The sequence below is a fragment of the Micromonospora sp. KC721 genome, assembly GCF_004348355.1.
GTDB lineage: Bacteria > Actinomycetota > Actinomycetes > Mycobacteriales > Micromonosporaceae > Micromonospora.
The window spans coordinates 1-40,576 of sequence record NZ_SMJY01000030.1; the positions used below are offsets into that span (position 1 = coordinate 1).

36 protein-coding genes and 2 pseudogenes are annotated in these 40,576 nt (G+C 70.0%); 24 read left to right on the forward strand and 14 right to left on the reverse strand.

The genetic code is table 11. From position 1 onward, the window contains the following. A pseudogene (locus E1182_RS08035) lies at positions 1–212 on the forward strand (ABC transporter permease); the annotation flags it as partial. Positions 213–246: 34 nt separating this feature from the next. Then, positions 247–1,515, forward strand: coding sequence for an alpha/beta hydrolase (locus E1182_RS08040; protein ID WP_132262568.1), 1,269 nt, complete (start codon positions 247–249; stop codon positions 1,513–1,515). A 56-nt stretch (positions 1,516–1,571) separates the two neighbouring features. On the opposite strand, the gene E1182_RS32020 is transcribed toward E1182_RS08040, so the two are convergent. The 6 genes from E1182_RS32020 to E1182_RS08070 form a co-directional block, all read right to left on the reverse strand. After that, a complete protein-coding gene (locus E1182_RS32020) occupies positions 1,572–3,098 on the reverse strand; it encodes an RICIN domain-containing protein (RefSeq protein WP_132262571.1) in 1,527 nt (508 codons plus the stop codon). Positions 3,099–3,354: 256 nt separating this feature from the next. After that, positions 3,355–4,302: an ion transporter gene (locus E1182_RS08050; RefSeq protein WP_243706096.1), complete on the reverse strand. Its 948-nt coding sequence runs from the start codon at positions 4,300–4,302 to the stop codon at positions 3,355–3,357. A gap of 202 nt (positions 4,303–4,504) precedes the next feature. Continuing rightward, a complete protein-coding gene (locus E1182_RS08055) occupies positions 4,505–4,849 on the reverse strand; it encodes an STAS domain-containing protein (RefSeq protein ID WP_165942549.1) in 345 nt (114 codons plus the stop codon). Next, positions 4,846–7,299 (reverse strand): SpoIIE family protein phosphatase, encoded by a 2,454-nt coding sequence (locus tag E1182_RS08060; RefSeq protein ID WP_165942550.1) that lies wholly within the window; start codon positions 7,297–7,299, stop codon positions 4,846–4,848. Before E1182_RS08060 ends, E1182_RS08055 begins: the two co-directional genes overlap by 4 nt. Positions 7,300–7,301: 2 nt before the next feature. Beyond that, the gene (locus E1182_RS08065) at positions 7,302–8,102 is read right to left on the reverse strand and encodes an alpha/beta fold hydrolase (RefSeq protein ID WP_132262576.1); all 801 of its coding nucleotides are present in this window, start codon (positions 8,100–8,102) and stop codon (positions 7,302–7,304) included. 142 nt (positions 8,103–8,244) lie between these two features. Next, positions 8,245–9,720 carry a cellulose binding domain-containing protein gene (locus tag E1182_RS08070; RefSeq protein WP_243706097.1) on the reverse strand — a complete coding sequence of 492 codons (1,476 nt, stop codon included), beginning with the start codon at positions 9,718–9,720 and terminating at the stop codon, positions 8,245–8,247. Positions 9,721–9,911: 191 nt separating this feature from the next. Between E1182_RS08070 and E1182_RS08075 the strand changes: the two genes are divergently transcribed. From E1182_RS08075 to E1182_RS08090, 4 genes are read left to right on the forward strand one after another with little or no spacing between them, the layout of a single operon-like run. After that, a complete protein-coding gene (locus E1182_RS08075) occupies positions 9,912–10,646 on the forward strand; it encodes an SDR family NAD(P)-dependent oxidoreductase (protein WP_132262578.1) in 735 nt (244 codons plus the stop codon). 31 nt (positions 10,647–10,677) lie between these two features. Further along, positions 10,678–12,030, forward strand: coding sequence for an NDP-hexose 2,3-dehydratase family protein (locus E1182_RS08080; protein WP_132262581.1), 1,353 nt, complete (start codon positions 10,678–10,680; stop codon positions 12,028–12,030). 30 nt (positions 12,031–12,060) lie between these two features. Continuing rightward, positions 12,061–13,215, forward strand: a complete 1,155-nt coding sequence (locus E1182_RS08085; protein WP_132262583.1) for a hydrolase — start codon at positions 12,061–12,063, stop codon at positions 13,213–13,215. A 2-nt stretch (positions 13,216–13,217) separates the two neighbouring features. Next, on the forward strand, positions 13,218–14,147 hold the full coding sequence (locus tag E1182_RS08090; RefSeq protein ID WP_132262585.1) for an SRPBCC family protein: 930 nt from the start codon (positions 13,218–13,220) through the stop codon (positions 14,145–14,147). A 74-nt stretch (positions 14,148–14,221) separates the two neighbouring features. Here E1182_RS08090 and E1182_RS08095 read toward each other — a convergent pair whose 3' ends face one another. Next, positions 14,222–15,139, reverse strand: a complete 918-nt coding sequence (locus E1182_RS08095; RefSeq protein ID WP_132262587.1) for an NADP-dependent oxidoreductase — start codon at positions 15,137–15,139, stop codon at positions 14,222–14,224. Positions 15,140–15,283: 144 nt separating this feature from the next. On the opposite strand from E1182_RS08095, the gene E1182_RS08100 reads away from it, so the two are divergent. The 3 genes from E1182_RS08100 (at position 15,284) to E1182_RS08110 (ending at position 18,588) form a co-directional block, all read left to right on the forward strand. Beyond that, the gene (locus tag E1182_RS08100; protein WP_132262589.1) at positions 15,284–16,762 is read left to right on the forward strand and encodes an MDR family MFS transporter; all 1,479 of its coding nucleotides are present in this window, start codon (positions 15,284–15,286) and stop codon (positions 16,760–16,762) included. A 117-nt stretch (positions 16,763–16,879) separates the two neighbouring features. Continuing rightward, entirely contained in the window at positions 16,880–17,362 is a 483-nt protein-coding gene (locus E1182_RS08105; RefSeq protein WP_132262591.1) for a hypothetical protein, read from the forward strand. An 80-nt stretch (positions 17,363–17,442) separates the two neighbouring features. After that, entirely contained in the window at positions 17,443–18,588 is a 1,146-nt protein-coding gene (locus E1182_RS08110) for a nucleotide disphospho-sugar-binding domain-containing protein (protein WP_132262593.1), read from the forward strand. 86 nt (positions 18,589–18,674) lie between these two features. Here E1182_RS08110 and E1182_RS08115 read toward each other — a convergent pair whose 3' ends face one another. From E1182_RS08115 to E1182_RS08135, 5 genes are all read right to left on the reverse strand, one after another. Beyond that, complete coding sequence (locus E1182_RS08115) at positions 18,675–19,739, reverse strand: LLM class flavin-dependent oxidoreductase (RefSeq protein ID WP_132262596.1); 1,065 nt, start codon at positions 19,737–19,739, stop codon at positions 18,675–18,677. A 49-nt stretch (positions 19,740–19,788) separates the two neighbouring features. Continuing rightward, entirely contained in the window at positions 19,789–20,244 is a 456-nt protein-coding gene (locus tag E1182_RS08120) for a nuclear transport factor 2 family protein (RefSeq protein ID WP_243706098.1), read from the reverse strand. A 168-nt stretch (positions 20,245–20,412) separates the two neighbouring features. Continuing rightward, the gene (locus E1182_RS08125; protein ID WP_132262598.1) at positions 20,413–20,982 is read right to left on the reverse strand and encodes an NADPH-dependent FMN reductase; all 570 of its coding nucleotides are present in this window, start codon (positions 20,980–20,982) and stop codon (positions 20,413–20,415) included. A 64-nt stretch (positions 20,983–21,046) separates the two neighbouring features. Continuing rightward, on the reverse strand, positions 21,047–21,691 hold the full coding sequence (locus tag E1182_RS08130; protein WP_132262600.1) for a TetR/AcrR family transcriptional regulator: 645 nt from the start codon (positions 21,689–21,691) through the stop codon (positions 21,047–21,049). 57 nt (positions 21,692–21,748) lie between these two features. Then, a complete protein-coding gene (locus tag E1182_RS08135; protein ID WP_132262602.1) occupies positions 21,749–22,486 on the reverse strand; it encodes an SDR family NAD(P)-dependent oxidoreductase in 738 nt (245 codons plus the stop codon). A gap of 240 nt (positions 22,487–22,726) precedes the next feature. On the opposite strand from E1182_RS08135, the gene E1182_RS08140 reads away from it, so the two are divergent. From E1182_RS08140 to E1182_RS08210, 15 genes are all read left to right on the forward strand, one after another. Continuing rightward, positions 22,727–23,287 (forward strand): hypothetical protein, encoded by a 561-nt coding sequence (locus E1182_RS08140; RefSeq protein ID WP_132262605.1) that lies wholly within the window; start codon positions 22,727–22,729, stop codon positions 23,285–23,287. Continuing rightward, positions 23,281–24,717, forward strand: coding sequence for a multicopper oxidase family protein (locus tag E1182_RS08145; RefSeq protein WP_132262608.1), 1,437 nt, complete (start codon positions 23,281–23,283; stop codon positions 24,715–24,717). Before E1182_RS08140 ends, E1182_RS08145 begins: the two co-directional genes overlap by 7 nt. A gap of 80 nt (positions 24,718–24,797) precedes the next feature. Beyond that, entirely contained in the window at positions 24,798–26,507 is a 1,710-nt protein-coding gene (accA, locus tag E1182_RS08150) for an acetyl-CoA carboxylase carboxyltransferase subunit alpha/beta (protein WP_132262611.1), read from the forward strand. Between the two features lie 98 nt (positions 26,508–26,605). Beyond that, entirely contained in the window at positions 26,606–27,481 is an 876-nt protein-coding gene (locus tag E1182_RS08155) for a serine/threonine protein kinase (protein ID WP_132262614.1), read from the forward strand. Positions 27,482–27,973: 492 nt separating this feature from the next. Continuing rightward, complete coding sequence (locus E1182_RS08160) at positions 27,974–28,762, forward strand: AfsR/SARP family transcriptional regulator (protein ID WP_207921313.1); 789 nt, start codon at positions 27,974–27,976, stop codon at positions 28,760–28,762. A 264-nt stretch (positions 28,763–29,026) separates the two neighbouring features. Then, positions 29,027–30,295, forward strand: a complete 1,269-nt coding sequence (locus tag E1182_RS08165) for a beta-ketoacyl synthase (protein WP_132262619.1) — start codon at positions 29,027–29,029, stop codon at positions 30,293–30,295. Continuing rightward, positions 30,292–31,503 carry a ketosynthase chain-length factor gene (locus E1182_RS08170; RefSeq protein ID WP_132262621.1) on the forward strand — a complete coding sequence of 404 codons (1,212 nt, stop codon included), beginning with the start codon at positions 30,292–30,294 and terminating at the stop codon, positions 31,501–31,503. The genes E1182_RS08165 and E1182_RS08170 overlap by 4 nt, the downstream gene beginning before the upstream one ends. A 62-nt stretch (positions 31,504–31,565) precedes the next feature. Next, positions 31,566–31,814: an acyl carrier protein gene (locus E1182_RS08175; RefSeq protein WP_132262624.1), complete on the forward strand. Its 249-nt coding sequence runs from the start codon at positions 31,566–31,568 to the stop codon at positions 31,812–31,814. Positions 31,815–31,865: 51 nt separating this feature from the next. Further along, positions 31,866–32,417 carry a biotin/lipoyl-containing protein gene (locus E1182_RS08180; protein WP_132262626.1) on the forward strand — a complete coding sequence of 184 codons (552 nt, stop codon included), beginning with the start codon at positions 31,866–31,868 and terminating at the stop codon, positions 32,415–32,417. A 61-nt stretch (positions 32,418–32,478) separates the two neighbouring features. After that, positions 32,479–33,834: an acetyl/propionyl/methylcrotonyl-CoA carboxylase subunit alpha gene (locus E1182_RS08185; protein WP_132262628.1), complete on the forward strand. Its 1,356-nt coding sequence runs from the start codon at positions 32,479–32,481 to the stop codon at positions 33,832–33,834. 40 nt (positions 33,835–33,874) lie between these two features. Then, positions 33,875–34,660, forward strand: a complete 786-nt coding sequence (locus E1182_RS08190) for a 3-oxoacyl-ACP reductase (protein WP_132262631.1) — start codon at positions 33,875–33,877, stop codon at positions 34,658–34,660. A 22-nt stretch (positions 34,661–34,682) separates the two neighbouring features. Next, positions 34,683–35,618: an aromatase/cyclase gene (locus E1182_RS08195; protein ID WP_132262633.1), complete on the forward strand. Its 936-nt coding sequence runs from the start codon at positions 34,683–34,685 to the stop codon at positions 35,616–35,618. Between the two features lie 112 nt (positions 35,619–35,730). After that, complete coding sequence (locus E1182_RS08200; RefSeq protein WP_243706100.1) at positions 35,731–36,669, forward strand: MBL fold metallo-hydrolase; 939 nt, start codon at positions 35,731–35,733, stop codon at positions 36,667–36,669. 100 nt (positions 36,670–36,769) lie between these two features. Beyond that, positions 36,770–37,219 carry a nuclear transport factor 2 family protein gene (locus tag E1182_RS08205; RefSeq protein WP_132262635.1) on the forward strand — a complete coding sequence of 150 codons (450 nt, stop codon included), beginning with the start codon at positions 36,770–36,772 and terminating at the stop codon, positions 37,217–37,219. Positions 37,220–37,286: 67 nt separating this feature from the next. Beyond that, positions 37,287–38,351, forward strand: a complete 1,065-nt coding sequence (locus E1182_RS08210; RefSeq protein WP_132262637.1) for a glucose-1-phosphate thymidylyltransferase — start codon at positions 37,287–37,289, stop codon at positions 38,349–38,351. 365 nt (positions 38,352–38,716) lie between these two features. Here the strand turns inward: E1182_RS08210 and rfbH are convergent, their stop codons facing one another. Together rfbH and E1182_RS30960 are read right to left on the reverse strand one after the other, a co-directional pair. Next, a complete protein-coding gene (rfbH, locus tag E1182_RS08215) occupies positions 38,717–40,036 on the reverse strand; it encodes a lipopolysaccharide biosynthesis protein RfbH (RefSeq protein WP_132262639.1) in 1,320 nt (439 codons plus the stop codon). A 60-nt stretch (positions 40,037–40,096) separates the two neighbouring features. Next, positions 40,097–40,576, reverse strand: a pseudogene (locus tag E1182_RS30960) (gfo/Idh/MocA family oxidoreductase); the annotation flags it as partial.

Genomic DNA, 40,576 nt, shown 5'->3' on the forward strand with positions numbered 1-40,576 from the left:
CCGTGGCGGGGGTGGCCATGCACCGGGTGGTGGTGCCCGCGATGGGGCACGGCGCCGGCATCACCCTGCCCCCCGCCATCACCGACGTCTACCAGCCGACCGGGCTGCTGCTGCTCGGCCTCGGCGGCCCACTGATCGCCGTCGTGGGCGCACTCCTGCCCGCCGGCTGGGCCGCCCGAACCCGTACCGCCGTCGCCCTGCGCACCGAATAAGCGAACAGGACAGAACCACCGAGGAAGGACACCCATGATCACCCACATCACCCATCCGTTCCGGCGAACCGGCAACACCCGCCCGACGCGGCTGATCGTCACGGTGGCCGCGTTGAGCGTCGCCGCTCCGGTGGTGGCGCCGACCCCCGCGGCGCTCGCGAACACCGGTACGACGCCGAGCGGCGGTACGCGGTCGGCCCCGACCGCACCCGCCGCCGCACGCCCCTCGGCCAGCCCGTACGTGCCGGAGCCGACCGGTCCCCATCCGGTCGGGGCCACCGCACTGCACCTGAGGGACACCTCGCGCCACGATCCGTGGGTGGCCGAGGCGACGGCCAGAGAACTGATGGTGTCGCTGTGGTACCCGACGAGGTCGACGGGCAGGCTGCGGGCTCAGTACATGACGCCGATGGAGTCGGAACTGCTGCTCAGGGACGCCGGCATCACCAGCGTGCCGTACGACGTGCTCAGCAGGACGCGTACCAACGCCTCCACCGACTCCGCGCCGGCCGGACGGAAGCGGAGCCTGCCCCTGGTCGTGCTCTCGCCCGGTTTCACCAAACCCCGCAGCGTCCTGACCGGACTGGCCGAAGACCTGGCCAGCAACGGCTACGTCGTCGCCGCCGTCGAGCACACCTACGAGAGCGTCGGCACGAGCTTCCCCGACGGGCGGGTCACCACGTGCGTCGCGTGCCAGTCACCGGACAGAACCGAGGCGTTCTGGAAGAAGCTGACCCGAGGACGGGCCGCCGACGTCTCGTTCGTCATCGACCAACTGACCGGCACCCGCCGGAAGTGGAAGGGCGCCCCACTGATCGACCCGTCCCGGATCGCGATGGTCGGTCACTCCGCCGGCGGAGCCGGCACCCAGGCCGCCATGGTGGCGGACCCGCGCATCGACGCCGGGATCGACATCGACGGTCTCACCTACGACGACATCCCGGACAGCGGGCTGGCGCGACCGTTCCTGTTCCTGGGCCGGCAGGCGAACTTCACCCCCGGAATGCCCTCGGCTGCCCGGTGGGAGCGTGACTGGCCGCGCCTGACCCAGTGGAAGCGTTGGCTGGTGGTCGCCGGAACGGTACACGCCTCCTTCACCGACGTGGCCCTGCTCGCCGAACAGGTCGGCATCGGCAGCGGCGCCGACCTGCCCCCGATCCGCTCCATCGAGATCACCCGCGCCTACACCCGAGCGTTTCTCGACCTGCACCTGCGAAACCGGATCCAACCCGTGCTGGACGGGTCGTCGCCGCGCTACCCCGAGGTCATGTTCTGCGTGCCGGAGCGCAGAACCTGCCAGTAGTAGTAGCCAGCCTGGGGGCCGGTTCGACTCTGGACTGGTCCCCAGGCCCCACCCGTTCAGCCCCACCGTTGCAGGATGCGGTCGTACTCGGCCTGGGTGAGCGGCAGCACCGTGCCGTGGCGCGGGCGGCCGGGCAGGCTGTAGCCGGAGACCGCGCTCCACTGCCCGCTGCTGAGGTCGGTGGTGGTGAAGGGGATGTATCCCCGGCCGCCGTACTCGTCGATGAACAGGTACCACCGTTGTTCGGTGTTCGATTTGAACACCAGCGGCCCCTCGCCCTGCGACAGGGAACCCCGACCGATGCAGTCGCGCAGGAAGGAGTAGTTGCGGTTGAGGATCGTGGTCGACGTCTCCGCGAGGATGAACTTGCCGCACGCCGACTGGGAGGCGCTGCGCTCGTCCTTGGTGAACCGGTAGTACGTGCCGTTGTGCTTGATCATCGTGGAGTCGATGGTCGAGTAACCCTTGTCGACCCACACCTGCGGGGCGCTGAAGGTGCGGAAGTCGGTGGTGGTCGCGTACATCATCCGGTTGTAGGTGTTGCCGGTGTGGTTGGGGTCGTTGGTGGCGTAGAGCTTGGAGGCCCAGTAGACGACATACTGACCGAGGGTCTCGTCGAAGTACGCCTCCGGCGCCCAGGTGTTTCCAGCGGTGTCCGGCGAGACGCGCACCAGCCGTGGGGCGCTCCAGTTCACCAGGTCGGTGGACTCCCAGACCACGACCGACTTGCTGCCGGTGCGCTGCGCGGCGTCCCAGTTGCCGTTGCCGTAGATACGTAGGTCGGTGGCGATCTGGTAGAACCGGTCGCCCTGCGGTGAGCGGACGATGAACGGGTCGCGCACCCCCCGGGTGCCGACGGTGGAGGTCAACACCGGCCGGCCGCTGTTGAGCTGCCGCCAGCGGGTGGGGTCGTTGCCCTGGCTGAGGGCGAAGTACACCTGCTCGCCGTTGGCCGAGCCCTCGCCGAGCATGTAGCTGAACAGGTAGCCGGCGTAGCCGGGGGTCGGGGTGCCGCCGTCGACCCGCACCAGCTGCCACTGCTGGTTGGTGCCGCCGTTGTCGGTGTACTGCGAGATCCGCGCGCCGTCGGCGGTGGACCGCTCCCAGACGTCGAGTGCCCTGCCGCTGTTGCGGTTGACCAGCTTGACGTACCCGTTGGTGGTGTCCACGACCCGGAACTGCTGGCTGGCGCCCCCGTTGTCGGTGTTCTGCACGACGTCGGCGCCGTTCGCCGTGGAGCCGCCCGCCACACCGACGACCTTGCCGCTGTGTCGCGCGCGCAGCTTGTAGTAGCCGCCGCCGGCGTCGACGAACTGGAACTGCTGGCTGGTCCGGTCCGAGCGGGCCCACTGCTGTACGGTCGCGCCGTCGGCGCCCGACTGGCCGGCGACCTCGATCGCCTTGCCGCTGTGCCGCGCCACGACCTGGTAGTACGCCGACGGGTCGATCACCGCCGCGTGGGCGGCGGAGGGGACCGCGAGCGAGGCGGCACCAGCCACCAGCACCGCCCCGGCGAGGGCGACCGCACGGCGGAGGCGGAGCCGGTGGTCTCGGGAAGGGCGCCACCGCCGGGGTACGGTCATGTCTTTACTCCCCCTTGACGAAGCTGCCGTCGGGTACGGCCCAGTTCACGCCCCGGAACTGGCTGGTGTCCGCGCTGACCGGCGATGTGCCGACAGGGGCGCGACCGGCGCCAGGAGCAGGGTGCTGACAATGGTGACCAGGATGCGTCAGGTGTCGACGAGCGACGTCCGTGCCAGCATCCGCAGGCAGTATCACCCGCTACATATCGACGGTCAAGGATTCCGATGGCGGGCGGAGACCCGGAACCCGGCGCAGTCACTGCGGCGTGGATCGGTGCTGGTGGATCAGGCCGTGCCCGTCGTCGCGGTCGATGCGCAGTTCCCGCTCCAGTTCGGTGATGACCGCCCGCAGGTCGTCCAACCGTTGGCTGATCGCGATCCGGTCCACCTCGTCCGGCACCCCGTCGCCGTCCTCGTCGTAGTCCGGCGACAGCCGCTCGGTCATCTCCAGTCGCCGTGCCTCTTCCATCGAGTTGACGATGACGGCGATCAGGATGTTCAGCAGCAGGTTGACCGTGATCATTACGAAGCTGACGTAGTAGAGCAGCGTCCACGGTGACACGGCGATGCCCTGCTCGATTAGGTCCGGCAAGGTCTCCAGCGACAGCAGCACGAACAGCGTCAGCAGCGATCGGCCGATGTCGCCGTACTGCTCGGGATACCGCTCGTTGAAGATCAGCCAGCCGGCCATGCCGTAGACGTAGAGCGTGACGGCGGCCAGCGCGAGGAAGCCGCCGACGCCCGGCAGGCTTCGCCACAGCGCCGCCACGATGATGCGCAACCCCGGCGAGAACCGCACCAACCGCAGTACCCGGGCCACCCGTAGGAATCGCAGCACGGCGGAGTCACCGTGCAGCCCCGGGATGAAGATCGCCGCCGTCACGAGGAAGTCGAAGACGTTCCAGCCGTGCCGGAAGAAATCCTGCGGCCGACGGCCGTGGGCCAGCACACGGATCGCGATCTCCACGACGAAGGCCAGCCGGAACACCCACTCCGTCCACCGCAGCAACGGCCCCGCCGCGCCGAGGTTGGGGTACGTCTCGACTCCGAGCACGATCCCGTTGGCCATGATGAGCACGACGATGGCCACCTCGAACGGACGTGACCCGGTGATGTGGGCGCACCAGGCCGCCAGGCCAGGTGGTGGCTCGTCGCGACGAGGCGCGACGTCGTCGCGCTGCGCTGGCACCGAGCCGCGACTCACCGCGGTCGGATACCGGGACTGCCGGCGCTCGTCGGAGACAGGACCTCGCGAAAGAGCCGGGCATCCATGCGGACACCCTACGTCCCGCCGCGCGGGCCCGACCCCCGGGCGTTGCCTCCGGGCTGAGTGGACAATCGATGACGGGTGCAACGCTCCTCGTCGCCCCACGGCGCACGCCGCTGGCTGATTGCCGTCCGACGGCTCACCGGGTGAGTTCGGCGAGCGCCTCGTCCAGTGTCCCGGCGAGCAGGTCAGGGAGGAAGCCGATCAGGTCGAGGGTGCCCCGGACGGCACCGCCGTCCGGGGCGACAACCAGGACCGGTGCCTGGCGTGTGCGGAAGGCGGTCACCAGCTGGTCGAGGCACCGCAGGCCGGCACTGTCCAGGAAGGTCACCCCGGTCAGGTCGATCACCACACCGGCAGCGGCGCGGGTCGCGGTGAGCACGTCCCGCTCCACCAGCTCGGCGTTGCCGTGGTCGACCTCGCCGTGCAGGCGTACGACCGAGCAGCCTCGTTCGCCGTGCACGGTCACCCGTTCGTCAGTCACCTCGTCGTCCCTCTGAGCTGCCGTCGCATCAACACGTTCGTGCCCGTACCCCGGTCGATGACCAGGTCGTCCATCAGCCGTCCCATCAGCGCCAACCCACGCCCGCGATGGACGGTGGCCTGCGGGGCCCGCCAGCGGCCGGTGTCGGAGACCCGCAGGTCGAGAAGGCCCCCGTCGAGGGCCGCGGTCACGCTCACCACGCCTGACGGGTCGCCCTGGTAGCCGTGTTCGATGGCGTTGGCGACGGCCTCGGAGCAGGCCAGCACGATGCCGTACCGCTCGGTTTCGGGAACCTGGCAGGCCGCCAGCCAGTCGTCCAGCTCGGTCCGCAGCGGGCTGATCCGGGACATCCGGGCCGGCACGTCGGTGTGGAACCGCGGGGCGTCGTCGAAGGCCAGCGCCAGCAGGCAGGTGTCGTCGTGGCCACCCTCGCCGGCGAGCATCCCGTCGCTGATCTCCTGGGTCAACGACGCGATCGGGGCCGTCCGGCGGGCGTCCAGCGCCTCGGCGAGGCGGTCGAGACCCTGGTCGATACGTTCCCCACGCCGCTCCACCAGGCCGTCGGTGTAGAGCAGCAGTCGTGAGCCCCGCGGCAGGGTCAGCTCGGCCTCCCGGCGGGCCCGGCTGGCGGCGTGCGTGCCGAGCGGTCCGGAACGACCGTCCCACAGATACCGGGGGGTGGCGTCCGGCAGGAGCAGTAGCGGCGGTGGGTGACCGGCGCACGCGTACCGCAGCAGGCCGGTGTCCAGCGCCAGTTCGGCGTAGGCCAGCGTGGTCATCCGTCCCGCCTCCAGGGTGGCGACGAAGTCGTCCATGTGCCGCAGCACCGCCGCCGGGCCGCACCGCGCCTTCGCCAGCGCCCGGACGGCGCTGCGCAGTTGGCCCATCGCGCTGGCGGCCCGGATGCCCCGGCCCACCACGTCACCGACGACCACACCGACACTGTCGGCCGAGGTGGTGAACGCGTCGTACCAGTCACCGCCGACCTCCAGCCGGTCCTCCGCCGGGCGGTAGACGGTGGCCACGTGGAAGCGCGGGTCGGTGGGCCGCTCGCTGACCAGCAGGCTGCGCTGGAGGACGCGGGCAACCTCCCGGTCCTGCTCGGCCAGGCGGGCATTCTCCAGCGCCAACCCGGCCCGGTCGACGAGGGCGAGCAGGAAATCCTGCGGGAACGGGCCGGGTGCGGCCGGCGACCCGGCCAGCAGCAGGATGCCGATCACCGCGTTCCGGGCGCGCAGCGGGAGCACCAGCCCGGCCTGACCGTCCGCTCCCGCCAACGGCACCGGGAAGTTCTCTCCGGCCGCTCGCACGGTGGCACGTAACCCGTCGTCGATCGGCCACGGTCCGCCCGGTCCCTGGGAGACCACGTCGTCGGCGTACCCGGTTGCGCTGGTCGCGGACGGCGGGGGAGTGGTCGCCCCATCGGTGGCCTCCGCCAGGGTCAGGTCCACCTGCGCGTACTGCGCGATGTCGGGTACCAGCAGGCAGACCAGCCGCCGGGCCCGGTCAGCCGATCCCACCGCCTCGTCCAGGTCGCGACCCAGACGGGCGAGGAACGCCGTCTGCCAGGCGCGCCGCGCCGTCTCCTCGTGCAGTCGTACCCGCTCCAGCGCCTGCCCGGCCTGCCGACCGACGGTCCGCATCAGCTCCACCTCGTCCGCGGCCACCCGTCGGCCGGCGGAGAAGTCGAACGAGACCACGCCGAGCACCCGACCGTCGGCGACCAGCGGCGTCACCACGCGTCCGTCGGCGCTGACCACCTCGGCGGCGTGTACGGCACGCGCCTCGGGTCCTGGATCGTCGAGACCCACCGGCGGGCTGACCGGCCCGGTGGGACCGGTGACGGTGAGCACCGGTTCCTGCGGGTGCAGCAGCCACACCACGGTGTTGGTCGCCTCGAACGCCTCCGTCCCGGCGGTGGCGATCGGCGCGACGATGTCCTCGGCGCGGTCGATCGAGGCGCAGCACGCCACCATCTCCTGCAGCACCCGGATCCGATCCTCGTTGCGCTCCGCCCGGCGGCGCTCGCCGAGCAACTCCCGCTCGTACGAGCGGCGGTCGGTGGCGTCGAAGACGGTCATCCGCAGTACGGTCGACGCCGCGTCCGGATTCCGTCGCAGGACCACGTTCACGAGGGTGTCCAGCCGGCTGCCGTCGGCCCGCCGGAACTCGAGTGCGACGCCCCGCACCTCGCCCTGCATGTGCAGTAGCGGTCCCAGGTGCGTCTCGTGGAAGATCCGACCGCCGATCGTGTAGAAGTTCTGCACCCGGTGGCCCAACAGCTCAGCCCGTTGGTAACCCGTCCAGTCCAGAAAGGTCTGATTCACCCGGGCGACGGTGCCGTCGGGCAGCACCGACAGGTAGCCACAGGGCGCCCTCTCGTAGAGATCCTCCGCGCTCTCTTCGAGTAGCGGGATGAAGGTCTCGACCGGCTCAAGGGGATTGACCACGCTCAATAATTCCGTAGGAACGCGTGAATGGCGTCCGCGGTTTCCTCGGGGGCACTCAGGTTCGGGCAGTGACCCGTCGCCTTCAGCACGACGAGGGTGCTGTCGGGCAGGTGGCGGTGCACGTAGTCGCCGACCTCGTACGGGGCGATGATGTCGTCGGTGCACTGCAGGATCAGGGTCGGCGCGGTGACCTGCGGCAGATCCGTCCGGTTGTCGGAGAGGAACGTCACCCGCGCGAACTGCCGGGCGATGGCCGGATCGGTGCGGCAGAAGCTGTTCGTCAGTTCGGTGCCGAGTTCCGGTCGGTCCGGATTCCCCATGATGACCGGGGCCATGGCGGCCGACCAGCCCAGGTAGTTGCTGTCCAACGACTCCAACAGCTCGTCGATGTCGGCGCGGGTGAAGCCGCCGCGGTAGTCCTCGTCGTCGAGGTAGCGGGGCGAGGGGCCGACCAGCACCAGCCGGGAGAAGCGGCTCGGCTCGGCCGCCGCCGCGAGCACGCCGATCATCGCGCTGACCGAGTGGCCGACGAACACCACGTCCCACAGGTCCAGTTCGGCGAGGATTTCCACCACGTCCTCGGCGTAGCCCTGCAACGAGGCGTAGCGCTGCGGCCGGTATGCCGACAGGTCGGAGCCGCCCGAGCCCACGTGGTCGAAGAGCACCACCCGGTACTCGTCGACGAAGCGGTCCGTGACGAGGCGCCACATGTGCTGGTCACAGCCGAAGCCGTGGGCGAAGACGATGGTGGGATCCCCATCGCGGCCTAGCACCGTGACGTTGTTTCGGGCGACCGCGCTCACGATCGGCGACACTACCTGCGATCATGCCGGCCCGCCACCGGCCGCCGAGGTGGTCGGGCTCGGCACCTCGACCGGCCCATCCGCTTGCCGCGGCCGGATGCCGCGGCAAGCGGAACTGCGGGTCGGGTGCGGACCGCGCCGGCTACCAGCCCAGCGACAGGCTGCCGAGGTACGTGCCGAGCCGGTCGGCGATGAGCTGGTGGTCGCGGGTGGAGTAGTGCCAGTGGCAGCCGAGCAGGTCCAGACCGGTGCTGTCGAGGGCCCAGTAGCGGACCCGGTTGTCGCCCGCGTTGGTGCGCTCCTGAACCACCTGCTGGACGGAGCCCGCGAAGGGGCTGGCGCCGACGGCGACGATGGTCGTGGTGGCGCCGTAGCGGGTCCGCAGCTTCTGCAGGAAGGTGCTGTAGGCGGTGCGGTAGGCGGCGACGAGGCTCTCGGCTGTCCACGGCTCGCCGGGGTTCAGGGCGGTGGAGAAGTCGTTGGTGCCGAGGTAGACGACGACGAGTTGGGGCTTCCAGGTGCCGGGGCTCCACATGTCGCCGGGCACGTTCAGCAGCGCCCGGTCGTAGTAGGTGCGGTAGTCGGTGCCCGGGTCGCTGCCGTTGTAGTTGCGGACCATTCCTCTGCCGGAGAACGCGTTGATCTGGTAGTCGGCCGACAGCCGGCGGGCGACCAGGGCGCCATAGCTGACGTCGGTGTTGGTGGTGCGGTTCACCTGGTCGCCGGTGCAGTCGCGACTGGTCGACGTGTTGCCGTAGCCGGCCGTGAGTGAGTCGCCGATGAACTCGATCTGCCGGCTCCGGGGGGTCGGCCTGGCGAGGATCTCGCCGCCCGGGGCGGCGACGAACCCACCGAACTCGCTGGTGCTCCATGGGCTCTCGTTGCGCTTCACGAGGCGTACGGTGTGCTCGGTGTTGCTCAGGCCGGTGATCCACCGGGTGGTCTGACCGGGCGTCACGAGGGTGGCGACGGTCGCACCGTCGACCTGGACGGTGTAGTCGGCCGCCGAGTCGTTCAGCACGATTCCCACTCCGGTGCCCCGGACCCGGCCCTCGAAGTAGACGCCGGGCCAGCTGTACCGCACGGCGTCGCCGCTGGTCTTGACGCGGCCCGCGGTGTGCACCCGGGACAGCACCTCGCCGGGCGGTGGGCTCGTGGGGCCGCTCGACGGTGACGTGCTGGGTGACGGCGACGTCACCCCGCCGGTGCAGGTCGTTCCGTTGAGCGCGAAGCTGGCCGGGTCGGGGTTGCTGCCGCTCCAGGATCCGTTGAATCCGAAGCTGGTGCTGCCGTTGGTCGACAGGGAGCCGTTCCACGCCACGTTGCGTGCCGTCACCGCTGATCCGCTCTGGGTGAGATCGGTGTTCCACGCCTGTGTCACTCGCTGTCCGGCACCGAACGACCAGGTCAACGTCCAGTTCGTCACCGGATCGCCGAGGTTTTTGAGCGCTACGTTCGCCCCGAATCCGCCCGTCCACTGCGAGGTGACCGTGTACGTGACGGCGCAGCCCGCCGCTGCGGCGTGCGCGGCCACGGCGGCGGCGGTCGCCGTGCCGGCCAGCACGGCTGACGCGGTCACCGCGACGAGCACCCTGGTGCGGGATGGGTACATGGGCATGCGTTCTCCTCAAGGGCCGACTGTGATCGAAGTATCTCGATCTGAAGGGCTGCTGACAACACCTCGGTCACGCGACTCGAGGGATGCCCTGATCACCCGTCAGGCGCTCTCGACCGGTTCTCGATGCCAGCCCGACACCCTGCCCTCTGAGGCTGCCTCGTGGTCCGAGCGGTCGAGGGAGGAGCGTTGGCATGGACAAGCAGGTCGCACTCGTCACGGGCTCTTCGTCAGGAATCGGCGCGGCGATTGCCAGGCGCCTGGCGGCAGAGGGCATGCGGGTGGTCGTCAACTCGGCGCGTTCCGTCTCGGCAGGTGAGGAGTTGGCCGCCTCCCTGGACGGGGCCGCGTACGTCCGTGCGGACGTCTCGGTGCCCGAGGACGCGGAACGTCTCGTCGCCACGGCGCTCGAGACCTACGGCCGGCTCGACGTGCTGGTGAACAACGCGGGGACCACGCGGGTGATCCCGCACGGGGATCTCGGCGCGGCCACCGTCGAGGTGTGGCGTCACATCCTCGACGTCAACGTCCTCGGCGCCTGGCAGATGTCCACGGCCGCCGCCCGGCATCTGCGCGAGTCCGGCCACGGGTGCATCGTGAACATCTCGTCGGTGGCCGGCTCACGTCCGGTCGGCAGCTCCATCCCGTACGCGGTCAGCAAGGCGGCACTCGATCACATGACCCGCCTGCTCGCCAAGGCCCTCGGCCCCGAGATTCGGGTGAACGCGGTGGCGCCCGCGTTGACCGAGACGCCGTGGACCCGCGACGACCCGTTTTTCCAGAACATCGCGGAGAAGGTCCGCCAGGGAACGCCGCTGCGGCGGGTCGGTACCGCTGAGGACGTTGCCGAGGCGGTGATCGCGCTGCTGCGCGCGCGACACGTCACTGGTGCGGTGCTGCCCGTCGACGGTGGGGCGTACCTGGTCTGAGCCGGCTCGCCGGCGAAAAGGGGAGGCACAAGTGTTCCGCGACCTTTCGGAGTTCCACGAGTGGTTCGACAGCCGGGCGAAGGCGAACAGCTTTCGGGTCACCCCGACCGGGTTGGACGCCCTGCAAGGCTGGACGACCGACCCCGACACCGGAAACATCGCACACGCCAGCGGCCGGTTTTTCACCGTCGAAGGGCTGCGGGTGCGCACCAACTCGCGCCAGGTGACTGCCTGGGATCAGCCGATCATCATCCAGCCCGAGACTGGCATCCTCGGCATCCTGGTCAAAGACTTCGACGGGGTGCCGCACTTCCTCATGCAGGCCAAGATGGAGCCGGGCAACATCAACCTGCTGCAGCTCTCACCCACGGTGCAGGCCACCCGGAGCAACTACACGCGGGTACACCGTGGTAGTTCGGTGCCGTACCTGGAGTATTTCGTCGCGGCACGCCGGCACCAGGTGCTCTTCGATTCGCTTCAGTCCGAGCAGGGATCCTGGTTCCTGGGGAAGCGGAACCGGAACATGATTGTCTACGTCGACGAGGACGTTCCGGTCCGGGACGATTTCTGCTGGCTCTCGCTGCCCCAACTGCGCGAGCTGCTGTCGGTGGACAACCTGGTCAACATGGACAGCCGTACGGTGTTGTCCGGCATGCCGTCACCCAGGCGCGACGCGGGTCCGGGTCACACCGGTAACGCCGAGGGGTGGCATCCGATGAAGCGTGTGCTGAGCTGGTTTACCGAAGCGAAGTCCAACCACCGACTGGACCAGCAGCGGATCCCGTTGTCACAGGTAGCCGGCTGGCGTCTCCGGGACTCGGTGGTGGAGCACGATTCCGGCCACTTCTTCCGGATCATCGGAGTCAACGTGCAGGCGACCAACCGTGAGGTGCGTGAGTGGTCGCAGCCCATGCTCGCCCCCTGCGGTCGTGGGCTTGTCGCCTTCCTCGTCCGGGACATCGCGGGGGTCCGGCACGTGCTGGTCCGTGCGCTCAGCGAAGCCGGCACGCTGGACGTGGTCGAGCTGGCGCCGACCGTGCAGTGCACGCCCGACAACTACCGTGATCTTCCGACCGAACAGCGACCGCCGTTTCTGGACTATGCGCTCGCCGCTCCACCAGACCGCATCCGGCTCGATGTCGTGCATTCCGAGGAGGGTGGCCGGTTCTACCACGCCGAAACCCGCTATCTGGTGGTGGAAACCGCCGAGGACCTTCCGTACGAGGAGCCTGAAGGTCACCTGTGGGTCTCCGTGCCGCAGCTGGCCCAGCTCGTGCGGCACAGCAACTACCTGAATGTCTCGGCCCGCTCGCTGCTGTGTTGCCTACGCAGTGAGTCGTGGATGGACACGACGGTCAGTGCCGACCTGGTCGCGGCGTGGTGACGGAGCACGAGACAAGCGAGGAGGTGCTTCATGCCGGGACAGGTGCTGCGCCGCGGTGACCTGAGTGCTGCCGGGCAGGTCGCCGCCCTGGCCGCGCGGCACGCCGAGGACTCCGACGCCCACCGGACGCTCAGCCCCGAGGTCATCGAGGAGCTGATCCGGGTGGGCTTCTGCCGGCACTTCGTACCTCGACGCTGGGGTGGTGTCGCCGGCACCTTCACCGAACTGCTTGCCGCCACGGCGACCGTCGGGGCGGGCTGTACCTCGGCCGCCTGGTGCGCATCGCTGGCGGCCGGAGCGGGCCGTCTCGGTGCGTTTCTGCCCGAGGACGGCCAACGGGAGCTGTGGGGGGAGGGACCGGACGCTCTCGTGGTGGCCGGCCTGACCCCGACGGGGACCGCCAGCGAAGTGCCCGGAGGCTGGCTGGTACGCGGCGAGTGGCGGTACGTCAGCGGTGTCGAGTCGTCAGACTGGGCGTTCGTCTGCGGGCCGGGGCCCGAAAGCGGGCAAGGACCCATGTTCTTTCTCGTGCCCCGGGCGGACTATCGAGTGCTCGACACCTGGTTCCCCACCGGGATGCGGGGAACCGGCAGCAACACGGTCGTGGTGGACGGCGCCTTCGTGCCGCGTCACCGCGCCTTCCTGCGGGAGTCCATGTGGCGCGGGCACAGCGTCGGTTCCACGGCGCGGTGTCACACCGTGCCGCTCCGGGTGGCGAGCGGCCTGCTTTTCGCCGCCCCCGCGCTCGGCGCCGCCCGCGGCGCGATCGCGGCCTGGTCGGCGCGGCTCGGCGGCACCCGCGACCCGGCGTCCGGCGACCGCGCGGCCGGCCATCGCGATCTGGCCTGGGCTGTCGGCATGGCCGACGCCGCCGGGCTGTTGCTCCAACGGGCCGCTCAGGTGGCCGACCAGCCGAGCGTCACGCCGCTCGAGGCGGTGCGCAACCCGATGGATTGCGCACTGGCTGTGGAGCATCTCGTCAACGCCGTACAGCGGCTGTTCCGGGCAGCCGGTACCAGTGGCCAGTTCGCCGGCGAGCCGCTGCAACGGTTCTGGCGTGACGTGCACTTCCTCGCCAGCCACGCGGCGCTGCGCCTGGGTACGGCGAGTGAACCGTATGGGCGGCAACTGGCGCAGACCGCACGAGGCAAGGCAGGCGGACCCGATGAAGCAGGAGGTGGTTAGTGATGCCGGCTTCCCGACGGCGTGATGTCGAGCACCAGGCGAAGATCCAAGCGCCGGCGACCCTCGCCTATCAGTTGATAGCGAACGTGACGAACTGGTCGTGGATCTTTCCAACCACGGTGCACGCGGAGCGACTCGCCGGCGATGACGCCGCGGACCGGGTGGGTGTGTGGACCACCACCGACGGCACCATCAACCACTGGGTGGCGGTACGCCGCCTGGACCCGAGGGCGCTGCGAGTGTCGTACCGGCAGGAGACCGCGCGACCGCCCGTGGCCGACATGGGCGGTACCTGGATCTTCGAACCACGCGGCGATCGTGAATGCCTGGTTCGGCTTCAGCACGACTACCAGGCGTTGGACGAGGACCGGGACACTCTTTCCTGGATCGAGGAGGTGCTCGACCGGCTCAGCACCGACGAGCTGGCGGCCTTCCAGGCCGGCGCCGAGCTGGCCTCGGCACGCCCGCAGCGCCTGCTCACGTTCACCGAGTCGGTTGTCACCGGCGGCTCGACGGGGGACGTTTACGGGTTCCTGCGGGATATGCGCAAGTGGGTCGAGCTGGTGCCGGACCTCGTCCACGTCGAGGTTCGGCACGACGTTGAGGACGTACAGGTGGTGCGGACCGAGACGCTGACCGGGCACGGCCGGCACGCCAGTGAGGTGGTACGGGTGTGCCGGCCGGGGGCGATCGCGTACCGGCACCTCGTCGTGCCGCCGCTGGCAACGGTGCACACGGGCGAATGGCGGGTTACGAGCGGCTCCGACGGCACCGTCGCGACGGCGCGACACACCGTGGTCTTCGACGAGGAGGGCATCCCGACGGTGCTCGGGGCGGGGGCCGATCTGGAGGAGGCCCGACGGTTCGCCCAGCGCGAGTTGGGCGCGGGCAGCGTCGCCGTGTTGAATGCGGCCCGCGCTCACCTGGGCTGACCTGAGAACGCGGATCGTGACGTCGGTGTCCCTCGCGGAAGCTACGCGAGGGACACCTTCGTCATGGGCACGGATTACTCCACCACCAGCGCGATCTTGCCACGAACATGCCCGGTCTCCATCGCCCGGTGCGCCTCCTTCGCGTCCTTGAGGGGATACACGCGGGTCACCGGCAGGCGCAGCTCGCCCTTCTGGCACAGCGTGACGAGCTCGGCCAGGATGGTGGCCGACCGCGCGCCGCGCAGGCGCCTGATGCCGAACCGGTCGGCGGCGGACTGATCCACCAGGGTGCCGATGCGGGTGTGGTCGTCGACCAGGTCGAGCGACACGGTGATCGCGTCGCCGCCAACCGCGTCCAGTGCCGCGTCCACTCCCCGGGGCGCCAGATCACGCACCCGTTTGCTCAGACCCGGGCCGTAGGTGACCGGGATGGCGCCGAGGGAACGCAGGTAGTCGTGATTGCGGTCGCTGGCTGTGCCGATGACGGTGGCGCCGAGCCGCGTGGCCAGCTGCACGATCACCGTGCCCACGCCTCCCGCGGCCGCGTGGACCAGCAGGGTCTCGCCGGACGCGACGCGCAGTTCCCGCAGTGCGTTCCAGGCGGTCTGTCCCACGGCGGACAGCGCGCCCGCCATCTCCCAGTCGACGCCGTCCGGCTTGCGGGTGACGGCGTCTGTCGGCACCACGACGTGTTCGGCGTACGCCTCGGCACTGGCGAAGCCGAGCACCTCGTCACCCACGGCGAACCCGGAAACGTCCGGGCCCACCTGGTCGACGATGCCGGCGAACTCGTTGCCCAGCGTTTGGGGGAAGGCATCCGTCCCATCCGGCGCGGCGAACTCGCCCCGCCTGATCCGGCAGTCCACCGGATTCACGCCGGCGGCCTTGACCCGCACCCGTACCTGTCCCGGTCCCGCGTCGCGCTCCGGTGCCGACACCAGTCGCAGCACATCCGGGTCGCCGTACTCGTAGAAGACGACTTTGCCGCTCACTCGCGCGTTCCTCTCCCGCTCGACGGTGCGGCGACCGATCGGCGCCGCCCGGTCGACGGTAACACGAAGTGGAGCGTTCCGCTCAGTTGTCAGAGCCACCCTGAGGCCGTATGGTGAGCGGAGCGCTCCACTTTTGGAGGTGTCATGACCGACCACACCACCGAACGCCTCGACCGCCGGCTCGTCGGGCTCGGGATCGTCATCGTTGCGGGCGCCTTCATGTCCGCTCTCGACGCGACGATCGTGTCCGTGGCGCTGGACCGGATCGGCCGCGACTTCGACAGCCCACTCGGCACCCTGCAATGGGTCTCCGTGGCGTACCTGCTGGCCCTGGCCATGGTCGTCCCGGTCACCGGATGGTCGGTCGAGCGCTTCGGCGCCCGTCGGATGTGGCTGTTCGCGCTCACGGTCTTCGTCGTTGCCTCGGCGCTGTGCGGACTGGCCTGGTCCATCGAGAGCCTGATCGCCTTCCGCGTGCTGCAAGGCATCGGCGGTGGGCTGATCCCGCCGCTCGCTCAGGTGATCCTGGTAGCCGCCGCGGGGCCGCTGCGGATCGGTCGCGTCATGAGCATGGTCAGCGTGCCGACGCAGCTCGCCCCCGTTCTCGGCCCCACCGTCGGCGGCTTCCTGGTCGACGGGCCCGGGTGGCCGTGGATCTTCTTCGTGAACATCCCGCTCGGTGCGATCGCGCTGGCTCTCGCCTGGATCGGCCTGCCCCGGGACGAGCGTCGCCGGCCCGCGGCCCGACCGGACATGCTCGGCGTGTTGCTGTTGTCGCCAGCTATCACCGCCCTGGTCTACGGGCTGTCCCTGGTCGGTGGCGGAGGCGAGGGAGGCGGCGCGAATCGAGCCGTCCTCGGCTCGGTCGAGGTGCTGCTCTCCCTCGGCGGTGGCGCCGTCCTGCTCGTGGCGTTCCTCATCCACGCCCGTCGCGGTCATCCCAGCCCGGCCATCGACCTGCGGCTGTTCCGGCGTCGGACGTTCGCGCTCGCGGCGGGGCTGATCTTCCTGTCGGGTGCGTCGCTGTTCGGGATGATGTTTCTTCTCCCGCTGTTCCATCAGCAGGCGCGCGGTCTGGATGCGCTGCGGGCCGGGCTCATGCTCGCACCGCAGGGGGTGGGCATGGTGGCCGCCCTGTTCGTGGTCGGCGCCCTGGTCGACCGGTTCGGCGCCCGGTACATCGTGCTGACCGGACTCGGGCTGGTGATCCTGGGGACCCTTCCGTTCACTCGGGTCGACGCCGATGTCAGCGATCCCTGGCTGGCCGGAGGGCTGGTGGTGCGCGGCATCGGGCTCGGCGCCGCCTCGATACCGCTCACCGCGACGGCGTACCGCTTCCTGCCTGCGGAGCTGACGCCCCGCGCGGCCACCGCGCTGGTCGTCGTGCAGCGGTTGGGTGCTTCGTTCGGCACGGCCGCGCTGGCTCTGCTGCTCCAGCGCGAGTTGGACCGGCCCGGCGCGTCACCGGACGCGGCGTTCGGGCACATGTTCTGGTGGATGGTCGGGCTCGGCCTGCTCGCCGTGTTGCCCGCGGCCTTCCTGCCCGGCCCCGCCCAGACCCGCGAACCGCCGGCCGACGCCGAACAGCCGACACCGGTGACGGGTGGCCGACCGCAGCAGTGACCACCGGTCCGTCGAGCCCTTCTCGAGTCGTCCCGCAGCGAGCCTCCAGGCGACGTTCCGATGCTCTAGCCGTCCCGTGCGGATCGCCCGCACCCCCTCCCACGAAGGCGATTGCCCATGACGACTGAATCCCGGCCTGTCCCGCGCCGCAAGCTGTGGAAGGTCCTGCGCACGGCGGCGGCCGTCGCCGTGCTCGGCTCAGCGGTGGCCCTCGCACCGGCCCCAGCGGCGGCGACCGAGAGCACCTGCCCGCACAGCCTGGTCGGCACCTGGCGCGCGAAGGTCCAGACGTCCTTGCCCAGCACCGGCGAGACCACGTTCGTGTTCAATCCGGATGGCACCATCGAGCCGCCCCCCGGCGAGCCGGTGACGGACACCTGGCGGGCCGTGGGCTGCAACGGCTTCACGTTCAACATCGTTCACCCCCACTACGACGCCAGCGGTAACGTCGACGGCGAGGTCCGGGGGTACCAGAACGGGGTGCTCTTCGGCGACCGGTTCGCCTCGCACGGCTCCTCGACCGTCTACAACCTCAACGGCGAGCCGCAGCGCAGCTTCACTGTCCAGGTCAAGGCGGAGCGGGTACCGGCCGCGCACTGACCTCGTCCACGGGCGGGTGTCCGGCAACGCGCCGGGCACCCGCGCTGACCTGTCCGGGCCCGCCCAACTGGAGGATCACCATGCGTGTACTGTTCACTCTTCCGCCTGCGCTGAGCCACCTCTTCCCCATGGTCCCACTCGCCTGGGCGCTGCGTGCCGCGGGTCACGACGTGCTCGTCGCCACCTCGGGCTCGGCGGTGCAAGCGGCCGCCCGGGCCGGTCTGCCTGTCGTGGACGTCGCGCCGACCGTCGACTTCGACGCGGTGTTCGGCGTGCGGACCGGAGCCGCCGTGGACCGGGCTGCGGAGCACCGGCGCAGAGGCGAAGCGGTGGCACGTAACGGAGGCGCGACCACCGCCCCCATTTTTCAGCGGTTCGCCCAGGTCACCGACCTGATGGCGGACGGGGTCGTGCGGGCGGCGGACACCATGCGCCCGGACCTGGTCGTGCACGGCCGGCTACAGGGAGCCGGTTTGTTGGTGGCCAGGAAGCTCGGTGTGCCCACCGTCGAGCACGGTGTCGGTTTCGTCCGGGAGGGCGACCTGGCCGCCCGTTACCTGCCGCACCTGGCCGCGACGTTCGAGCGCCACGGCGTCCCGCTCGAGCTTCCGGAACTCGCCGCGGTCCAGATCGCCCCGCCGAGCATGATGATCGGCGAGGGCACCGGCTGGAACATGCGCTTCGTGCCCTACAGCGGTGGCGGGGAGCTGCCCGACTGGGTCACCGCGGAACGCCGGCGCCCGCGGGTCGTGGTCACGCTCGGCACCGTTCTGCCGAAGGTCGTCGGGGTCGGTGGCCTGGAGAAGGTGTTGAGGGCCGCCGGCGATGTCGAAGCGGACTTTGTGGCGCTGGGCGCCGGCCTGACGAACCTCGGCGAACTTCCGCCCAACGTCCGGACCGCCGAGTGGGTCCCGCTGGCCGGCCTGCTCGCGGCGAGTGACGCGATCGTGCACCACGGCGGCGCGGGGAGCACGTTGACCGCGATGGCCGTCGGGCTGCCGCAGCTGGCGCTGCCGTACGGCGCGGATGAGTTCGTCAACGCCGGCGTGCTGGACCGGCACCGCTGCGGACTGTCCGCGGACGTCGACTCTGTTGACGGCGCGCTGCTGGACGCCCTGCTGCACGACGATGAGCTGCGCGGCAGGGCCGAATGGGCGCGAGGCGAACTGGCCGACCGACCCGCCCCCGCGGAACTCGTCGGCGCGCTCGCCGCGCTTGCCGGCTGACGGCGCCACGGCCGGTCCCCGCATCGACAACGGTGGGTCGGGCGCGATCAGCGCCCGACCCACTGTCGTGGACCTGCCAGCTCGCCTCAGGCACCGGGAAGGGACGGCGTCACGTGCTCGGCGACCAGCCTCAGGGTGCGGGCCGCGGCTTCCTTGGCCAGATGTCCTGAGTGGATGTTCAGGCTGATCACGACGTCGTCACCGAACCACTCAGCCACCGTCACCAGCTGCTTCACCACGTCGTCCGGTGTGCCCGCGAGAATCTTGTTCTCCGCCAGCTTCTGGTCGAACCCGGCGCGCTGGGTCGCGTCGGCCAGCTTCTCGTAGTTCGGGTAGGCGGCGCTGCTGACCCGACCCCACGACCGCACCGCCGCGCCGATCGCCCGACCGTTGCACGCGTCGTCGTGGCGACCGATCCGGTACGCCTCTTCGGCCTCCTCCGCCACGTAGCACGGATAGCCGAGGTGGACGCCGGCCCCGGCGGGATCGTGACCCGCCGCCGACCAGGCTTGTCGGTACACCCGCAGTGACTCCTGCATCTGCTCCACCGTCAGGATGCCCGGCACGAGCTGCAGCCGGTGCCCCGCCCGACCGGCCGCCGCGCAGGACTCGAGGCTGCGCGCGCTGGTGACGTAGACGGGCGGATGTGGGCGCTGGAAGGGGCGTGGCAGCAGGGTCACCGGGCCGAACGCGTGGAACCGGCCACGCCACCGCACGTTCTCCTCCGTCCAGAGCAGCTTGCACGCCGCGACGCCCTCGTCGAACCGCTCCCGGCTCTCGTCGAGCGGCACGCCGAACGCCTCGAACTCGTCCGGGAGGAACGCCCGGCCGAACGCGACGTCGAGCCGGCCGTGCGAGAGGTTGTCCAGCATGGCGAGCTTGCCGGCGAGCTTGACCGGGTGGGTGAACGCCGGAATCACCGCGCTCGTGCCGACCCGGATCCGGGTGGTGCGCGCCGCGACGGCCGCCAGGAACGTGACCGGATCCGGGCTGTAGCCGCCGTAGGTGAAAAAGTAGTGTTCCACCGTCTTGACGTGATGGTATCCGAGCTCGTCGGCGAGTTCCGCGAGGGACAGACACTCGTCGTAGTACTCCGGCGCCGGCTTCTCCGCCGGGCCCACAGTGGGGAAGAAGGTCAACCCGATCTTCATCTCACATCCGCCTCGTCTCGTCAAGTGGGTACGCGGTGCCCGTGGGCGGTCAGGACCGGCCGTCGTGGACGACGCGACGATGGGCGACCAGCCAACCGTCGTGGTCGTGCACCAGCACGTCGTCCGCCACGGTGCTCGCGTAGATCTCCGGGCTGCTGCGGTGGTCGCCGCTGGCCGACGCCACGGCGTAGGCGATGGCGTAGTACCGCGCCCGGACGCTGCCGTCCGGCACCGGATCCACGTGCACCATGCCGAGCCAGTGCCGCCGGGTCAGGCCGTCGGCGCGCAGGTTGTCCACCCGTCGCCGGGCCGCCACCGCGATGGCCGGGCGGCCCCGTAGCGGCTCAGGGTCCACGTTCTGTTCGAAGACGCCGTCCGGTGTGAAGGTGGCGGCCCACTCCTCGGCCGCGCCGCTGTCCAGCAGGCGCATCTGAACGGCGTAGAACTGGCGGATCCGCTCGTGCAGATCGGCCACGTGCGCGCCGGCTGTCGGGGGATGGCTCACCGCTCGGCTCCTCCTCGTGTTCGACCCGTGTCGGTGCGACGCCGGGCGACATCACCATGGCAGCCGGGTCTCGAACCGTGCTCGAGCGGCTCCGGAAGCGATCGGTAACGACGAACGGCACCGGTGGACGGGTCCACCGGCGCCGTTCGGGACGTGGCGAGGGACGGTTCAGGCGGGGTACGGGACTCGCCCACGTGCCTCGCGCAGCACCCCGGCCCACCAGAGCAACTGGTCGAGCAGGGCCTTGGCCGCCGTGTTGACGGCCTCCGCCTGCTTGGGCGCTCCCTGCTCGTCGAACTGCATCGGTGCCATGTGGAAGCTGACCGTCTCGCGCACGGTCACCATGTGCAGCTCGGCGAAGACCTGCCGAAGCTGCTCCACCGCGCGCAGGCCGCCGGCCATCCCGCCGTACGACACGAACGCCACCGGCTTGGCGTGCCACTCGTCGAAGACCGAGTCGATCGCCAGCTTCAACGAGGCGGGGTAGCCGTGGTTGTACTCGCAGGTGACGACGATGAAGCCGTCGGCCGCCCCGATCCGGGCGGCGAGAGCGGACACCTCCGGGGTGGGCGTGGCACGCAGCACCGGTGGCAGCGGAGTGTGCGCCAGGTCGATCACGTCGAGCTCGATGTCGTACTGCTCCGCGTGGTTCACGAGCCAGCGGGAGACCGTCTCGGCGAAGCGCCCCTCGCGGGTGCTGGCGACGATCACGGCGATGCGGAGTGGCCCTTGGGACATGAAGATCTCCTGTGTGGTCGGATCTACCGGGGTAACGCCGCCGCGTTCAGGCGACGACGTCGTCTTACTGCGTCGCCACCGCCTGCCACGCCTTTTCGACGTCGGACCAGGTCGCAGCCGGTGCTGGCAGGGGGGTCGCGCTGGCCGCGCGGAGGCCGTCGAGCATGATCCCGAGGAACCGTCGCCGCAGCGCCGGATCACGGTTGCGGTGCTCAACTCGCAGCTCGCGCAGGGTGTGCAGGAGCAGCACGATGTCGTGGGCGTTCACGTCCGGGCGTAGCACGCCGGCGCCCTGGGCCCGCTCGACCAGTTGCTGGACCGCGTCCCGTGCCCGCCTGCTCGTCTCCAGGAGCTCGTCGGTCAGCTCGAACGGTCCGGCCAACCGGGGTGAGCCGTCCACGCCGGCCTCGACGCAGGCGTCGATGAAGCCGACGAGCGCGGCCCAGGCGTCGTCCACCTCGAGGGCCGTCTCGGCGCCCCGCCGGGTCTCCTCCATGTTGGCGAGGGACAGCTGCCGCATGAGGTCTTCTTTGCTGGGGTAGCGCCGGTAGAGCGTGCCCATCCCCACGCCGGCCCGCTCGGCGATGACCGAGACGGGCGCGTCGGAGCCCATCTCGGTGAACACGTCGCGCGCCGCGGCGAGGATCCGTGCGTCGTTGCGACTGGCGTCGGCCCGCCGGACGGGACCCTTCTTGGCTGAGGAGGACATGCGTCCACCATAGCGCGGAACCGAGCGTTCCGCTCGCCTCGGGTCCCTTGCCAGCTGTCACCAGGCGAGTCCGCCGTTGACCTCCAGCACGTGGCCGTTGACGTAGGAGCTGTCCTCGGCGGCCAGGAAGACGGCTGCCCGGGCGACCTCGTCGGCGCTGCCCATCCGGCCCAGCGCGAGCTTGCCGCGGTATCGCTCCCAGACGGCTTCGTTCTGCCGCAGGACCCGGCCCATGCCCTCGTCGATGAAGCCCGGAGCCAGGCAGTTGACGGTGATGCCGCGCGGTGCCAGCTCGAGCGCCACGCTGCGGGTGAACGCCTCCACCGCCGCCTTCGTGGCGCAGTACGCCGCCGCGCCCGCCACCGCCCGGCTGCCCAGGACCGACGACATGGTGATCACCCGACCGCCGTCGCCATGCTCGAGGTACGGCACGGCGCTGCGTACGCAGTGGAAGACTCCGGTGAGGTTGGTGGTGACCACGTCAGTCCACTGTTCGGGGGTCAGTGCGCTGACCGGCCCCGGGATGCTGACGCCGGCGTTCGCCACGACGATGTCCAGGCCGCCGAAGCGGGCCACCGTAGCCGCCATCAGGGCGTCGACGGAGGCGGCGTCCCGCACGTCCGCCGCGTGGAACGCGACCTGGTCCGCGACGCCGTCCACCGGGCTGGGGTGGCCGTCTCCTCCGCGGCCCGCCACCATCACGCTCGCGCCCTCCGCCGCGTACGCCTCGGCGATGCTGCGCCCGAGGCCACGGGTGCCGCCGGTGACGAGGGCCACCTTTCCCTTCAACCGCACCGCTCTCTCCTTCCTGCCAGGAATGTCCGGGCGACGTCCGCCGGGTACGCCCGGCGCCGAGGCGGCGCGGGCGTACCCGGGGCAGGATCGTCCGTCACCTTCTGGACGCGCTCGAGCCATGGTGGAGGCGTGCGCATCGCCTTGAGCGAGCCTCAGGTGCTCCACCATCTGTCGTCGATCCGTGCGCCACAGGATGGGCCCGCAGAGAGGCTGGCGCGAAGTTGCGGGGGAGAGCGTTCGATGATCGAGGAAGTGGGTGGCTCGCCAACCGCCGGCGAGGCGTCCCCGCACCGCTGGGCGGTGCTCGGTCCCGCGCTCTTCCTGACCGTGACCCTGCCCCTGGCCCTCGCGCGGGCGATACACATGCCCGCGGACGCCACCGCGACCGCGCACATCGCTCATGCGGCGGTGCAGGGTAGCTGGATCGAGGACTTTCCGGCGCTGGTTACGGTCGCGGCGTTCCTGATCATTCCGTTGTTCGGACTCCTGTCAGCCGAGATTCGCCGATTCGTGCCGCGCGGCGACGCCGGCCTCCGCGTGCCGCTCGTCTTCGCCGTGGTGGCGGCGACGGTCGGTGCGGCCGTCGCGGCGTTCCTCACCTGGCTGGCCACACTAACCACTGGCGAGGCGTCCACGACGCTGGCGCCGGTCGTGGCCGCGCACGCGTTCTCGGCGTTTCGCGACTGCTTCGTGCTGGGTCTCGCGGCGGGCGTGGCGGCCCTGGTGATGGTCCGCCGCGGCGCCGTCGACAGAACCGCGCCGCCCGCGAGGCTCTCGTCTAGCGAGGAGACAACATGCTGACCAGAAGAGAGACGCTGACCCTGGCTGGGCTGGCCGGCATGGCGGTGCTCCTGCCGGTCGACCGCCTGGCGAACGCCGCACGCGGCGGCTCGGAGGTGGTCAGCACCCCGCCGTTCACCTCGGCGATGCCGATCCCACCGGTTCTGCGCCCGGTGCGGAGCACCCGGACCGCGGACCATTACGAAGTGCGCATCCGCGAGGCTCAGCTCGAGCTCGTGCCCGGGCTGCTGAGCACGGTACGGACGTACGACGGCCACCTTCCCGGTCCGACGATCCGGGCCGTGCGCGGCCGTACCACCGTCGTCACGCAGATCAACCAACTGGGCCACGAGGTGGCGGTGCACCTGCACGGCGCGCACGTTCCGGCCACCGAGGACGGGCATCCCATGGACGTGATCCCGCCCGGTGGACGGCGGACGTACACGTACCCGAACGTGGACCGCGCCGCCTCGTTGTGGTACCACGACCACGCCCACCACCTCGAGGCCCAGAACGTCTACTACGGCTTGAGCGGGGCGTATCTCGTCAGTGATCTGCAGGAGTTGGCGCTGGGACTGCCCAGTGGCCCGTACGACGTGCCGCTCCAGATCCGGGACGCCCGGGTGGAAGCGGACGGGACGCTGGTCTACACGCGCGCCGCGGCGCGACCGCAGATGCTGGTCAACGGCAAGGAACGGCCCTACTTCCCGGTGGCCGGACGCAAGTACCGGTTGCGCCTGTTCAACCAGTCCATCGACCGGTACCTGACGCTGCGACTCTCCGACGGCGCGGAGTTCTGGCAGATCGCCTCCGACGGCGGCCTGCTCACCGCGCCGGTGCCCAGCACGGCAGTCAAGATCTCCGCCGGCGAGCGGGTCGAGATCGTCGTGGACTTCTCCCGTTACGGGCCGGGCAGCAGCGTCTTCCTGCAGAACTCCGACGCACTGTCCAGCGAGAACCCGGACGTGCTGCGGTTCGACGTCGGCGCTCCGGTCGAGGACCACAGCGTGGTTCCGAAGAAGCTGTCGGAGATCCCGCCGCCGCCGACCGCCACGGTGGAGCGGAACTTCGTGCTCTCCTTCGACGCCACGAGGGGCGTGCATCTGATCAACGGGCAGACCTTCGACCCGAACCGGGTGGATGTGCGCACGCGCCTGGGCACCACCGAGATCTGGCGGATCACGAACGCGGAGGGCGCCGTCCCACCGCCCAACTTCCACGTGTCCCACAACTTCCACCCCCATGTGGCGCAGTTCCGGGTGCTCGACCGAGACGGAGTCCCACCAGCCCCGGGCGAGGCGGGCCTGAAGGACACGGTGTTCGTCCCGCCCGGCTCCACCGTGCGCATCGCGGTGACCTGGACCGGCTACACGGGCCGGTACGTGTATCACTGTCACCAGTTGCCGCATTCGGTCGAAGCAATGATGGGGACGATCGAGATCGAGCCCTGACGACGCCCTGGATGAGTTGTGGCGCGCCTCGGACCCGCCGTGCTGGTGCGGGGCGCCGACCTATGGTGTGAGGAGGCCCGATGACACGGACGCTCCAGGACTCGCCCGCGACTGCCGAGTGGGTGTTGTGCCCCGGCTGCACCACTCCGCTCTACGGCAAGCGCTGGCTCGCCAACCTCAGTGTCTGCCCGGAGTGCGGTCGCCACGACGCGGTCAGCGCGCCGCACCGCCTGGCGCAGTTGCTCGACCCTGGGTACGAGCTGCTCGTCCAGCCGGCCCAGGAGGCGGACCCGCTGCGGTTCGTCGACTCCCGGCCCTATCCGCAGCGGCTCGCCGAGGCGCGTGCCCGTACCGACCTCGACGAGGCGGTCCTCTGCGCGGTCGGCCAGGTCGCCGGCGAACCCGCGGTCGTCGCGGTGATGGACTTCGGTTTTCTCGGCGGCAGCCTGGGTGTCGTCGCGGGCGACCGCATCGTGCTCGCCGCGGAGACGGCGCTGGCCCGCCGCGTCCCCCTGGTTTTGGTCACCGCCTCGGGCGGGGCTCGGATGCAGGAAGGCGCCCTGTCGCTGATGCAGATGGCCCGGACCAGCGCGGCCCTCGCCCGCCTCGATGCCGCCGGGGTGCTGACCATCTCGGTCGTCACCGACCCCACATACGGCGGTGTCGCGGCGTCGTTCGCCACGCTCGCGGACGTGATTGTCACCGAGCCCGGCGCTCGGCTCGGCTTCGCCGGCCGGCGCGTCATCGAGCAGACCATCCGCAGGCAGCTGCCCGCCGAGTTCCAGACCGCCGAGTTTCTGGCCGAACGCGGCTTCGTCGACAAGATTGTCCAGCGCCCGCAACTCCGTCAGGAACTCGCCAGGCTCCTGCGGCTGGGCGCCGGGCGGGCCGGGCCGGAGGGCGCCCCGCTCGCGGACGGCATCGTCCGCGATCCCGACCGGCTGCCGCCGGCCGACGCGTGGGCACAGACCCGAGCGGCACGGGACCTGGCCCGGCCGACCGCCCTCGAGTACGCCACGCTCGTGTTCGACGACTTCCAGGAACTGCGCGGCGACCGTGCCACCGGCGATTGCCGCGCGGTGATCGGCGGCCCGGCATGGCTGGCCGGGCGACCGGTCATGCTGATCGGGCACCAGAAGGGACACACGCCCGCAGAGTTGCTGGACCGCAACTTCGGCATGCCGACACCCGCGGGTAACCGTAAGGCGGCTCGGCTGATGCGCCTTGCCGAGAAGCTCGGTATACCGATCGTGACGTTGATCGACACTCCGGGGGCCGATCCGGGGCCCGCCGCCGAGGAGCAGGGCCAGGCGTACACCATCGCGGAAAACCTGCGCCTCATGGCGGCCCTCCGGGTGCCCTCGGTGGCTGTCGTCATCGGTGAGGGCGGCAGCGGTGGCGCGCTGGCGCTCGGCGTGGCGAATCGGGTTCTGGTGCTGGAGCGCGCCATCTACTCCGTGATAAGCCCCGAGGGGTGCGCGGCGATCCTGTGGAAGGATGCGGCGGCGGCACCTCTCGCGGCGGCGGCGCTGCGGCTGACCGCTCGGGATCTCTTGGCGCTCGGTGTGGTCGACGGGGTGATTCCGGAACCTGAGGGGGGGTGCGGGGCCGATCATCTAGCTGCGGTGCGGCGGCTGCGGGCTGCCCTGTGCGGGTGCCTGGCCGAGCTTAGCCCGCTGCGCGGCGATGAACTGGTCGCCGACCGGAGAGCCCGATTGGAGAGGTTCACCGCGGCGCGGTTCGGCTCCCCGCCGGCTGAGGCCGACGCGCCCGTCGGGGGCGCTGGATAGGGGAGCAAGGTCGTCATCCGGCTGGCCGAACCGGCTAACGTTCAATCTCGTCGATCTGTCTGTGCTGGAACATTCGGCTCGCGAGAGGGGACCGAGGGATGACGCGGCAGGGAATCTCACGAGTGAGGCCGGGCGCGGTTCCGCCGGCCGTCCTGACCTACGAGGCAGGGTTGGCCGCGCCGTACGTCGTTGTTCAGCTCGACGGGTCGAGCCAGCCGCGACGGGAGTCGCGTCCGCGCCATACCGTGCGGCTGAGGCCCGGCCATGGTGTCGAGTTCGGGTTCCGTCGGCAGTCCCGGGCGATTGCGCTCGCCGGTCCTGACGTCCAGTTGGTCCCGGTCGCCGGACAGATAACCGCCGCGGCTGGCCACTGGTCGGTTACCAATTTTAGTGCCGAGTATTCGTACCTGGTGGAAAATCTCGATGACGGGGGAGAGTACGTCAGGGTGCACCCGGGGCGGGACTGCGCACCCATTCCGTTCGAGCGATCGAGTCTGGTGCTGCCCGGCAATTGCGGGCCCCAGTCGATTACGGTGCTGGTGTTCGGCGCGTCCCGCGTCGATCCTACGCGGATGATGCCCCCGGTTCGCTTTCGCTGCGGCGGGCTCGACATCCGACGAAAGTATTTCCTGGTGCTCGTGGCGTTGTGCGAGCCGCGGCTGCTCAGCGGATGGCACGCCGGGGTGCCGAGCGTGCCGGAGGTCATGGAAAGGCTGCGCCCGCTGGTTGGCTGGGGCAGCGTGTCGCGGAATGCGATCAACTATCACATCGACTACCTGGCGGGGGAGAAGCTGCACAACTATCTCGGCGCCAACGTGTCGCCGAATAGAGTGCGCTGGAAGCGCGAGGCGCTGGTCTCGGTCGCTCTCCGGCACGGCCTCGTGCGCCCCGAGCACCTTTCCCTGCTGCCGCCGCGGCTGGACGGGTCGGTGGACGTCTCCCGGCTTCCGTCGTGGTGCGCCGGCGACGCCTAGCGGTCGCCCGGCCAGCCGACGCTACTCCGCCCAGCCGGCCCCTGGTGCTCTTTGGGGAGGTCGAGTGCCATCCCGGCTGATTCGATCTTCAGCAGCGTCCGCCCCGCGCGCCAGTTGCCCCTGACGGATGTCAGGGTCGTTGTGTAGCTGGAAGTTCCACGCTCCGTAGTGCGATGCGTTTTTCTTGTAACGCGGATGAAACCGTATCCTGCGCAAATCGGGCGAGAGTGCCGCATGCTGTCGGCTCATGATCAGCCGGAACTACCCAGCGTGAAAGCGGATCGATAAGTTTGCCGCTCTGCGTTCCTACTGTTACCGTTGGGCGGTCGCTACGCGTGCGGATATGTTAAGTGTGGTTGCGATGTCTGTCCGGGCAGTGTTGAAATCAAGTGGACGCTTTTCAGACTGAGCGGGGATTTGAAAATGCGTGACTTCGTCAGCGAGATCGCCGACGTGCCTGACCGCGACTTCCGGCCCAGCGGTAGCGATGACATGGGCAGGTTGTTTGCCTTGGATTCCGGAGACGCACTCGAGTTTCGTGTCCTCGGGCCACTTGAGATTATGCACCGTGGGCGATCCTGTACTCCCAGTGCGCCGAAGGTTCTCCAGGTCCTGGCGATGCTTGTCCTGCGGGCAAACCGGATCGTCCACATCGACTCGCTCATCGAGGAGCTGTGGGGCGACCGGCCACCTCGCAGCGCGCTGACCACGATCCAGACGTACATCTACCAACTGCGTCGTTTCCTGGAACGGGAAGGCTTTGCCGAAGACGGCGAGGAGTTCGTGCTCACCCGGGCGCCGGGCTACATCCTGCGGGTACGTCCGGAGCAGGTAGACCTCCAGCGGTTCCTGCGGCTGGCCGACAGTGGCCGCGCCCACCTGCGGGAGCGCCGGTACGCGGAGGCCGCCCGGCACCTGCGCGCCGCGCTGGAGTTGTGGGCGGGCAGCCCGCTGGCGAACGTACCGACCGGCGGCCTGCTCTCCGCGAGCATCGCCAACCTGCAGGAGCAGCAGCTCGCCGTGCTCCAACTGCGGATCCAGGCGGAGATGGAGATGGGCCTACATCGTGAACTGATCGGGGAGTTGCGGTCGCTGGTGGCGCTGCACCCGCTCGACGAGTGGTTGCATGGGCAGTTGATTCGGGTGCTCGACCGCAGCGGCCGCCGGGGTGACGCGTTGATGGCGTACCACCGGCTGCGGGCCACGCTCGATGAGGAACTCGGGTTGACCCCCTCGCCGGAGATCCAGCAGATCCACCACCAGCTTCTGCGCGCGAGCTGACGCGCGTTCACGACGGCCGGGCGCGGTGCGCCCGGCCGTCTTTTCGTGGCTGCGGCGGCGCTCCCGCACGCTGCGGCGCGCCCCCGGACGGCCCGGCGTGCCGCGTGTGGCGGCAGGCGGTCACGGGCGACCGGACGACGGCACAAGCCAGCCTCGAGCGCGCTTCGCGGCGCGGCTCCAGAGCGCTCGGGCAGCCTCTCCCCAGGGCGGCGTCCGGATGTCGCGGAGCCGCAGCCACGGGCTCGCGCAGATCGGAGAGATGTTGTGAGTCGTCGGGTAGTGATCACCGGGATCGGAGTACTTGCACCAGGAGGCGTTGGCGTCAAGTCGTTCTGGAGTCTGTTGAGTGAGGGCCGGACGGCAACCAGGCGCATCTCCTTTTTCGACCCGTCGCCGTACCGCTCACAGGTCGCCGCGGAGATCGATTTCGACCCGGAACTGCACGGCCTGCGCCCGCAGGAGGTCCGGCGCATGGACCGGGCCACCCAACTTGTCATGGTGGCTGCCCGGGAGGCGCTCAGCGAGAGCGGCCTGGCCTTCTCCGACGTGGACCCTCGACGGTGCGGGGTGACGATCGGCAGCGCGGTGGGCTGCACCATGGGCCTCGAGCAGGAGTACCGGGTGGTGAGCGACGACGGGCGCAAGTGGCTGGTCGACGCCGGATACGTGGTTCCACACCTGTACTCCCACTTCGTGCCCAGCTCGGTCGCCGCCGAGGTGGCCCGCGCGGTGGGCGTGCAGGGGCCCGTCACGGTGGTGTCGACCGGCTGCACATCGGGCCTCGATTCGGTCGGCTACGCCGTCGAGCTGATTCGGGAGGGCACCACCGACATCATGATCGCCGGCGCCACCGACGCGCCGATCTCACCCATCACGGTCGCCTGCTTCGACTCGATCAAGGCCACCACGCCGCGCAACGACGACCCGGAACACGCGTCACGTCCGTTCGACGCCACCCGCAACGGGTTCGTTCTCGGGGAGGGATCCGCGGTGTTCGTGCTGGAGGAGCTGTCGCACGCGAGACGTCGGCGAGCCCGGCTGCTCGCCGAGATCGGTGGATTCGCCTCCCGCTGTAACGCGTACCACATGACCGGGCTGCGCCCGGACGGCCGGGAAATGGCCGAGGCGATCCGGGTTGCGTTGGACGAGGCGCGGGTCGATCGCCTCGAGGTCGACTACATCAACGCCCACGGCTCGGGCACGAAGCAGAATGACCGGCACGAAACCGCGGCGTTCAAGCGCAGCCTGGGCGAGCACGCCTACCGGACCCCGGTGAGTTCCATCAAGTCGATGGTGGGCCACTCGCTCGGTGCCATCGGCTCGATCGAGATCGCCGCCTCGGTGCTGGCCATGGAGCACAACGTGGTCCCGCCGACCGCCAACCTGCACAATCCCGATCCGGAGTGCGACCTCGACTACGTGCCGTTGACCGCCCGGGAGCACCGCACGGACGTGGTGCTGACCGTGGGCAGTGGGTTCGGCGGCTTCCAGAGCGCCATGGTGCTGGTGCGACCGGAGAGGCGGATGGCATGACACGCACGCTCGTGACAGGGCTCGGGGTGGTGGCGCCCAACGGGCTGGGGCTCGCCCAGTGGTGGGCGGCGACCGTCCGCGGGGTCAGCGGAATCGCGCCGGTCAGCCGGTTCGACGCGACAGGGTACCCCGCCCAGCTGGCCGGCGAGGTGCCGGACTTCGATCCCGCCGTCTACCTGCCCAGCAGGCTTCTGCCGCAGACCGACCACATGACGCGGCTCGCGCTCGTGGCCGCTGACTGGGCACTGGCCGACGCGAAGGTGGACTCGACGGCGCTGCCGGAGTTCGGCATGGGTGTCGTCACCGCCAGTTCCTCCGGTGGCTTCGAGTTCGGCCAGCGGGAGTTGCAGAACCTCTGGAGCCGGGGCAGCCAGTACGTCAGCGCATACCAGTCCTTCGCCTGGTTCTACGCGGTGAACACTGGCCAGATCTCCATTCGACACGGCATGCGCGGCCCGAGCGGCGTGGTGGTCACCGACCAGGCGGGCGGTCTGGACGCGGTGGCCCAGGCCCGGCGGCTGGTACGCAAGGGCACCCAACTCGTCGTCTCGGGTGGGGTGGACGGATCGATCTGCCCGTGGGGCTGGGCGGCCCAGTTGGCGAGCGGCCGCCTGAGCACGTCGGAGGACCCGTCGCAGGCGTTCCTGCCGTTCGACGCCCGCGCCGCGGGGCACGTACCCGGTGAGGGTGGCGCGATCCTGGTCCTCGAGGACGCCGAGGCGGCCCGGGCCCGGGGCGCCTCGAGTGCGTACGGCGAGATCGCCGGGTACGGGGCGACATTCGACCCAGAGCCGGACGCTGAGTGGCCATCGGGTCTGCGTCGGGCCATAGACCTTGCTCTCGCGGACGCGGGCGTCGTACCCGACGAGGTGGACGTGGTCTTCGCCGACGGCGCCGCCGTCGGTGCGTTGGACCGGATCGAGGCCAAGGCGATCGCGGAGACGTTCGGGCCGAGGGGGGTACCCGTGACCGTACCCAAGACCATGACCGGCCGGCTGTACTCCGGCGGTGGACCGTTGGATCTCGCCGCGGCCCTGCTGGCCATCCGGGACGACATCATCCCGCCCACCGTCCACGTGACGCCGGACGCCAGATACGAACTCGATCTGGTCGGGGCTGCCCGGGAAGCGGTGATCCGGACCTGCCTGGTCCTGGCGAGGGGGCACGGCGGGCACAACGCCGCCATGGTCGTACGGGCCAGCAACTGACCTCCCGGGCACCGATCGGTACAGCGAAGCCACCAGGACACCTAGGACGAAGGGAGCATTCGATGACCGACCGCACCGTCACCCTGGACGATCTCCGCCGGGTTCTGCGCGAGTGCGCGGGCGCCGACGAGCAGGTCGACCTCGACGGCGACATCCTCGACACCGAGTTCAGCAACCTGGGCTACGACTCCCTGGCGATGCTCGAGACCAGCAGCCGGATCGAACAGGAGTACGGGGTGAAGCTCGACGACGACACGGTGATCTCGGCGACCACGCCGCGCGCGTTTCTCGCCGTGATCAACGGGGCGTAGCCATCGCCCGGTACTCGTGGCCGGGCCCGACGGACAGGAGGTGGATCAGCGATGAGCCGGGCGCCCGACGGCACCGTCGAGGAACCGACGCGCACATTGGTCAACGGAGCCACCACACCGGCTCTGACGGACGACGGGGTGGGCCGCGCCCTGGACCAGGTCCGGCATACCGCGATGCGGCTGCTCGCCGAACTCGGACATGCTCCGCACGCGCTGCGGCTGCGAGCCGGCGAGGTCTCCATGGAGATCGAGTGGGATCAGCCGTCCGTGCCCGGCGCGGTCAACGCCGAGGCGGCGTCCGCAGCCAGCGCGCCGTCCGCGGCCGATCAGCCGGCCGGTGATGCCGCGCCGGCCGGGAAACATCACGTCGTGGCGCCGACCGTCGGCGTGTTCTACCGTGCGCCGCAGCCCGGCGCGCCGCCGTTCGTGGAGGTCGGTGACGCCGTCCGGCCCGGCCAGCAGGTGGGAATCGTCGAGGCGATGAAGCTCATGATCCCCGTCAACGCCGACGTCGCCGGCCAGGTCACCGCGGTCCTCACCGACAACGGGGCGTCCGTGGAGTACGGAGAGCCCCTGATCGCCATCGCACCAGCCGACGAGTGAGCGGCCCGTGCGCGGGGCGTCCAGCGCGCCGGAAGCGCAGCCGTGCGGGGAGGGAGTTGGGTTGTTCAGGAAGGTGTTGATCGCCAATCGTGGTGAGATCGCGCTCCGGGTGGCGCGGACCTGCCGCGAACTGGGCATACAGGTGGTGGCCGTGCACTCGACGGTCGACCGCGAATCCGCCGTGGTGCGCTACGCCGACGAGGCGATACAGATCGGTCCGGCTCCGGCGAAGCGCAGCTACCTGCACATCCCGGCGATTGTCGAGGCAGCCCTGCAGTCCGGTGCCGACGCGGTCCATCCCGGGTACGGCTTCCTCTCCGAGGACCCGGACTTTGCCGAGGTGTGCCAGGCCAACGGCTTGACGTTCGTCGGAGCGCCGGCCGCGGTGATCGCCGCGCTCGGTGACAAGACCGCAGCGCGGACGATGATGGCCGGCGCGGACCTGCCGATGCTGCCGGGCAGCCTGGAGGCACTCCCGTCCGAAGCAGAGGCACAGCGGTTCGCCGACAAGATCGGCTATCCCGTGATCATCAAGGCGGCGGCGGGCGGTGGGGGTCGCGGCATGCGTGTGGTACGCGACTCTTCGGCCTTCGCGCGGGCATACCAGGAAACCCGGGCGACGGCGCAGGCGATCTTCGGCGACTCGCGGGTCTACGTGGAGCGTTACCTCGAGCACGCCCGGCATGTCGAGGTGCAGGTGCTCGCCGACCAGTACGGTTCCGTCGTCCACCTCGGCACCCGAGACTGCACGGTGCAGCGCCGTCACCAGAAACTGGTCGAGGAGACACCCGCGCCGCGGCTGTCCGCCCAGGTCCTGCGGCGCATGGGGGAGGCGGCGGTGCGCGGGGCGGCCGCTGCCGGATACGTCGGCGCGGGCACGTTCGAATTCCTGGTCGACGGCGACGAGTTCTATTTCATGGAGGTCAACTGCCGAATCCAGGTGGAACACCCGGTCACCGAGATGGTGACCGGCATCGACCTGGTACGGGAGCAGTTCCGGGTGGCCGCCGGGCAGCCGTTGGAGCTGCGCCAGGAGGACGTGGTACCGCACGGCACCGCGATCGAGTGTCGGGTCAACGTGGAGGACCCGGAGCGCCAGTTCGTACCCACCCCGGGGCTGCTGGAGGAGTTCCTGCCGCCGGGCGGCCCCTTCGTCCGCGTCGACACCCACGGGTTTCCCGGCTACCGGGTGCCGGCCGCGTACGACCCGCTGCTGGCCAAGGTTGTGGTCTGGGGAGCGACCCGGGAGCAGGCGCTGGACCGGATGGACCGGGCGTTGGGCGAGTTCCGGGTCAGCGGACGTGGTGTCTGCACCACCACCGAGTTCCTCCGCACGGTCGTACGGCACCCGCTGTTCCGCGCGGCGCGGCACAGCACCAGCCTCGTGGAGCAGATCCTGTCCGACCGTCAGGCCTAGCGCCCGTTCGATTTGTCAGCACAACGACCGAGGGAGATCCATGAGCGAGCATCAGAGCCAGGTGGCGCTGGTCACCGGGGCGACCAGCGGCATCGGACTGGCGGTGGCCACGGCGCTCGGCAAGCGGGGGTACCGCGTCTTCATCTGCGCACGTGACGCGGACAACGTGGCGCTGACCGTCAAGCAGCTACGTGCGGAGGGCACGGAGGTGGACGGCGCCCCGTGCGACGTGCGCGATGCCGCTTCCGTGCGGCGCTTCGTGCAGGCCGCGGTGGACCGGTACGGGCCGATCGACGTCCTGGTCAACAATGCCGGGCGCAGTGGGGGCGGGGTCACTGCCGAGATCAACGACGAGCTGTGGTTCGACGTCATCAACACGAACCTGAACGGCGTCTTCCTGATGACCCGCGAGGTGCTCACCACGGGCGGCATGCGGCAGAGGAGCCGAGGCCGCATCGTCAACATCGCCTCCACCGGAGGCAAGCAGGGCGTGGTCCTGGGCGCACCGTACTCGGCCTCCAAGCACGGCGTGGTGGGCTTCACCAAGGCGCTCGGGCTCGAACTGGCCAAGACCGGCATCACCGTCAACGCGGTGTGCCCGGGGTACGTCGAGACGCCGATGGCGAAGCGGGTTCGGCAGGGATACGCCAGCGTCTGGAACATCTCCGAGGAGGACGTGCTGGAGCGCTTCCAGGCCAAGATTCCGTTGGGACGCTACGCCACGCCCGAGGAGGTCGCCGGCATGGTCGAGTACCTGCTCTCCGACGCCGCCGCGCCGGTGACCGCGCAGGCCATCAACGTCTGCGGCGGCCTGGGCAACTACTGAGACGAGAGAAGCGAGGGCAGTCATGACGCAGAGAGCGGTCCGCGAGGCTACGCACGAGACGATCGTCCTTGCTCCCGGCGAGGAGGTCTACCGGCTACTGGCGGACGTCGCGAGGTGGCCGTTGATCTTTCCTCCCACGGTGCACGCGGAGCAGCTGGAGCAGGATGGTCTGGAGGAGCGCATCCGAATCTGGGCCACCGCGAACGACACCGCGAAGACCTGGACGTCGCGGCGCCGGCTCGACCCGGACGGCATGCGCATCGACTTCCGTCAGGAGGTGTCCCAGGCGCCGGTGGCGAGCATGGGTGGCGCCTGGGTCATCGAGCCGCACAGCGACCGGGAATGCCGCGTGTTGCTCCTCCACGACTACTCCGCGGTGGACGGTGACCCGCAGAGCCTCGACTGGATTGACCGGGCAGTGGATCGCAACAGCACCGCCGAGCTGGCCGCCCTGAAGGCGGTCGCGGAGGCCGGTGAGGCAGATGAGCTGCGGATCAGCTTTGACGACACCGTCCACATCTCTGGGTCGGCCAAGGACGTCTACGACTTCCTCAACGAGGCGCAGCACTGGGCCGAACGGCTGCCGCACGTCGCCCGCGTCAACCTGCGGGAGGACGTCGAAGGGCTGCAGATCCTCGAGATGGACACCACGACCAAGGACGGCTCGGTGCACTCCACCAGCTCCGTACGCGTCTGCCAGCCGTATCAGCGGATCGTCTACAAGCAGACCTTGCTGCCTGCGTTGATGACCCTGCACACCGGCCACTGGTTGCTCGAGGAGACTGACTCCGGGGTGCGGGTCACCTCCCGGCACACCGTGGCGATCAACCCGGACAACGTACCCCGGATCCTCGGTCCCGACGCCGGTGTCGACGACGCCAAGCGGTATGTCCGCAACGCGCTGAGCACCAACAGCCTCGCCACTTTGCAACACGCGGCCGAGTACGCGCGTCGGTAGCCAAGCCGGGACGGCGGGCTTCCGCCGGTAGGCCCGCCGTCCCGGCCCGCCAGCGGCCCACGGTCGACTGGCGATCGACCGGGCGTTTAGCGGTGCCGGCCACGCTGTCGTCATGACCTCCCAGCTCATGGCCTTCCCCGACGACCGGGACACGGCACCGTACCTGGACGAGATCGCAGAGGGCGTGTACGCGTTCCTCCAACCCGACGGCGGCTGGTGCCTCAACAACGCGGGCGTCGTGGTCAACGGCGACGACGTCGTCGTGGTCGACACCGCGGCGACCGAGCGGCGAGCCGAGCTGTTCCGCGCACTGATCGCCGAGGTGACCGACGTCGCACCGACCGTGGTCGTCAACACGCACTTCCACGGCGACCACACCTTCGGGAACTTTGTCTTCAGCCCGCCGGCGGCGGTGGTGGCGCACGAGGCGGCTCGCCGCGAGATGCTCGTCGCAGGGCTGGGTCTCCAGGGGCTGTGGCCACACGTGCGATGGGGCGAGGTCACCCTCCGCCCGCCCACCGTCACCTACCGGGATCGGATGGACGTGTACGCCGGCGAGCTGCGGCTCCAACTGATCCATCCCGGTCCGGCGCACACGGTCACCGACACCGTCGTCTGGATACCCGACCGCTCGGTCGTCTTCGCCGGTGACATCGTGATGAGCGGCGTGACGCCGTTCTGCCTGATGGGCTCGATCGAAGGGTCGCTGCGGGCGATCGAGCGTCTGCGCGCCCTGCGCCCGAGTGTCGTCGTTCCCGGCCACGGCCCGGTCGGCGGACCGGAACTGTTCGACGAGGCGGAGGAGTACCTGCGCTGGATCAAGCGGCTGGCCCGAGCGGGCGTGGCGGCGGGCCGGAGCCCGCTGGAGACGGCGCGTGCGGCGGATCTCGGTCCGTTCGCCGCTTTCATCGACGCCGAACGAATCCTGCCCAACCTGCACCGGGCGTACGCGGAGGAGCGTGGCGCAGCTCCGGGTGCGGAACTGGACGTGCTCGCATGCTTCACCGAGATGGTCGAGTTTCACGGCCGACTGCCCACCTGCCATGCCTGAGCACCCGGTCGACTGGCGCTCAAGCCCGGCCTGAGCTGACCGGACCACAGTGAATCTGCCATACGCGACAGCGGAACATGATGAGGAGAAGGGTGGGCAAATGACCGCGCAGCCGCAGAGCGAGGTTCGCCTCGCTACGCCGACAACCGAGGAGTACATCGAGGTCCAGCAGTTCTACGCCCGACACATGGGGCTGCTCGACGACGGCCTGGCGGAGCAGTGGGCACAGACGTTCACCGAGGACGCGCGGTTTGAGGAGCCGAGCCGGATGGAGCCGTTGCACAGCCGGCAAGAGATCCAGGTTTCGGCGCGGGCGCGGGCGGACCGGGTGGCCGCCTCCGGGGAGCGGTACCGGCACTGGGTCGGCATGCTTGATGTCGGCGCCCGGCCGGATGGCGCGCTGCAGGTCCGCTACTACGCGCTGGTGTTGGCCACCCCGCGCGACGGCAAGCCGCGCATCGTGTCGAGTGTGGACTGTCGGGACCTCCTGGTCCGCGAAAACGGGCGGCTGCTGGTTCGGCACCGGCTGCTGCGGGTCGACGGTGCCTGAACGTCACCACAGGAGGACGCCATTCTCGCTTGACCGTCGCTCTACCGACAGCGCCGAGCATTCAGGCATGAAGGCCCTGGTTCTCTCCGGTGGCGCGGGGACGCGGTTGCGGCCCTTCACCTACACCACACCGAAGCAGCTGGTACCGGTTGCCAACAAACCGGTACTCAGCCACGTCCTGGAAAACATCCGTGACCTCGGCGTCCGTGAGGTCGGACTGGTCGTCGGCGACCGTGCCGCGCAGATCGAGCAGGCGATCCGCGACGGCTCGGAGTTCGGCCTACGCGTGACCTACATCCCCCAGCAGGCGCCGCTCGGGCTCGCGCACGCGGTGCTCCTCGCCGCGGACTTCCTGCGCGACGACGACTTCGTGATGTACCTCGGCGACAACGTGTTCGCCGAGGGTCTGCGCGCCGCCGCCGCGTCGTTCCACCAGCGGCGGCCGGACGCGCACCTCGTGGTCGCCAAGGTATCCGATCCCACCAGCTACGGCGTCGCGGAGGTGGGCCCGGACGGCACGGTGCAGGCGGTGGTGGAGAAGCCGGCGCAGCCGCGGAGCGATCTGGCGGTCACCGGAGCGTACTTCTTCACGCCGGCGATCCACCAGGCGGTGCGGATGATCGAGCCGAGCCGCCGGGGTGAACTGGAAATCACCGACGCGATCCAACACCTGATCGCCACCGGGCACCCGGTCACCGTCGACCGTTACGACGGCTACTGGAAGGACACCGGTCAGGTGGAGGACCTGCTCGAGTGCAACCGGGTGCTGCTGGACCGCCTGTCACCGGCGGTGGACGGACAGGTCGATGACGCCACCCGGACCCACGGCTGCGTCGTGGTGCAGGAAGGTGCCCGGGTGACCAATTCGCACCTGATCGGCCCGGTGATCGTCGGCGCCGGCGCGACCGTACACAACAGTCGCGTGGGGCCGTACGTGGCGATCGGGCGGGAGTGCTTCATCGGCGACAGCACGGTGCAGGACTCCATCACCCTGGACGGCGCGGCCGTCCGTGGGGTGCACCAGCTCCGGCACTCTCTGATCGGCCGTCGCGCGGAGGTCCGCGCGGACCGCCGTACGGCGCACCGCCGGCTCATCCTGGGAGACGATACCCAGGCGGAGGTTCCGGCATGAGCATCCTGGTCACCGCGTGACCGTCCTGGACAAGCTCAGCTAGGCCGGCAACCTGCGGTTCGATCGTTCAAGGTTCGTGGACCGAGGACGCCCCACTGCCGCCCGGCGCCCTGTAACGCGGCGACGAAGGTCGGCGGGGACGTCGTCGCCCGGGCCTACCGGCGTGCTCACGGCCTTGACGTGTGGATCACCCGGTGCAGCAACAACGACCAGCCCCTCACCAACGATGGTAAGAATCGCCGGCATCTCGGCGGGTGGCCGCGCCGCGCGTTGTGCGAGGGGCTGACCCCATGCCATCGGGGCGGTCCGCACGCCGCTCCACGACGAGCGCGTGCGGGCCGCCCCGATCGCGGTAGGGGCCACCGTCACGACGATTTGAGGGCGTACTCCCGGATCGAGTCGGCGATGTAGCCGATCATGTCCTCGGACAGGCCGGGGTAGACGCCGACCCAGAACGTGTGTTCGGTGATGACGTCGCTGTTGGTCAGCGGACCGCTCACGCGGTGCGGGCGGTCCAGGTAAGCGGGGTGTCGCAGGAGGTTGCCGCCGAACAGGCGCCGGGTCGAAATGTGCCGGGCCTCCAGGAAATCGACCAGCCCACGGCGGGTGTAGGGGGCGTCCGGTAGCACCGTGATCACGAACCCGAACCAGCTCGGATCGCTCTCCGGCGTCGGCTCCGGCAGCAGCAGGCCGGGAACGTCAAGGAGCGCCTCGTGCAGGTGTCGCCAGTTGCGGCGCCGTGCCGCGCCGAAGTCCGGCAGCCGGCGCAGCTGGCTCAGCCCGAGCGCGGCCTGCAGATCGGTCGACTTCAGGTTGTAGCCCACGTGCGAGAACACGTACTTGTGGTCGTATCCGTGCGGCAGGTCGCCGAGCTGCTGGTCGAACCGCTTGAAGCAGCGGTTGTCCTCGCCGGGCTCGCACCAGCAGTCCCGACCCCAGTCCCGCAGCGACTCCACCACCCGGGCCAGCGCCAGATTGTCGGTCACGACGCAACCGCCCTCGCCCATGGTGATGTGGTGCGCCGGATAGAAGCTCACCGTGGCGAGGTCGCCGAACGAGCCGGTGGGGCGTCCCCGGTACGTGGAGCCGAGCGCGTCGCAGTTGTCCTCGATGAGGAACAGGTTGTGCTGCTCGGCGATCTCAGCGACCTCGGCCACCGCGAACGGGTTGCCGAGGGTGTGCGCCATCATGACGGCCCGGGTACGGGGTCCGACGGCGGCGGCAACCCGTTCCGGCGTGGTGTTGTAGGTCTTCAGATCCACGTCGACGAAGACCGGCACAAGCCCGTTCTGGATGATCGGGTTCACCGTGGTGGGGAAACCGGCCGCCACCGTGATCACCTCGTCGCCGGGGCGCAGCCGGTACTCCTCCAGCTGCGGCGAGGTCAGCGCGGTGAGGGCGAGCAGGTTCGCCGACGATCCGGAGTTCGTCAGGTGCGCCTTGCGTACCCCGAACAGCTTCGCGAACTCCCGCTCGAACGTCCGCGAGCTGACTCCGGCCGCGATGCGCAGGTCAAGGGCCGCCTCCACGAGCGCGACCCGGTCCGTCTCGTCCAGCACCGCGCCCGAGGCCAGCAGCGACGTGACGCCCGGGACGAACGTCGAATGGTCGACGGCTGCGTGGTACTCCCGGACCAGGTCCAGAATCCGCGCCTTGTGTTCCTTCGGTCTGGGGTCGGATGTCATGTGCGTCGCCTTTCTCGTAAGCTGTGCCGCCGCGTGACAGACCGCCTGCGGCTGCCGCCGTCACCGCATGCGTGCGGCCGCGCGGATCGCGTCGACCAGGTCCGCCTGGCTGGTGATTGCCGTGTCAGGGCTGCGGAGACCATCGGCCACCGCTCGGGCGAATGCCGCCACCGCGGCGCGGTACTGGTCGTCGGGGGGCAGGAGGTGGTCCTTGGACCCTTCTCGCCGATCGAGGCGGATGACCGGCCGATGGTCGGCGGGGGGTGTGAAGACATGTGTCACGGAGATCCGTCCGCGACTGCCGTGTAGCTCGTACGCCGAGGCGTACATGTGGTCCATGCCGAAGGTCACCTGCACGCTCACCTCGTTCGGCGCGGTGAGCAGTGCCGCCCCACCCACGTCGACCCCTCGATCATGATCTATCCGCAGGTGGGCCCCGACCGGCGTGAGGTCGGCGCCGAGGAAGAGCTGGGCCGCTCGTAACGGATAGCCCCCGACATCCAGCAGGGCGCCGCCGCCCAGCTCGGGGTCGTACCGGAT

Coding starts and splice junctions, on each gene's coding strand:
- E1182_RS08040 (WP_132262568.1), top strand. CDS start 247: ATGATCACCCACATCACCCATCCGTTCCGGCGAACCGGCAACACCCGC.
- E1182_RS32020 (WP_132262571.1), bottom strand. CDS start 3,098: ATGACCGTACCCCGGCGGTGGCGCCCTTCCCGAGACCACCGGCTCCGC.
- E1182_RS08070 (WP_243706097.1), bottom strand. CDS start 9,720: ATGCCCATGTACCCATCCCGCACCAGGGTGCTCGTCGCGGTGACCGCG.
- E1182_RS08075 (WP_132262578.1), top strand. CDS start 9,912: ATGGACAAGCAGGTCGCACTCGTCACGGGCTCTTCGTCAGGAATCGGC.
- E1182_RS08085 (WP_132262583.1), top strand. CDS start 12,061: ATGCCGGGACAGGTGCTGCGCCGCGGTGACCTGAGTGCTGCCGGGCAG.
- E1182_RS08090 (WP_132262585.1), top strand. CDS start 13,218: ATGCCGGCTTCCCGACGGCGTGATGTCGAGCACCAGGCGAAGATCCAA.
- E1182_RS08100 (WP_132262589.1), top strand. CDS start 15,284: ATGACCGACCACACCACCGAACGCCTCGACCGCCGGCTCGTCGGGCTC.
- E1182_RS08105 (WP_132262591.1), top strand. CDS start 16,880: ATGACGACTGAATCCCGGCCTGTCCCGCGCCGCAAGCTGTGGAAGGTC.
- E1182_RS08110 (WP_132262593.1), top strand. CDS start 17,443: ATGCGTGTACTGTTCACTCTTCCGCCTGCGCTGAGCCACCTCTTCCCC.
- E1182_RS08115 (WP_132262596.1), bottom strand. CDS start 19,739: ATGAAGATCGGGTTGACCTTCTTCCCCACTGTGGGCCCGGCGGAGAAG.
- E1182_RS08125 (WP_132262598.1), bottom strand. CDS start 20,982: ATGTCCCAAGGGCCACTCCGCATCGCCGTGATCGTCGCCAGCACCCGC.
- E1182_RS08130 (WP_132262600.1), bottom strand. CDS start 21,691: ATGTCCTCCTCAGCCAAGAAGGGTCCCGTCCGGCGGGCCGACGCCAGT.
- E1182_RS08140 (WP_132262605.1), top strand. CDS start 22,727: ATGATCGAGGAAGTGGGTGGCTCGCCAACCGCCGGCGAGGCGTCCCCG.
- E1182_RS08145 (WP_132262608.1), top strand. CDS start 23,281: ATGCTGACCAGAAGAGAGACGCTGACCCTGGCTGGGCTGGCCGGCATG.
- accA (WP_132262611.1), top strand. CDS start 24,798: ATGACACGGACGCTCCAGGACTCGCCCGCGACTGCCGAGTGGGTGTTG.
- E1182_RS08155 (WP_132262614.1), top strand. CDS start 26,606: ATGACGCGGCAGGGAATCTCACGAGTGAGGCCGGGCGCGGTTCCGCCG.
- E1182_RS08160 (WP_207921313.1), top strand. CDS start 27,974: ATGGGCAGGTTGTTTGCCTTGGATTCCGGAGACGCACTCGAGTTTCGT.
- E1182_RS08170 (WP_132262621.1), top strand. CDS start 30,292: ATGACACGCACGCTCGTGACAGGGCTCGGGGTGGTGGCGCCCAACGGG.
- E1182_RS08175 (WP_132262624.1), top strand. CDS start 31,566: ATGACCGACCGCACCGTCACCCTGGACGATCTCCGCCGGGTTCTGCGC.
- E1182_RS08180 (WP_132262626.1), top strand. CDS start 31,866: ATGAGCCGGGCGCCCGACGGCACCGTCGAGGAACCGACGCGCACATTG.
- E1182_RS08190 (WP_132262631.1), top strand. CDS start 33,875: ATGAGCGAGCATCAGAGCCAGGTGGCGCTGGTCACCGGGGCGACCAGC.
- E1182_RS08195 (WP_132262633.1), top strand. CDS start 34,683: ATGACGCAGAGAGCGGTCCGCGAGGCTACGCACGAGACGATCGTCCTT.
- E1182_RS08200 (WP_243706100.1), top strand. CDS start 35,731: ATGACCTCCCAGCTCATGGCCTTCCCCGACGACCGGGACACGGCACCG.
- E1182_RS08205 (WP_132262635.1), top strand. CDS start 36,770: ATGACCGCGCAGCCGCAGAGCGAGGTTCGCCTCGCTACGCCGACAACC.
- E1182_RS08210 (WP_132262637.1), top strand. CDS start 37,287: ATGAAGGCCCTGGTTCTCTCCGGTGGCGCGGGGACGCGGTTGCGGCCC.
- rfbH (WP_132262639.1), bottom strand. CDS start 40,036: ATGACATCCGACCCCAGACCGAAGGAACACAAGGCGCGGATTCTGGAC.